This is a genomic window from Streptomyces sp. NPDC030991 (assembly GCF_055571235.1).
The window spans coordinates 1-57159 of record NZ_JBVIFR010000005.1 but is presented as its reverse complement, the minus strand read 5'-3'; the positions used below and the strand labels follow the sequence as shown (position 1 = coordinate 57159).

Below are 57159 nucleotides of genomic sequence, written 5' to 3'. Positions count from 1 at the left end.
GCGGTGAGACCCGCAGCCCGGAGCGGCCCAGCAGCCGGTAGCTGTCGAGGGTGAGCGACATCGTGTCCTCCTGTGCTTGTGATCCGCTATCGGGAACAAGTCTGTGACCGCCGCGAGCCAGGGATAAGGGAGAGAAGTTCCTGGGAACACCAGTCCTACCTTGGCTGTTGCATCGAACATGACGACGCGCACCGTGGACACGACACAGGAACTGGCCGCGTTCCTGCGGACCCGGCGCGAACGCCTGGACCCGCACGATTTCAACCTGCCGTCGCGCCAGCAGCCCCGGCGGACCCCGGGACTGCGCCGTGAAGAGGTCGCCGAACTGGCCGGGGTCAGCGTCGACTACATCGTGCGGCTGGAACAGGCGCGCGGGCTGCGGCCGTCGGCGAACGTGGTGGAGGCGCTCTCCCGGGCGCTGCGCCTGGGCCCCGACGAGCGCGCCTACCTCTTCGACCTGGCCCGCCAGCGCCCCCGCAACGCCGACAAGCCCGCCACCACTGCGGCGCCCCCGCTGGCCCAGCTGGTCGCCGACCTGTCGCCGCTGCCGGCCATGCTGATGAACCACCGCTTCGACATCCTGGCCTGGAACAGCGAAATGGCGCGGCTGCTGCTGGATTTCGACAGCCTGCCGCCGTCGCAGCGCAATGCGATGTGGCTGTGCCTGGTACACCCGGACATACGCGAGTTCTATGTCGACCGCGAACGCGTCGTGCGGGAGGGGATCGCTCACCTGCGCGCGGCGTGGGCCGCGCACCCGGAGGACCGGGCGCTGACCGACCTCATCACCGAATGCACCGCCCACAGCGAGGAGTTCGCGCGGTTGTGGGCCGAGCGGGACATCAAGGTCAACGGCCGCGGGCACAAGGTGCTGCGGCATCCGGGCGCAGGTGTGATCGCCGTGCACTTCGAAGTGCTTGTGCCGCTCCAGGATCCGGACCAACGGTTGATGATCTGCCGCGCCGCGGACGATGAGAGTCGGTCGGCATTGGACAGGTTGTGCGCACGATGACGTCGAACCGTCCCTTCGCGTACTCCTGAAAGAGCGCTGACGTCAGCGGGTGCCGGCCTCGGCGCGCGCGTAGAACGCGGCGAGCTCGTGGGGGTTCTTGCAGTAGACGTCGATTTTGCGCACCGCGCCGTCCTCGACGTGGTGGATCTCCACCATGGTCAGCGGGAACTCCTCACCGGTGGTGTGGGCCGTGAGTGTCCCGGTGAGTGTTCCGATGACGCCGGCCGGGCCCTCGAACACCTCGGCATCGGTGATGGCGACGTCGGCGTAACCCATCATCGCCCCCAGGACCGCCTGCACGAACACCTCGCGGCCCTGGTGGACGCCGCCGTAGGGGAGTTGGCTCGGCTCGTCGACGATCACCCCGGGGGCGAGCCTGGCCAGCACACCCGGCACATCGCCTTGGCCGAGTGCCTCGTACAGCCCCCGTACGACATCCGCGGGGGTCTCCGTCACTGTCTCGATCCGGCTGCTCATCCTGTGCGTCCTCTCAGTCTTGTCCAGGTACTCGAGCCCCCACTGGAACTCGGCCCGGAAAGGCCGACCGGAGCGCGTACCTCCTCGCTCCGGTCGGGCCCCGGGGGAGTCGGGGCACGCACCATGCAACGCGGGCCGGCCAGGGCGGGGGAGCCTCTGCCGTGAGGGGTACCGGCAGGGGCCCCCACCCGCCGCGCGGTCTGCCTACCCTGTCCCCATGGACAACCGGGACGCTGTCAGCGCTTTCCTCCGCTCCCGACGCGAGAGGATCACCCCCGAGCAGGCAGGTCTGCCGGCGTACGGTCAGCGGCGGGTGCCGGGGCTGCGCAGGGGCGAGGTCGCCACGCTCGCCGGAGTGAGCGTCGAGTACCTACACACGTCTGGAACGGGGCAGCCTGCGGGGTGCCTCCGACAGCGTGCTGGACGCCCTCGCCCAGGCTTTGCGGCTCGACAGCACCGAGCGCATGTACCTGTACGACCTCGCCCGCGCAGCGGGACCCGCGCCCGCGGTGCGGGCGAGACAGCGGGAGGCCCGGCCCACGGTGCGGCCGAGCGTGACGCGGATCGTCGAGGGGATGCCGCAACTGCCCGCGTACGTGATGAACGACCGCCTCGACACACTGGCCGCCAACGCATTGGGGCGGGCCCTCTACTCGGAGATGTACACCGACCCGACCTGCGGGGCCAACGTCGCCCGGTTCGCGTTCTTCAACCCCGCGGCCAAGCGGTTCTACGCCGACTGGGAGCGCATGGCCCGCTTCGCGGTGGGCGCGCTGCGCAGCGCGGCGGGGAAGAACCCCTACGACCGGGAACTGTCGAACCTGATCGGTGAACTGTCCACCCGCAGCGACGTCTTCCGCGTGATGTGGGGCTCCCACGACGTGCACGTCTTCCAGCAGAGCACCAAACGCCTCGACCATCCGCTCGTCGGTGTCATGGAACTCGACCAGGAGACCATGAGCCTGCCGGACGAAAGCGGCCTGAGCGTGGTCGTCTACAGTGCGCCCCCCGGAAGCGCCGCCGAGGACGCCCTGCGGTTGCTCGCCAGCTGGTCCGTCTCGACCGGACCGGAGCAGGAGGCGCGAGCCACGATGCCGCCCCGGAACGCCTGAGAGGAAGTTCGGTCGTAGCCATACTCGAACCCCTGGTGCGGGGCATCGCACCTATCCGCTCGCGCCGCGGACCACGCAGAATCGCCCAGCCCTGCGCGCCGGTGCCAGCCTGCCCCGAGTGGACGGTGTTCGACCTGGTGCAGCACCTGGGTACGGGCCGGGTCGCAGGTGCTGGAGACGCGCGGAGGCATCGTGCTGGCGGCCTCAGCCGGTGTCCCTGGCGGGTTGAAGGGTGAAGACATGGTCGAGGCCGGTGATGGTGAGGATGCGCAGGGTGTCGGCGGGGACGGCCACCAGGGACATGTCCGCGCCGGCGTTCTGGGCGTGCTGGCGGGCCGCCAGGAGGGCACTGAGGCCGGTGGAGTCGCAGAACGTCAGGCCGGACAGGTCGATGACCAGCCGGTGGCCCGGGCTCAGGACCAGACGCTCGGTGTGTTCGCGCAGCGCGGTGGCCTGTTCGTAGTCGAGTTCACCGGTGACCTGTAGGACCGGCCCGGTGGCGGTGGCGTGGCGGGATATGTGCAGCGGGCTCATCGCGGTGGATTCGTTGCCGGGGGCTGAGGGGCGGGGACACCGAGGGTGAGCAGGGCGGTGTCGTCGTCGAGGCCGTCGCCGAAGCTGTCCAGCAGCCCGGTCAGCGCGGTCATCAGCGTGTGGGGTGTGGCGGGGGCGTGGTCGGTGGCGAAGGTGTGCAGGGCGTCGTAGCCGAAGAGGTGTTCGCGGGTGGGGCCGGTGCGTGCTTCGGTGAGACCGTCGGTGTAGAGCAGCAGGGTGTCGCCGGGGGCCAAGGTGGTCCGGGTGCTGCTGAAGGGGGCGTGGGGGAGGGGCCCGACGAGGAGTCCGCCGGGTGTGGGCAGGTACTCGGCGTGTCCGTCGGCCCGGACGACCAGGGCTGGAGGATGGCCGCCGGAGGCAAGGCGCACGACGGTAGGGCTGTGGTCGGCGGCGGGTTCGATGACGCCGAAGATGACGGTGCAGAAGCGGGGGTCGCCACCGGCGGTGTACCGCTCGTGCAGGACGGCGTTGAGCGTGGTCAGCGCCGCGGGCGGGTCGGCGTCGTGCAGGGCCGCCGCGCGCAGGGTGTAGCGGGTCAGTGAGGTGAAGGAGGCCGCCTCGGGGCCCTTGCCGGACACGTCGCCGAGGAAGAACGCCCACCGGCCGTCGCCCACGGGAAACAGGTCGTAGAAGTCGCCGCCGAGCCGGTCGGGGGAGGCCGTGTGGTAGTGGACGGCCGCCTCAAGACCGGGCACCTCGGGCAGATGGTCGGGCACGAGCGAGTGCTGGAGCACCGTGAGCGCGTGGGAGAGGCGTTCGCGGTCGGCCTCGGCCTGCCGCTGGGCCTTCTCCGCCTCGGCGCGGGCCTGTTCGGCCTCGGCGCGCGCCTGCTCGGCGTCCGCGCGGGCCTGTTCGGCGTCTTTGCGGCGGCGCAGGAGTTCCTGCTCGTAGGCGCGCCGGTCGGAGGCGTCGAAGACGGTGGTGCGGATCAGCAGCGGTTCGCCTCCGCTGCCGTGCTTGATGACGGAGGAGATCAGCACCGGCAGCCGGCGCCCCTGAGTACCCTTCATCTCCAGAGCGATACCGCGCAGTTCACCTTGCATACGCAGCAGCGGCGCGAAGTGCGTCTCGTGGTAGAGCCTGCCGCCCACGGTGAGCAGATCGGAAAAGTGCAGTCGGCCCACCACCGCGCTGCGCTGCAGGCCGAGCCAGTCGAGCAGCGTGGTGTTGATCTTGGCTATGGTGCCGTCCATCAGGGTCGACATGTAGCCGCAGGGGGCCGCCTCGTACAGGTCTTCGGCGCTGTCCTCCAGCAGGGCCGTGAACGCTGCATCGGTCCCCGTTGTCTCCCCGGCTTCGGCCGGGTCCGGCTCCTGGCCGGCGCGGCTCATCACCGCAGCGACTCCATGAAGTCGAGCATGGCTTTGTTGGTGGCCTCCGGGGCGCTCAGCTGCGGGCAGTGTCCGGTGGCATCCAGGGTGACCAGGTGGGACCCGGGGATCGCGGCGTGTACGTACGCGCCGACCTCGCGGGGTGCGATCACGTCCTGGGAACACTCCAGGACCAGCGTCGGCACCGTCACGCTTTTCAGATCCTCACGGCTGTCGGACAGAAAGGTGGTGCGGGCGAAGACCGCGGCGATGTCCGGGTCGGTGGCGCAGAAGCTGTTGGTCAGTTCCTGGCCCAGCTCCGGCCGCTCCGGGTTACCCATGATCACCGGTGCCATCGCGGAGGACCAGCCCAGATAGTTCGAGTCCAGCGACTCCAGCAGCTCGTCGATGTCCTCGGCCGTGAAGCCGCCGCGATAGCCGTCGTCATCGATGTAGCACGGAGACGGCGCCACCATCACCAGGGCCCCGATCCGCTGCGGCGCCATCCGCGCGGCCAGCACCCCCACCATCGCGCTGACCGAATGCCCGACGAACACCGCTCCTTCCAGGTCGAGTTCGTCGCAGACCTCCACCACGTCCCGGGCGTATCCCTCGAGTGAGGAGTACCGCTTGGGGCTGAAGGCGGACAGGTCGGAACGGCCGGAGCCGACGTAGTCGAACAGCACCACTCGGTACCGTTCCGCCAGAGCCGGCACAGCCAGCCGCCACATGTTCTGATCACAGCCGAAGCCGTGCGCCAGCACCACCACCGGCCCCTCGGCCGCGCCCGTGACCGTCACATTGTTCCTGCGGTACATATCCATACCGGCCATCCTCGCACTCGCCGCCCCGCCCTCCAGACCCAACGCTCTCTGGCGGCGTCGGCACGGCGGCCGCGCGACGGGGCACGGGCCAAGGGGGTTCCTGACAGCGGAACGACCAGGTCGGAGGCGGTATCCGGGGGAACGGGGACCCTTGAGACCTCGGCGAGAAGCGGGCGGGAAAGCTGGTCCCGGGACCTTCTGCGGCAAGGAGACAGGGGTTTCGAGCTACTTACCGTCGTCTCAATCTTCACAACAACCGCCGCAATACCGCGTCATGCACGAACTGGGTGGATGCTGTGCACGCATCGGTGCTCCTGAGGCGCGGCTTGCGCCTACGGTCCTGCATAAGCGATGCACAACCTGAGCCTGCAGGTCCGGGGGCCCGGTACGCACCTGCGGTTCAGCAGCCTACGGGCCTGGTGCGCACAGCTCCCGACCGTGCAGCACCGGACCCGCCAGGGCTGCTTCAGATGACCGCACAGAAAACGCGGGATGTCCCCCGGTTTCACCAGCCCAAGAGCCGATCCCTGCAAGGAGTCTGCATGATGTTTGGAGAAGAACGAGACGAGAGCCGTCGCGCGCGGACCCGCGGCATCGTGGCCGCCGCCGTGGGACTGTCCGCCGCCCTGACGATGTCCGGTACGGTCACAGCCGAAGCCGCGTCCGTGCCGGCGGGCAGCTACGCCTCGCAGGCCAAGGCGCTGGGGCTGAACCTCGCCGAAGCGAAGAAGCTGCAGAACCGGGCCGACCTGTACCTCGTCAGGACGGGCGGTACGCAGGTCGCTGCCGACCGCATTCGTCTCGGGGCGGGAGCCGTCCTGACGCTGGCCCTGCCGACCACGACCAGCGGGCATCAGGGCGCGTCGGCCAAGGCGGCGTCGAACACGTGCGGATACGGGCACTTCTGCGCCTGGAGTGACACCAACCGCACCGGCGACGTCATCGACATGTACGCATGTGCCTCGTACAAGATTCCCTGGTTCGGTGATGGATCATGGGTAAACAATCAAACCGCAGGACAGCAAGCACAGTTCAGGGACAACGAGTTCATCGTCCGCTGGACCGATCGCGGCGCCTACTCCTACGACCTCGTCGCCGACTGGACCTGGGTCCACTACGTGACGAACTGCTGAGAGCCTGTCTGCCGGACGCACCGGCCTTGCGCTGGTGGCCGAGGAGAACCCGGGGACTGGGGCGACGTCGCGGATCCTAGTGTTCCGGCTGCTCCAGCGACGGGGAGCTGACGGGGCACGCGTAGTCCGACTGCGTCATCGTCCATCCGTCCCCGAGCACCTGGACGCTGGGGTGCGCGGAGGAACTGGGCATGGTGGCGCCGTCGGCTTCCCCGGCCGCGCGCGGGGCGGGGACGGCGAGCGCCGGAGCCATCTGCTCCACCGTGCACGCCAGTTGGAGCATCGCCTGGCGGTTCAGCGGAGCCGCGGCCCCGGGGAGCCGCACGGAGAGAGCGTCTGCGCCGCCGGTAGCCACCTCCGGCGTACCTGTGAGGCGGGGCAGCTCCGTGGTGGCCGTCGCCGCCTCGCTCGCGGTGGGTCCCGCAAACAGCAGACGAACGACAGCCTCGACATCCCCGGCGTCACCGGTCCGGCGGGGGTAGGCGGTCAGATCCCCGTCGCGCAGGAAGAAGAGGGAGACGGTGGCGGGTGTCGAGGGTTCCGAGGTGGGGGAGCGCATGCCGCTCGCCGGTTCACCGGCTTCGATGACACCGGACGGGGGCACTCCGCACGCCGCGAGCGTGACTGCGGCCGTGAGCCCGAACAACAGAGCTGCCACCCACGAGCACCTCACAGAGCACCCCCGTCCACATCGGCCTGGGTGTCGGCATCGTCGTGGCGCAGCGGGAGTTCGACCGTGAACACCGCGCCGCCCCGGGGCAGGTTCGCCGCCCGGATGCGCCCCCCGTGCAGGCGTACGTTCTCCGCCGTGATGGCCAGGCCGAGCCCGCTGCTCTCACTCCTGGTCCGTGCGGTACTCGCCTTGTAGAACCGCTCGAAGATGTGCGGCATGGCCTCCTCTGCGATTCCGGGTCCGTTGTCGATCACCTTGATGACGGCCCACGCCACGCCCGCCGCCTCCTCTCGCACTTCCATGGTCAGCCGCACGGGCGGCGCCCCGTGCCGCAGTGCGTTGCCGACCAGATTGGCCGTCACCACGTCAAGTCTGCGCGGATCGACGCGCGTGCGGAGAACACCCGGCCCGGGCAGCCGGGTCTCCACCTGCCCCTGCCATCCCCGGGAGGCGAGAGTGCGCTGTACGGACTCGGCCAGGTCGATCTCGTCCTGGTTGAGTTCGACCGTCCCCGCGTCGAAGCGGGAGATCTCCATCAAGGCGTTCACCAGTTCGCTCAGCCGGGCCGTCCCCTCGCTGATGAGGCGCAGCGCGTCACCGGTCTCCCCCTCTTGACGCAGCGCGCTCTCGTCCAGCACGTCGGTGACCGCCGACATCGCCGCCACCGGCGTACGCAGTTCATGGGAGACGTCCGCCACGAAGCGTCTGGCCTGGGCCTCCAGACGGCGCAACTCCCCGACGGTCCGCTCCAGTTCGGCCGCCGTTTCGTTGAAGGTCCGGGAGAGGTCGGCCAGTTCGTCGGAACCGGTCACGGTCAGTCGGACGTCCAGGTGCCCCGCGGCCATTCGGCGCGTCGCCCGGCGCAGCGCCCGTACGGGGCGCAGTACGCCGCTCGCGGCGAGCAGTGCCAGGATGACGGCGAGCCCCAAGGCCACCAGGGTGCCCCGCTCGATGCCGCTCACCATGGCCTCGATGTACGCCCCTTCGCTGTTCTGCGGGACCTCCAGGTACAGCACGATCCCGGAGAGCCCCTGCTCCGTGCCCTCGCTCGAGGTGTACGTGACGGGCATGCCGACGATGAGCTGGGGGTGCCCGTCGACGTTCACCCGCTGGAACACCGTGGCACGTCGGTCCCGTACGGATCGGCGCAGTTCGGTGCTCAGCCCGTCGAAGTCGGCGTGCGGTGTGGCAACGCGCAGGTCACCGTACGTGGCCATGACCCGCCACCCCGATGACCGGTTGGCGTACAGCACCTGGTTCACCGCGGACTGGAGTTCCGATCGGTCCGGTGCGGGGGTGAGGTAGGGCGCGATGGCGTCCACGCTCGTACGGAACTGGCGGATGACGGAGTCCTGGCTCTGCTGGAGCACCCCCGTGCGCGCCTCGCGGAAGGCGAGGGCCCCGGTCCCCAGAGCGCTGGCCATGGCCACCAGGACGAAGGCCGCCAGGAGGCGGGGGCGCAGGCCCCGCAGGGGGAGCGCGATGCGCGCCAGGGCCGCACGGGGGAATCGCACGGGGCCGGCTCCCCGTATGGCGGCAGGGGCTTCTTCGGCCGTGGCGGACTTGCGGAGGCGTTCCGCCTTCCGTGCCCGCACGGTTCTCCGCGCATGCGTGGAGCTCTCCGTCCGTGCGGAGGTCTGCGTCCGCGCGGAGAATCGGCCGCTCATGAGGTGCCGAAGCGGTAACCGAATCCGCGTACGGTCTGCACATAACGAGGGTCCCTGCCCTCGCCGAGCTTGTTGCGCAGTCGCTTCACGCAGGCGTCCACGAGCCGTATGTCGCCGTGGTAGCTGTGTTCCCAGACCACTTCCAGCAGTTGCTGGCGGCTGAACACCTGGCCGGGGGAGGCCGACAGAGTCAACAGCAGCCGTAGTTCGGAGGGGGCGAGGGCGATGGGTTCACCGCGGTGCGTCACCACGAGGCCGGCTCGGTCGAGGACCAGGTCGCCGTGTCTCTCCACCCGTGGCCGGGTGCCTTCCGGTACCGACGCGTCCTGTCTGCGCAGTACGGCCCGTATCCGTGCGTCGAGTACCCGGGCGCGCACGGGCTTGACCACGTAGTCGTCCGCACCGGCTTCCAGCCCGACGACCACGTCGATGTCGTCCCCCCGGGCAGTCACCATGATGATCGGCACCTGGTCGCTGTCCCTGATGCGGCGGCACACGTCCAGGCCGGAGATCCCGGGCAGCATGAGATCGAGTATGACGACCTCGGGCTGGAAGGGGCGAAGCTGTTCCAGCCCCTCTTCCCCCGTTCCCGCGGCGCGGACCTCGTGCCCCTGATGCTGCAGTCCCAACTGGACGGCCATGCGGACATTTTGGTCGTCTTCGACAATCAGGACCCGTGACATTTCGAAAGTGTAAGCGGGTCGGATGGCGTGACTGTCGCGAGAGGAGCCCCTCTCGGCAGGCCGTTACGCAACGATCACATCAGTCCGAGAGGGGTCGGACGGTCCGGTCTGGGTCGGCGCGGCGGTCACCGGAGAGATCGTGCACCGTTACCTTTTCGAGATGGTCCGGGCTCATGGCGATCATCTGAGTCGACCAGTTTGAGCTGCCATGCACTCGGCACGACAGCGGCAATCCGCACCCCCCGCGGGCAGAACCGCGGACGTTCACCATGAAATCCGTCGGCGCCGGTCCTCCCATCGCCGGGGACGTCCGCACCGACGGGGGCAGAGCCTGCTGGTCGGCACATTGATGGCCGTCGGCCTGCTGGGTACGGCGATGTATCTCCTGTACGGAGGGTGGAGCGACGCATCGAGCGCACCGCGTCCGCGGAGCACGCACGTCACCCGCACTCCCGGCCTGGCTCCCGTACCTACACCCACACCCACACCCACTCCCACCCCGAGCCGGACCGAGATCGATGTCCCCCTGACGGGCAGCGGGACGTTCGTCACCGCACAGGCCGGTGGCGCGACGGTGGGCAGAGGCCCCCACCCGCTGCGCTACGTCGTGGAGGTCGAGACCGGCCTCGATGTCTCGGCGTCCCAGGCGGCGAAGGAGATCGCCGGGATACTTGCCGCTCCGCAGGGCTGGACCCGCGACCCGGACCACGCGTTCCAATTGGTGAGCGCGGGAGCGCCGCACGACCTCACGGTGAAGATCGCGACACCGGGAACGGCGGACTCCCTGTGTTGGGCGGGTATCCAGCAGGACACCGGAGGCGAATACAACTGTGAGGTTCCGGGAGGGGTGGTGGTGAATCTCAAGCGGTGGGTCAAGGGCTCGCCCACCTTCGACGGACCGATCCATGACTATCGGGCGCTGATCATCAACCACGAGATGGGGCACTTTCTCGGCTACTCGCACGTGACCTGCGCGGGCGCCGGACAACTGGCACCCGTGATGATGCAGCAGATCAAGGGCCTTCAGGGATGCGTCGCCAACGCCTGGCCCTACGACAAGAGCGGTGACTTCGTCACCGGGCCGCCCGTATGACCGGTACCAGTGGCCGCTACCGGTGTCGATGCCGGAGCCGGAGCCGGAGCCGGAGCCAGTGCCGGTCTCCACGGCGAGGACTGTTACAGCTCGGTCCTGCGTTCCCCCGCGCCCTCATGACAACCCCCTCTCGATCGGACAGAGGTATGTGACTCGATCCCGCACTGCCCGAAGACCGGCCGTCGCGGTGAGCCTGCTGCCACGGCTCCCTCGGCGGCCTGCAATATTCGGTCGCGGACACAGCCACTTACGGTGAAGATCGCGGCATACATGCCTTTGTGGAAACCGAACGGCTCATACTGCGCCCGTTCACCGACGCCGACACCGACGACCTGTTCGCACTGGACAATGAACCCGACGTCATGCGTTTCATCAACGGTGGGCGGCCGACCAGCCGCGAGTCGATTTGTGCGCAGACCCTGCCGCGGCTCCTTCAGGACTATCCGTGCTTCGGCACCCGTGGCTACTGGGCAGCGGAGGAAAAGTCCACCGGGACCTTCCTGGGCTGGTTCGAGTTCCGACCCCTTGATGACCACAGCCCCGCCGTGGCCGAGCTCGGCTACCGGCTGAACAAGGCCGCCTGGGGCAAGGGCTATGCCACGGAAGGATCCAGAGCCCTGATCAGCAAGGGGTTCACCGACCTCCGCGTGGAACGGGTCACCGCGAACACTATGGCCGTGAACGCGCGATCCCGGCGGGTCATGGAGAAGGCGGGCCTGTCATTCCTCCGGCACTTCACCGGGGACTGGCCAGAGGCCATCGCAGGCTCCGAACACGGTGAAGTCGAGTACGACCTCGTCCGGACCGACTGGGAGCAGCAGCGGTAGCCGTCACCCTAGCCGTTTGCTTCGCGGGGAATGGGTGGTGGCGGGCGGAGAGGTAACAGCGCTCAGACCGTGCCTGCTCCGGTGGGACGGCCGGACGCAGCGGGGCGGGCTCACCGGCCTGGCGGGCATCGGTCTCGGTGATCCTGAGGTGGGTGTCGAACCAGTGGATCGCGACCCTGGAAGAGAATTCGGACTGCTGAATGTAGGACAGAAAATGGTTGCCGTCCGTGAGGACGAGCTTCTTCGGTTCGCGGGCGCGGTTGAAGCCGTCGAGGGCAATGTTGGTGGGGGCGACGTCGTCCTCCTTGGCCACGAGCATCAGCAGGGGGGTGGGGGCGATGCGGGCGATCCACCGACCGGGTTCGTAGGCAGCGCGTACCTCGTGGGGCGGGACGCGGCGCAGTCCGGTCTCGTAGCCGCTGACGGTGGGGGCCTGAGCGTAAACGGTTTTGATGCGGCGGTCGGTGGCGCCGAGGACCAGGGCGTGACCACCGGCGTAGCTGAATCCCCAGATGGCGATACGCTGTTCGTCGATTTCGCCGCGTGTGCCGAGGTAGGTGATCGCCCATCGCCAGTCCGCGATCTGCTGGTAGGGGTCGATGTCCTGGCGAGGTGTGCCGCCGCTGTCGCCGAAATTGCGATGGTCGTGGAGGAGAACCGCGTAGCCGGCCTCGCTGAAGCGGCGGGCTCGGTCCTGGGACCGGCGAGAATCCGTCGATGTCTCTCTGTGGTGTGCCAGGCGCGTTCTTCAGCGGGCTGGGTGGTTCCCCGCCCATACCGTGGGGATTCGGCCTGACCACGGACTTGCCTGTTCGAGTTGTCCGGCGAGGCGGAAGAGGCGGCCTTCGAGGCCATATCCGGCGGCGAACTGCATACCGACCGGGAGCCCTGTCCCGGTGTCGGCCGTCACGGGTACGGACATGGCGGGCGTGCCTGCGACGTTGAACGGCATGGTGAACGGCGACAGGTCGTTGATGCGCTCGATCCAGCCGAGGCCGTCCAGTGTCTCCGCACCCTCCGTATGAGTGCCCAGAGACACGGGAGGCTCCGGCAGGGTTGGCGTGAGGAGGATGTCGTACTCGTCGAAGTACCGCGCCAGGCTTCGGGCCACTCGGTTCCGCATCGCCAGAGCGGTGTGGAACTGCGCGCCGCTGACCCGCTGCCCGTAGTGGTAGCCGGCGAGGGTCGCCGGCTCAAGGGTCGAGGAGTCGATGGGACGGCCGAAGGCGGCGGCCACTCCGTCGACCAGGGTGGCGAGGTTCACCGTCATGAGTCGAGCATTGGCCAGGACGAATTCCTCCCAGTCGGCGCCGAGGCCGACTTCGACCTCCGTCACCTGGTGGCCGAGGAATTCAAGCAACCGCGCGGTGCGGGAGAGGGCGTCGGTCACCGGGGCGGAAGTGCGGCGCCCGCCCCACGCCTGGGTGAGGACACCGATGCGCAACGAGCCCGGCTGACGGGTGACTTCGTCCGCGTACGGCCGTGACGGCTGCTGGGCGAAGTAGGGGTCGCCCGACTCCGGGCCGCGTATCTGGTCGAGCAGTACCGCACTGTCGCGTACGGTGCGGCTGACGCTGCCGTGCACGGCCAAGCCGTTGAAGACCTCGTCGACGTCGGGCCCCATGGACACCCGGCCACGGGTGGGCTTCATCCCGAAGAGGCCGTTGTAGGCGGCGGGGATACGGAGCGATCCGGCGGCGTCGGTGCCATGAGCGACCGGAACCACCCCGGCGGCGACAGCGGCGGCCGCGCCTCCACTGGATCCGCCCGCGCTCCGCTCCAGGTCCCACGGATTGCGGGTCGCGCCGTACAACGCTGATTCCGTCGAGATGCCATAAGCCATCTCCGGTGTCGCCGTGCGCCCGAACGTCACGAGGCCCGCGCGCCGGAAGCGCTGCATCAGTGAGGAGTCGGCGCCGGCGACGTTACCGGCCGCCAGGCGGCTTCCCAGCTCCATCCGCCTTCCTGCCATGGCCACCGCGATGTCCTTGATCAGAAAGGGGACGCCGGCCAGTGGCGTGCTGCCGGGGACAGGTTCGTCGTCGGTGAGCCAGGTCTCCACGACGGCGTTGATCCGCGGATCAACTGCCTGTACGGCCTCGCGCGCGGCCGCCTCCAGCTCGGCGGGGAGTACCTCGCCCTTGGCCACCAGCTCCGCCAGCCCGACCGCGTCGAAGCTCACGTACTCAGAAACTCTCACTGCCACTCCCTGACCACAACGATACCGTCGAGTGCCGAACGATACCGCACGGTATCGAAGGGGTCGGGCTGGTACCGTGAGAGAGGTTGTGAACCACACGATCGACCGGAGTGACGGAGCAGTCATGGCATCGACCCTCAGAAGGCCAAGCAGAGTGGCGAAGCTGCCGCCTCGTGAGCGCATTCTCGACGCGGCCGAAGAGCTCTTCCAGAGGGACGGGATCCGGCAGGTGGGGGTCCAGGCGATCGCCGACAAGGCCGAGACCACCAAAATGGCCATCTACCGGCACTTCGAGACCAAGGACGCCCTGGTCGCGGAGTGGCTGCGGATCGTTGCCGCGGACTATCAGGCGGCCTTCGACCGTGTGGAAACCGAGTACCCCGACCGGCCCGAGGAGCAGATTCTGGGCTTGGCCCGCTTCATCGCCGAGGGGCTGCCGTCGATCTCATACAGGGGCTGCCCGTTCATCAACTCCCTCGCCGAGCTGCCCGACCGCCTTCATCCGGCACGGCAGGTGATCGAGGACCACAAGGCCCACCAGAGCCGCAGGCTGATCGGCATGTGCACCAAGGCCCAGATGTCCGACCCCGGACAGGCCGCGGCCGAGATCACCTTCGTACTCGAAGGAGCGCAGGTCAGCACACAGAACGGAAGCATCGATCAGACGGGAGACCGCCTGATGAGGATCGTCGAGGGAATCGTGGACCGGCACCGCTCCCACCTCGGCGCACACAGGGCGGCTGACTGACCGCCCGCGCCGCCCGCCCGACCGGCCAGTTGCCGCCGGTCCTGCTGACTCCAGCCCAGAGGAAGCGGAGCAGTCCCTTGCGAACCGCTCTGTGGAACTCCCGGAGATCCGTCGCCGGTGTCGATCAATCCGAGTGTCGACTCGAAGCCCGGCACGCTTGTCCGGACACAAGAGGTTTCCATGGCCAAGGGGCGCCTTGTCCTGGCCGCCCCGAAAGACACAATCGGACGGTGCCGACCGCGTAGCGGTGCCATAGGCGTCCTGGGAGGGAGCCGGCGATTGGCATGCTGCCCTCCGGGGCGGCGTCTGACGAGGGGTCGCACCGCGTCCCACGCGCGTCGTCGCCCTACATGGCCCGCAGCCGAAAGGCTGGCAGCTCCGGCGCAGGATGGCCGGGGAGTGGGTGGAGCCCCGCTTTCAGTGGACTGGCCTGTTCCCCGCTTACGGAATCACTGCGGGTGGGAGTTTGCTGACTAGCTGTCAGTGGTGGCTGCAAGGATGGCGGTTCGGCGGGTAAACGCGATGGAAGGGGGCCCGTGGTCTGGATCGATACGTACTGGCGAAAGGACGGCACCAAGGTCAAGGGGCACTCGCGGTGGGCAGCCGGCGCCCGGCGTGAGATGGCGATATTGGTCGGTGCAGGCGTCGTGATCGTGGGCGCCGGAAGCTCGATGGAGACGTCTGGCGCCGACTCGGGCACCGGCAGCGGGAACAAGCCCGCCCCGGCCTCGACGAGCGGCTATCCGGTGCACTTTCCGGGCTGGGAGGAGCCGAAGAAGCCGGAGCCGACCGTGTCCTATCCGATCAAGTTCTCGCCGCGCGGTGGTGAGCGGTGAGCGGGCGGGCGCGTCGGCGGCGTAGGCCTCGTCCGGCGAAGCGCCGGCAACGGCGACAGGCCCAGCTGGTGACCGCGCCCCAGGAGGCGGCGGACCTGTTCTGGCTGTCCGCTACGGCGGTCAACTGACTGGCAGTGCCGTTTCTCCGACCTTGTGGCCCGGGTGGTTGGTTGGACTCGCGGACAGGCGAAGCCCCTGGTAGCAGGGGCTTCGGCCAGGAACCCGTCTCCACCAGCGGTCTCTCAATTGGCCTTTTCGCGCCTGAGTCTGCATCCCTGCAATTCGGTTGACATTCAGGGGTGGAATGTCGGACGTTCAGCGGTGACCTACCGATGCGCCACGGGGCCGGAGAGGTGGCACGCAAATGACTTTCAGAGACCGGGACCCGAAGCCGAGGCGGGAGAGGCACCCGGCGACGCTTGCCGCCGTGGCGGCGCTTCCGGCGGCTCCGCCGGCAGGGCTGGGCGCGACCGGGATCGCACACGCATCCAGGGTGGACGCGGGCTCGTGGTACGAACTGATCAACCGCGACAGCGGAAAGGCCGTCGAGGTCCACAACGCTGCCACCACCGACGGTGCCAAGGTCGTGCAATCCACCGACTCGGGCGGCGCCAACCAGCAGTGGCAACTGGTCCCCGTGAAGCGCGTCTCGGAGCAGGTGCACACCGCAGGGCGGGTCAAAGACCTGGGGGAGACGCTGCAGTTCAGCTGGCCCGGGGTGTACTTCGAGGGCCGCTTCCGTGGGACCGGCCTCGGGTTGGTATTCGACTGTGCGGCCGCCGACTACGACGTCCAGGTCGACGGGGCCACCGTCGCCACCCTGGTCACACCCGGCGACACCACGCACTGGATCAACGGCCTGCGGGACGGCGAGCACACGGTCCGGGTCGTCAAACGCAACGACACTGGTGGTCAACCTCGGTGCCAACGACTTCTCCGACCTCACCCCCGGCGAACCGTGGACGCCAGACAGCCTCGCGGCCGCTTTCCGCACCGCCTACGGCGAGTTCCTCCGCGAACTGCGGACGCGCTACGGTGCCGGCACCATCCTCGTGGCCGTCGGCTTCGACGGCAACGCCGAGCATGTGCGGCAGGTGGTCCAGGCGCGCAACGACGACGGCGACAGCGGGGTCCACTACTGGTTCCTCGACCAGTCGGGCCTGGACTTCCTCGGATGCGACCGGCACACCTCGGCTCACGACGACCGGGTGATCGCCGACCGGCTTGCCCCGTTCCTCGGCAACCTGCCGACGGGGTGGTGAGGGACATGCCGCCCCGGTGAACCGGGCCCGGGACTGCTGCCACCGCCGTCACCTCCGGCACCAGGTAGTCGAGCGCGGAGTGCCAGTGGCGCCGGTTGTAGCAGGCCGGCCGACGCTACGGATCCAGTCGTGTCTGAGCCGAGCCGGCAGCGACGTGGTGATGTACGTGGTGATGTCGGCGCACCCTCTGGAGTTCAACGCCGTGGCGGTGAAGTCGCGCGGCACCAGGACCGGTGCGGGCTGGACCGTCTTGCGACATGCGCAGCTGCCCGGCGCAGGAGCTCGCGCTCCAGCTGCCACCCCTCTGTGCCTTCAACAGCCGTCGGTTCTCGGCCCGCGGTCGGCCCAGTTCCTCGGCCGGACTGGGCGCGGAGTCGCGCGGCGGCACGGGCGCAGACCGGTCGGCGTCCCTGCGAACCCACGTCCGCAGCCAGAGGCGGAGCCGTAACCCAGGGCGTGCTACGCGGACCGTTGACTGGCCTGTGGCCTGTGGCCTGGATCGGGCGGCTGGTGGCCCGGCACCGACTGCTCTGTAGCTCCGGCTTCGTGCGATGCTCTCTACTCTCTACTCTCTAGTAACCAAGCCTTTTCGGCCGGAAGGAGGCTTCCAGTGAGCCGGGTATTCACCGTGAGCAGGAGCATCGAGGTCGGGGTGCCTCCCCAGGTCGCCTACCAGGCGGTGAGCCACCCCGAGGACATGGGCCGCTGGAGCCCGGAGAACTGCGGCACGGCCGGTGAGAGACCGGCGGGACCCGCGGTGCACGGCACCTCGTTCGTCGGGCGCAACAAGCGGGGACGGTTCCGCTGGGTCACCCGGTGCACCGTCACCGCGGCCGAACCGGACAGCCGCTTCGCCTTCCGCGTCCACGCGATCGGTGCCCGTCGGCCCCGGCTGCGCGGTCCGATCGCCTCGTGGGAGTACCGCTTCGAACCGACCGAGCACGGCACCCGCGTGACGGAGACCTGGACTGACGACCGCCGCGGCTGGCCCGACCTCGTCGCGCACGCCTTCGACCGGATCGTCACCTCGGGCCGAACGTACGCGGACTTCCAGACCCGGAACATCGACAAGACGCTCCAGAACCTCAAGCGTGAACTGGAGAGCGCCGCCGCCTGACCCGGCAGCGTGACCGAGTCGGGGCTCCGGGGTTAGACAGGCGAAGTCCTGTCGTCGTCGAAGCAGGGAGCACTCCCAGATGCGCGTCCGCACCGCCACCGGCACTGCCACCGCCGCCATCCTCTTGGCTCTGGCCGGGCCCGCCGCCTGGTCCGCCCCGGCCTTGGCCGCAGACCCCGGGCCGGGGGCGGGCACGATCATCTTGTCGAACGATGCGCATGACAGCCTCGTCCGCGCCGATGAGGACGAACGGGAACTGATCCTGACGGACCCCTCGTATCGCGAAGCATGGCTCTACTGCCTGCGCTCCACGCAACCCAGCCACGTGGAGCGCAACGGATGGGGCCCGGGGTACGTGTGTATCCCGGACGGCGCGGTGCAGTGACGGACACCGCACGCGGTGAGGGGCAGGCAACTGCGGCCACGCGCCCCGCCAGACCACGTGTACGACTTCACCGCGGGTCTTGGCGGGTATGCCCGGGACGAGGTCGCGGGTCCGCGAAATGCTCGACCTGCGCGACGCGGTGTTCGGGGAGTTGTTACCCGTCTGCGCAGGTGGGCTGAGTGCCGGTCACGTCGGCGGCGGTGGCGTGGACCGGCAGGAACGAGTCGACGCCGGTCATGCTGAGCATACGGATCAGGCGGTCAGGGACGGCGGCGAGGCTGAGCGAGCCGCCCGCTCCCTGGGCCGCGTGCCAGATGCCGATGATCGCGCTGAGGCCGGCGGAGTCGCAGAAGCCGACCTGTGCCAGGTCCAGAGCGAGGAGCGGGTGTCCTTGTTCGATGATTTCCAGGGCCCCGGAGCGCAGGGCGTCCGCGGTGTGGATGTCCATGTCTCCGACGATCGTGGCGATGGCGAGGCCGGGGCGGGGGGAGTGAACAGTCAGGTGAAATGTGTCGGTCACGTCGGTCACCGCTCCAGGCCGAGGTGTCCGGGTGCGGCGGTGGTGTGGGCGGTGGCGGCGACGCCGGTCTCTGGCGCTGTGGCGTCAGGTATGGACAGGGCCAGCAGGGCCACGTCGTCGCCGACTCCATCGGGCAGTGAGGCCAGCAACGTGATGGTTTCTTCGACGAGGGAGGGGGCGGTCACGGGACCGGTGAGCCGGTGGAGGAAGCCGGTCAGGCCGTCCTCGCCGAGCATGGCGCCTTGCGGAGTGTGGGCTTCGGTCAGCCCGTCGGTGTAGAGGAACAGACCCTCCCCGGGAGCCAGGGAGAAGGTGGTCTGAGCGAAGGCTGCCTGAGGGAAAGCTCCGATGAGCATGCCCCCCTTGGGGCGTACCGACTTGACCCATACCGCGCCGCTGTCGTCAGGGCGCACGTGGTAGGCGGGCGGGTGGCCGCCGGTGGCCACGGTGATGCTGAAGCCACCGGTCTCCAGGGGTGTCAGGAGGCCGAAAAGGGCGGTGCAGAAGCGGCTTCCGGGGTTGACGTCGGTGAGCAGGACGGTGTTGAGCGTGCTCAGGACGGTGACCGGTTCCGGGTCGATCTGGGCCGCGGCGCGCAAGGTGTGGCGGGCCAGAGCGGTGACGGTCGCCGCCTCGGGGCCCTTGCCGCACACGTCACCGAGGAAGAACGCCCACCGGCTGCCGTCGACGGGGAACACGTCGTAGAAGTCACCGCCCACATCGTGTACGGAGGCGGTGTGATAGTGGCAGGCCAGCTCCAGGCCGGGCACCACGGGAAGAGCCGGGGGCAGCAAGGTTCGCTGGAGAGTGGAGGCGAACGCGGCGATGGCGGTCTTGTCCTTCTCCGCCTGTTCCCGTGCCTCCCGTTCTGCCTCCCGCCGCTTCTGCTCGTTGCGTAGCGCGCGCAGTGCCGACAGCCGCAGCTCCATCTCGTCCAGCACGATCGCCGCGAGGTCGGCCAGTGTGGCGGTGTCGTCCTCGCTGATGGAGCGCGGCTTGGTGTCGAGGACGTTGACCGTGCCCAGTCGGTGTCCGTCGGAGGTGGTGATCGGTGCGGCGGCGTAGAAGCGCACCCCCATCTCTCCGGCGACCAGTGGATTGTTTGCCGCCGTGGGATCACGGAGGGTGTCGGGGATGACCAGCGCGTCGTCGCGCAGGATCGCTGAGCCGCAGAGGCCCGGATCGCGGCCGATCTCCTTGACGCCCTCCAGGCCGTGGGCGGCCTTGAACCAGATGCGGTCATTGTCCACGATCGTGATGGTGGCCACGGGGACATCGAAGAGGCGGGCGGCCATCGCCGCCACTCGGTCGAACGCGCCGTCGGGCGGTGTGTCGAGGATGTCGTAGCGGCGTACTGCAGCCATACGGGCCGCTTCCACGCCCGGATCCGGGACCAGCTCGGGGCGCCGCCCGGGCACCGGGGCTGCCGCCGCAGCGTGCTGGGTCATCGGCTTTCCTCTCCGTCGCGGGGCCGCGGCGTGCGGCACGAACCGACGCAGCCTAGATCGAGTGCATGTCCGAACGCCAATGCCGCAGTCATGCCGGATTCGGTCGGTCTCGGGAGGGCGGAGCGGCCGTGACCGGCGAACCAGTGACCGAACTCAGGAGTGCTTCGGTTGTCGCGCCCGAGCAGTGTCCCGGTCCGCCCCTCCATCGTCGTACGCCGATGTGGTCGAGCGGTACCTGAGCGGTGTGGGTATCGCGGAGCCCTCCACGCGGATCTATCGGATGTCGCTGATGACACAGGCAGGGATGCTTCGACGCAGCGGCCCGGCGGCCGCAGCAACCGCGTCCGTGCCGCCGTACACAGCGCCAGGCGCCCGTTGCGCGAGGCCGGGCTCGACCACACCCCGGTTGCCTGGCATGTACGCGCTATCACCCATGCGTAGGATGCTGAGGGCCGTGCCTCAACAGGAGGCTGTTGTCGTCGCAGAGGAAACCGTGCCCAAGACCAGCGACAGTGCCGGAGCCGAGCGGCTGACCGTCACCGTCACCAGCCACGGCAGTGCGCATGTGATCACGGTGTGCGGAGAGATCGACCACGAGACCGGTGGCCGCCTGCGCGAGACGCTGCTGACCCGAGCGGCGGGGCCGAGCCCGCGCCTCGTCGTGGACATGAGCGCCGTGCCCTTCATGGACTCCGCCGGCCTGAACGTCCTGCTGGCCGCCTACCGCAAGGCCACCGACGGTGGTGGCTGGCTACGCCTGGCCGGGACCGAGGCCGGCGTGCTGCGTGTGCTGCAGATCGTGGGTGTGGACACCATCCTCGACCTGTTCCCCACCGTGCCGGCCGCCCTCGCCTGAATGCCACTGCAGGGGCACAGGGCCCCAGCGCTGCCATGGTGACCGGCCGTCACCTCAAGCGACTCGTCGGCCGCGGCATCCTGTCCGAGGCCGAGCCTGGTCTGTCCAGTCCACCCCGGGCGTGACAGAACGCGGCGGCTGTGGCAGTCGCGCGACATCGAAGTGGGAACACCCACCCAACCCGGACACATCACCCGCCTGTTCGGCAGTGGCGGTGCCTACTTCAACGGCGGCCCGGACGGCCCTAACACAGAGTTCATGAGTGCAGGTGTGTCATCCCGCTGCCGGCCCCGCTCATATGACTCCGGCAGTATGCGTAATGGTCGACTTGTCGCAATCGCTGCCATCGAACGGACGAATTCAACTCTCGGCCGTGCAGGACGTGCCTATCGAGCGGTTGACCAGGCAGTCCGTTACGGATTCCCACACACCAGCCGCAAAGGTACATTTATGCCGAGATTCTCAGGGTTCGGCCGTCCGCTGGGCGCTGGGCAGCCTGCCGCTCTGGGCTGTCGCCGCTATCCCGTTCGTCTGACGCTCAGTTGCATGCTCGCTGTGCTGGCGTGCACATCCGCCGCGGCGTCCCCCGGGCAGACGCCGTTGCCCCGTCCGGTACCGAAGGGCGCCCAGGTCCCCGAAGAATTTCCGATGCGCATCGTCGCGTACGTGGCCAACAGCGGTTCTGGCAACGTCTCTTCCTTCGATGTCCGCTTCGAAAGACCCGTCGTCACCATCGGTGTGGGCAAAGGGCCGACCGGTGTGGGCGCGGCCCCTGTCGGCTCACACGTATATGTGGCGAACGGCCGGTCGAACACGGTCTCTTTCATCGAGACCACCAGTAACAAAGTCATCGCGACCGTACCGGTCGGCGCCTCACCCTACTCGGCCTTCGCGAGCCGCGATGGACGCCGGGTTTTCGCGGCGAATTGGGGCAGTGACAATGTCTCGGTCATCGATACCGCGAGTCGTAAGGTCATCGCGACGCCTCCGGTCGGTGCTCTCCCGCACAGTGTCGCCACGCTGCCCGACGGCACGGCGTTCGTCACCGACACCGGCAGCAACGATGTGACGGTCCTGTCCAAGGGGAACGCACCCGTGGCCCGGATTCCCGTCGGCGCTTTCCCCAGCGGCGTCTGTGCCACCGCGAAGGGGGACAGGGTCTTCGTCGCCAACACAGGTGCCGGCAGCATCTCGGTCATCGACCCCGCCGCCCGCAAAGTGACGGCGACGTGGCCGGTCGGCAAAGCGCCCTTGAGCCTTGGTGTCAGCCCCGACGGACGGCGGCTGTACGCCGCGGACTCCGGAGCCGACGTGCTCCTCATCATCGACACCGGCACCGGCCGCGTCCTGTCCAGGGTGCCTGTGGGCAGGACGCCCCAGGGCCTGGCCGTCAGTCCGGGCGGCAGCCGGGTCTGGGTCACCAACGAGGGGTCCGACACCGTTTCGGTGATCGACCCGTCGCTCCCGAAGGTGCGAGCCACGCTGCGCACCGGGCACGAACCGGAGGGCATCGCCATCAGCCCCAGGTGAGAGCCAGGGGATGCCGATGAGGCGGCCTTGTCGGCCTCCTTCCCCGCGCACCTTGCATTCGGTGGAACGAGCGGCCGCTGCGGTTTCGTTCGGCGCGGCGCGGACCGGCCCCACTTCGCGGCGGACTCTTCCGAGTCCTGGGGTCGTCTGCCGCCCGGGCTCACCGCATGCCGGGCAGGCGGCGCAGCTCGCTGACCTTCATCAGCCGGGTGAGAAGGAGATAGCCCGCGACGGTTGCGAGCGCGCCGGCAATCAGCGCGATGGCTGTGGGCCAGGTTCCGCTTCCCAGGCCCGCACAGGCACGCGCCGCAGCCCAGCCCAGCCCTGCGGCCGGGGCTGCGGCGCAGAACAGTTTCACGTAGGTGCGGCGCAGGCCGCCGTCGTCGATACGCCCCCCGAGCCGCTTACGCAGCAACTGCGCGGTGAGGGCGAGACCGGCCGCATAGGAGAGGGTGTAGGCCCCGGCCATACCGACGACCGCCCAGTGGGCAGGCAGCAACACATGGCAGGCGGTGGCCAGGGCGATGTTCACACCGCCGATCCAGGCCGCCATGAAGAACGGGGTGCGGGTGTCCTCGAACGCGTAGAAGCCGCGCAACAGCAGATACTGGGCGGAGAACGGGATGAGCCCGGGCCCGAACGCCTGCAGCATGTACCCCAGCGGTCGGACCGAGGCGGCATCCGCCGTTCCGTGGGCGAACAGCAGTGACGCGATCTGTGGCCCCAGGGCGAGGAAGAGGAACGCGGCGGGCACGATGATCACGCCGCTGATCCGCAGCACCCGGGACAGATCCGCGCGCAGATCAGGGATACGCCCCTCGGCGACGGCCCGGCTCATACGCGGCAGCAACGCCGTCACCAGGGACACCGTCACGATCGACTGCGGCAGTATCCAGATCGTCTGTGCGTAGGTGTAGGCCGAGTAGCCCGCGCCGGCTTTCGGCAGCTCCTGGTCGGTGGCATTGGCGTAGTTCGTCACCACCGTCAGCGCGACCTGATTGGCCAGGACGAACAGCAGTGTCCATTTCGCCGCGTGGACGCTCCTGCCCAACCCGGTGCCCCGCCAGTCGAACCGCGGCCGGAAACGGAAGCCGGCCGCCCGCGCGAACGGGATCAGCGCCAGGGCCTGCACGGCGATGCCCGCCGTCGTCCCCATCCCCAGCAACCACACCTGCTCGGAGCTGATGTCCTCCACCCGGTCGGGCACCGCCATCAGCCCCAGGTAGGCGGCGAACATGGCAACCAGCACCACATTGTTCAGCACCGGCGTCCACATCATCGCGCCGAACTTCTCCCGCGCGTTCAGCACCTGCCCGTAGACGCTGAACAGGCCGTAGAAGAAGATCTGCGGCAACAGGAACCGCGCGAACGTCACCGTCAGCTCGAACGCCTCATGACTGCCCGGGGTGTCCCGCATGTACAGGCCCACGATCTGCGGCGCCGCCCACACCGCCAACGCCGTCCCCACACCCAGCACACACACCACGAGCGTGACCAGACGCTGCTCATAAGCACGCCCGCCATCAGCCTGCGTCGCCCTGGCCCGCACCAGCTGCGGCACGAGCACAGAGTTGAGCGCGCCGCCGATCAACAGCGTGTACAGGCTCGTCGGCACGGTGTTCGCCGTGTTGTACGTACTGGCCAGCAAACCCGTGCCCAGCGCCGCGGCCTGCAACACCTGACGGATCAGCCCCGTCGCCCGCGACACCACCGTGCCCACCGCCATCAGCAAAGACGAACGAGCCAGTCCACCCTTGTCCTTCGTCCGCCGGGCGGCATGCCGCCCCCTCATCCGCTGCTCCTGCGGCATGGTCTGCGCCGCGGAGTTCGCCCCCTCCACCATGGCGTCAACCTATGCCCAAAGGTTCCTCGGCCCCCAATTCTGCTGTCCTGCCGCACAGTTCACGGCCGTGAGCGTGGCCGCAGGAAAGTGCAGTGAGTGCTCTGCGCCGGGAGAATGGTGGCGAAGTGACGTGAGCGCCCCTCCTGCCGAGCGTGACGCTGTTCAAGACCGCGGTTCTCGCGAGGGAGTACGTTGATGGGTGAAGCCCCGGCCCCCGGCAGCGTTGCCCCACTCCGCTCCCAGGGGAGGTCTGCCGTGACTGTGTTTGATGTTCGTCCTTCGTGCGATCCTGTCCGGGCTCGGCTTCCTCGGCCTTCTGCGGCGGGTGGCCGCAGCCGTGCCGGCCTTCGTCATCCCGCGCCTCCGGCCGGGGCCGTGCTGGTGACGGAGGTCGTGGAAGCGCGAGCCGCCCGGCCGGAAACGTGGAACTCAGCGACAGCAACCCACCATGTGCAGCGGACGGCCACGTCGGTGAGGATGGCGCGGCGGTGCGAACCCGCAGCGACTTGGCCGCGTCGGAGCCGAGCCTCGTAGGAGCGAGCAGGCGAACCTCACGATCGACGAGGCCCGAGCCGGGACGGCAGCCCAGGAGAGACGCCGCACGCTGTCCCCGACGCCGACACGATCTCCGCCGAGCACGAGTTCAGCTTCGCCCGAGCCTCACCCGGCAGGAGCGACCTACGAGAGGCCGCCCGGCACGTGCGCGCAGTGGCGATCGTCGCCGTCGGGCGGTGTCGCACACCGGCGGGGTGAGCCGCACGATTCGGCCGACTCCGCATCAGACAAGGAGCGATACATGTCCACGCTTGTCCGGCAAGAGAACCAGTACCTGGACGACGACGCCATCGCGTCGCTGGACGCGCATTGGCGGGCCGCGAACTACCTGGCGGTCGGCCAGATCTACCTGATGTCCAACCCGCTCCTCAAGGAACCGCTGCGGCCCGAGCACATCAAGCCCCGACTGCTGGGGCACTGGGGAACCTCACCCGGCCTGAACCTGGTGCACACCCACCTCAACCGCGTGGCGCGCAAGCACAGTCAGGACATCGTCGGCATCTGGGGCCCCGGCCACGGCGGGCCTGCCGTCCTGGCGAACTCCTGGCTGGAGGGCACGTACTCCGAGACCTACCCGGACGTGACCCGGGACGAGGACGGCATGGCCCGGCTCTTCCGCCAGTTCTCCTTCCCCGGAGGCGTGCCCAGTCATGTCGCGCCGGAGACGCCGGGCTCGATCCACGAGGGAGGGGAGCTGGGGTACGCCCTCTCCCACGCCTACGGTGCGGCCCTGGACAATCCGGATCTGCTCGTCGGATGCGTGATCGGCGACGGCGAGGCCGAGACCGGCCCCCTGGCCGCCTCCTGGCACTCCAACAAGTTCCTCGACCCCGTCCACGACGGAGCCGTCCTGCCGATCCTGCACCTCAACGGCTACAAGATCGCCAACCCGACCGTGCTCGCCCGCCTGCCCCGGGAGGAACTCGACGCCTTCCTGCGGGGGGTGGGCCACGAGCCGCTGCACGTCGAGGGCGACGACCCGCGACGGGTGCACAGCGTCATGGCGCACGCGATGGACACCGCACTCGACCGGATCAGGACCGCACAGCGCCGGGCTCGCGAAGAGGGCGTGACCGAGCGGGTGCGCTGGCCGATGATCGTGCTCCGTACGCCCAAGGGCTGGACCGGGCCCGCCGAGGTCGACGGGGTTCCCGTCGAGGGAACGTGGCGCGCCCATCAGGTCCCCCTGAGCGCCGTCCGTGAAAACCCGGACCACCTGCGGCAGTTGGAGCGGTGGCTGCGCTCCTACCGGCCCGAGGAACTCTTCGACGAAGCCGGACGCCCGCGCGCGGCCGTGGTGGATTGCGTCCCGGACGGAACACGGCGGCTCGGCGCGAGCCCGCACGCCAACGGCGGGCTGCTCGTCCGCGACCTGCCGATCCCCCCGCTGGAGCGCTACGCCGTCGCCGTCGACAAGCCCGGCACCACCCTGCACGAGCCCACCCGTGTCCTGGGCGACCTCATCGAAGGGGTCATGGGGAACACCGCTCAGCGGCGCGACTTCCGGCTCGTGGGCCCGGACGAGACCGCATCCAACCGGCTCCAGGCCGTGTACGGAGTGACCGGCAAGGCATGGCAGGCGCAGACCCGGGACACCGACGAACACCTGGACCCGCACGGCCGGGTGATGGAGATCCTCTCCGAACACACCTGCCAGGGCTGGCTGGAGGGCTACCTTCTCACCGGCAGGCACGGCCTCTTCTCCTGCTACGAAGCGTTCGTCCACATCATCGACTCCATGGTCAACCAGCACATCAAGTGGCTGCGCACCTCCCGTCGGCTGCCCTGGCGGCGTCCCATCGCCTCCCTCAACTACCTGCTCACGTCGCACGTCTGGCGCCAGGACAGCAACGGCTTCTCCCACCAGGACCCCGGTTTCATCGACCACGTCCTCAACAAGTCCCCCGAGGTCGTACGGGTCTACCTGCCGCCGGACGCCAACACCCTGCTGGCCGTGGCGGACCACGTGCTGCGCTCCCGTGACTACGTCAACGTCGTCGTGGCCGGCAAGCAGCCGTGCTTCGACTGGCTGACGCTCGAGGACGCCCGGGGCCACTGCGCCCGCGGCGTGGGGATCTGGGACTGGGCCGGCAGCGAGAACCCCCAGCGGGAACCCGACGCCGTCCTCGCATGCGCCGGGGACGTTCCCACCCTGGAGGTCATGGCCGCCGCCCAGCTCCTGCGGCACCACCTGCCCGAGCTCGCCGTCCGGGTCGTCAACGTGGTCGACCTGGCACGTCTGCTGCCGGGGGAGGAGCACCCGCACGGGATGTCGTGCGCGGACTACGACGCCCTGTTCACCCCGGACAAGCCCGTCGTCTTCGCCTACCACGGCTACCCGTGGCTGATCCACCGCCTCACCTACCGGCGCACCGGGCACGCGAACCTGCACGTGCGCGGATACAAGGAGGAGGGCACCACGACCACACCCTTCGACATGGTGGTGCGCAACGACCTCGACCGTTACCGGCTGGTCATGGACGTCATCGACCGTGTCCCCGGCCTGGCCGTCCGCGCGGCCGCAGTGCGCCAGAAGATGGCGGATGTACGGCTGCGCCACCATGCCTGGATCCGCGCACACGGCACCGATCTCCCTGAGGTCAGTGACTGGACCTGGGCCGACTGACTCTCGGAGACGGGGCGGCGTCGTGAGGGCGAGTGACCGGCCGGACGGCGGCTTCCGCGTTCCGGCCGGTCACCGGGCGCACGCCACCTCACGTCACGGAGCCCGTCACCTCCTCGTGTCACGGAACCCGTGACGCCCCAGAACCAGAGCAGCCGGAGCGCTCATGTTGCTGTCGTCCGACCCTCGCCCCGACCCGACCCGTGAGAAGGGCCTGAGCAGCGAACAGGCCGCTCACCTGCTGTCCGAGCACGGCCCCAACGCACTCGCCCCGCCACCCGCGATCTCCCTGCGGTCCCGGGTCCTCGCACAGCTTCGGGACCCCCTGATCATCGTCCTGCTCGTGGCGGTCGCGCTGACCATCGCCACCGCGGACTACGCCGACGCCGTCATCATCGGTCTGGTCGTCCTGTTCAACACCACCGTCGGGGTCGTACAGGAGGTCCGGGCCGACAACGCGGTCGCGGCCCTTTCCGCCATGACCGCGCCGACCGCGCGTGTCCTGCGGGACGGCGCGGAGCTGGAAGTCGCCTCCGCCGAAGTCGTTCCGGGCGACATCCTGATGCTCGGCGAGGGCGACATCGTGCCTGCCGACGCCTCCCTCCTCCAGGCCGCCGCACTCCTGGTCGACGAATCGACCCTGACCGGCGAATCCGTACCGGTGGACAAGGACAACCGAAGCGAGGACCCCGAATCCACGCGGCTACGGGCCGGGACCGTGGTAGTACGCGGCCGGGCCGCGGTGACTGTCACCGCGACCGGACCGCACAGCGCCCTGGGCGTCATTGCTGCCTCGCTGCACCCCAGGCAGCAACTGACGCCCCTCCAAAGGCGCCTGGCCGGACTCGGCAAGGTACTGGCCCTCGTCACCGTCGGCCTGTGTCTTCTGGTCCTGGCCCTCGGACTGCTGCGTGGCCAGTCGCTGGAACTGATGGCCGTCACTGCGATCAGCCTCGTCGTCGCCGCCGTACCGGAGTCGCTGCCGGCCGTGGTCACGCTCGGACTGGCCCTGGGCGCCCGGCGGATGGCCACCCGCAACGCCGTGGTACGCCGCCTCTCGGCCGTCGAAACCCTTGGTTCGGTCACCGTCCTTGCCACCGACAAGACCGGCACCCTCACCGAGGGCCGCATGCTTCTCGAACGCGTCTGGACCCCGCACGGCGCCGTCACCATCTCCGGGTCCGGTTACGAGCCGGTGGGGGAGATCCTGGACGCCGGTCGTCCTCTCACCCCCGCCCTCTCCGATGCGGTGCGCGAAGTCCTGGTCGCGGGGGCGTTGTGCAACGACGCTTCGCTGGTTCCGCCCGCCGGGGAGACCACATCGTGGGCCGCACTCGGCGATCCGACCGAAGCCGCTCTGCTGACCGGTGCAGGGAAAGCCGGTTGCACGCGGGAGGAACTCGTTGCAACCCGCCCCCGGGTCGGGGAGGTCCCCTTCGACAGTCTGCGCAAACGCATGACCACGCTCCACAGCGCGCCGGGAGGGGCGATCGGTGTCTACCTCAAGGGCGCACCGGAGGCGGTGCTGGAGTCCTCCGTCCTCGACGAGGAGCCCGACCTTCTGTGCAGGGCGCGCGAGGAGGCAGCCACCCTGTCCACCGAGGGCTACCGCGTGCTGGCCGTCGCATCGGGGTCCCGCACCGTTCTGCCCGACCCCGCGGCAGAAAGCGAGACCGGTCTGAAGCTGCTGGGACTCGCGGCCATCAGCGACCCGCCCAAGGAAGCGGCCGCGACGACCGTGCGCGCCTGCCGCGGCGCGGGCATCACGTCCGTCCTCATCACCGGGGACCACCCGGCAACCGCCCGCGCGATCGCGGTGCGCGTCGGCATCCTGGACGCCGCCGAAGCCGAGCAGCAGGGCCTGGTCGTCACGGGGCAGGAACTGGTGGCGGGGAAGGTCCCTGATCTCACCCGAGTCAGAGTCTTCGCCCGCACCACCCCCCGGCAGAAGCTGGACATCGTCGAAGCTTGGCAGGCACGCGGCGAGATCACCGCGATGACCGGCGACGGCGTCAACGACGGCCCCGCACTGCGACAGGCCGACATCGGCGTAGCCATGGGCCGCAAGGGCACCGAAGTCGCCCGGCAGGCCGCGGACCTGGTCCTGGCCGACGACGAACTGTCGTCCGTCGTCGCGGCCGTCGAAGAAGGCCGCCGGGTCTACGCCAACATCCGCCGCTTCCTCCTCTACGCACTGGCAGGAGGCGCGGCCGAAATCCTGATCATGCTCCTGGGACCACTGCTCGGTCTGGCACTGCCCCTGCGCGCCGGACAGATCCTCTGGATCAACCTCCTCACCCATGGCCTGACAGGGGTGGCCATGGGAGCCGAGCCGGCCTCTCCCGACGCGATGCACCACCCGCCCCGCCGACCGCAGCAGCACGTCCTCGGCGACGGCCTGTGGCAGCGTGTTCTGCGGCTGTCGGTCCTCGTCACGGCGATGTGCCTCGGCATGGGCCTATGGCTCCGGCACACCGGCGGCCCCTGGCAGACGGTGCTGTTCCTGGCCCTGCTGGTGGCTCAGCTCGGCGTCGCACTGGGGCTGCGCGAGCGGGTGTTCACACGCCGGAATCCCTCCCTCCCGGCCGCCGTGCTGACTGCGGCCGCCCTGGGAGTCGCCGCCGCGTACGTACCCTTCCTCGCCAATCTCCTGGGAACCTCGCCCCCATCCTGGCCGGATCTCACCATCGCCGCAGGAGCCGGTCTTATCGCCTTTGTCGCGGCACGCACAGAAAACCGCATGGCGAAAGGCACAGTGAAATCCCCGGTGGCTGTTACGTCCTGCTCCGGCAGTACCGTGGTCCGCTGACAAACACGCCGACACGCTGCGTGATGCCTGCAATTTTCGCCTGACCAAGGTTGGCCCGAATGTCGAAGATTTCCGGCCGAATTCTCATTTTCGATGAGTTTTCCTACTGCTAACAGAGGGCTTCCCTCTCGGGTGAATGTCGATGAATATTACACTCCCCATTTACCGCAAATATCGGAATCTGCGTGTCTCATGGATGTGAGCCGGAATGTCACCGGCTCCTCGGCGGCACGCGGCAGAAAAATTCGCAGGAAACCGAGTATTCCCTGGTCGGTTTCGTACCAGCCTGCTGCAGCGCCCCCCGCAATCCCGCTTCACTCGATCCAGAGGAACCTCGTCATGAACAGGAAACAGACCACAGCCCTCCTCGCCCTGCCCGTACTCTTCGCCGGCGCGACACTCTTCGCCGGCTCTCCGGCCGGTGCTTCCGCTCTCGCCTGTACCGCTGGTACTGCCGGGATCGCTGGTGCCAACGGCACCGCCATCCACCCCAACGGCTTCCCCGGCACCGCGGGTGGCCCCGCGACCGGAACCGGGAACTGCGCCGGCGGTGCGGGAGGTCCTGGCGGCAACGGGGTCCTCGGCGGGGTCGGTGGTACGGGCGGCAACGGTGGGGCGGGCCTCGGCGGCGGTTCCGGCGGTGCGGGCGCTATCGGCGGCAGCGCCGGACCCAACGGCGCCGCCGGCGGCAACGGGGGCACCGGTGCTACCGGCGGTCTGAACGGTGCGGGCGGCGCAGGCGGCGCCGGCGGCATGGGCGCCCACGCCGGTGCGGGCGGTATCGGTGGCTTCGGCGGCAACTCCGGCGCCGACGCCGGAGTCGGCGGCCGTGGCGGCCTCGGTGGCGCTGGAGGATCGGACGGTGGTGCGGGCGGCAACGCGGGTAACGGCGGCACCGGTCACGGTGGTGGTGGGGGCGGCAACGGCGGCGCCGGTGGCATCAACGGCGCAGGTAACGGCGGCAAGGGCGGTCAGGCCGGCAACGGTGGCAACGGCAGCTTCGGGGGCGCCTACCCGGGCGGTGCCGCGGGCATCGGCGGGGCCGGCGGCGTGAGCTTCGGAGGTATCAACAACTTCGGCGGCAAGGGCGGCACCGGGGGCAACGGCGGCGTCAAGTCGGGCGCCAGCAGCGACGGCGTCTGCGGGATCGGCGGCGCCGGCGGCAATGCCACAGGGGGCATCCTCTACCACGGCGGCACTGGCGGGAGCGGTGGCACCTTCGGCTCCGGCAGCCCCTGCGCGAGCGGCGCCAACGGAACACCGTGATCTACCCCGCCGGGCGACCCCGCACGATCCCTGCGGACATCTGATGCGGTCTCAGATTGTGACGGCCTCACCCTGACCGTCCGCGTCACCGAGCGTCCTCGCACCGACGCTCAGTGACGAGACTGCGCGTGGCGCTGCAGGGTTGTTGACGCGTCTGATGGGCGGGTGTCCGCCGAGCGCGGTGTGACATCGGCGGTGGTGGTGGTAGGTGTGGAGGAAGCCTGCAAGGGCTGCTGGTCACGGGTGCGCCAGGGGCCCCACGCGCTCAAGTGTGGTCCAGCCGGTCCAGCCTCGCTTCGTCAGCAGCTCGATCAGGTGCCGGGCCGGCGGCACGGTGTCGAACACCAGAGTGTCCATGAGCTTGGCGAAGGATGGTTCGATGCCGGTGTCCTCGACGTAGTTCTCACCCTGTTCGTCGGCCAGCTGTGTGAGGTAGGCGCCCAGCTGGTCGGCGAGTTCGATCAACAGGGGGTCGTCGTGGGTGCGATCGAGAGCCTGGCTCAGGGTCAGATAGAAGCCGACGAACCGCGGGTCGTTGATCTGCTGTCGCTTGCGTGCCATCCACTCCGGGATTCGCCCGGGCCAGAGTGCGGCCAGTGGAATCCAGCCGTCGCGTTCGACCTGGACGATCCTCTCGTCGGCCCCGAGCGCCCGAAGTTGGTCGAGGTACTCGACCACCTCCGGCGGCAGCGCCAGACGCTCCCCAAAGGCGAGGCCCGCGATCCGCTCCCGGTGCCGGTGCCGCTCCCGGATCTCAGCCCGTAACCGCTTGTCGATGTCTGTGATCGCCGCGGCGAACTCCGCCTCGTTGGCCTGTAGTAGTTCCCGTACGCGCCCCAGCGGGACACCGGCCTCGGCGAGGGTTTTGATTTTGATCAGCTCGACCACGGCAGCGGCGCCGTATCTCCGGTAGCCGGAGTGGTCCCGCTCCGGCTCCGGCAGCAGCCCCTTGGCGTGGTAGTGCCGCACCGCGCGTACCGTCACTCCCACATGGGACGCCAGCTCGCCGATGGTCAGCACCGGGTCAGTCTCCCAGAAGACGGTCCGTCGGAGCTGAGGACCGTCGGATGATCTCCGCGATCTCCGCGGGATGGGTGAAGACCGACCGGTGGTCGGCGTCGAGCCAGAAGGTCGAGATGTACGGCCGCTCGCGGACGAGCCGCTCGATACCGGCACGCCAGAGGCGGTTGTGCCGGGGTGCACGTCCTTCACCGCTGTCGCCGGCGATGGACGTCGACATGATCATGCGGATGGGGTGGTCGATTTTCCGGTACTGGTCGAGGATCGTGGATCGGATCACATCAATTTCGAGGTTCAGGTCAAGGATTTCCTGTGCGGTGAGTAACACCCGATGCGCGGTGTCCTGGGCCTGCTGAGCCTCTTGCCGTATCGCCGGGCCGTCCGCCATTGCGCGGAACTCCGCCAGGTCGATCTCGGTGATGAATGGTTCGGGCAGGGGGTTCGCCCCGTCGATGAGGACAAGTCCGGCGATGGTGTCAGGGCGTTCGGCGGTGTAGTGCACGGCCAGATCCGCGCCGAGCGAGTAGCCCACAAGCAGCGGTGCCGAGGGCAGGTCGAGTGCCGCGAGCACAGCGACGAGGTCACTCAGAAACGCGTCGAAGGAGTACTGTTCACCGGCCGAAGCCGGGCCGTGGCCCCTGAGGTCGAAGGTCACCACGTCGTGGTCGCGTCGGAGCAACTCGCTCAGTTCCTGCAGGTCGGCCTGCGTCGAGCTCAGTCCAGGACACAGGACCAGTGGCTGTCCCCGGCCGCCGCGGGATACCGGGATCGTGACGCCGTCGTGCTGCACGGTGAACTGTTCCACCGGCCCATCGCCTCGCTCGGTCCGCTCTCCGTCGCCGGTCGGCATGTCGACGAGCGTCCCCTGGTGTGGTCCCTGGTCGGCGCCGTCGACAAGTCCGTGGTCGCCGTATGTAGTGCGCAGTCCGGCGCCCTCGATTGCGTTGGTTCTCGACGTCATGCCCACCATGCTGAGAGGTTGTCCCTGCGTCAGGGTCAACCGGCTGCGGTGACATGACCTCCGTACATCCGTAGCCTCCGACCCCCGCCCCACAGCGGTCGCGGCCGACTGTCTACGAGCGCGCCGAGCACCTGTGCAATCAGGTCGCCAACCGGCACGACCGCCCCGAGTACGCCATGAAGGCGACTGTGCGTGAGATGCGGCTTCCTGCTAGGGCTACACCCTGACGCTGGTTCGCGGGCTCACTCCGCGTGAGTACCTCGAACGCATCGGCGCCCAGCGGCAGGAAGACTGCGACGGCTTCGATGACTTCATCGCCGGGGACCTTGGGGCGGCTCCGTCGGCACCTTGTGCGATGCGCCTCGGCGCGGGACGCATGCCGGCTCCGCCGCTCGAGCGGCGGAGCCGGCATGCGTAGACGTCATCGACCTTCTACCGGGTTCTCGTCCGGAGGCCCGTTCAGCAGGGGAGAGTGGAGTTGCCCGCAGCCCCGGTGGCGCCCGTGGTGCCGTCCGCACCGAACGTCGCGGCGGTGCCGTTGCCGCCGGGCTGCCCGGGACACACCGGGCTGGCAGCGCCACCGGCCCCGCCTGTGCCTCCCTTGTGCCCGCCTCCGGCCGTGGAGGCGCCACCGCTTCCGCCCTTGCCGCCGGCAACGCCGGTACCGGCGTTGCCTACACCGCCCACACCGCCTTTGCCGCCGGTGCCACCGAGAGTGGCGGCGCCGCCTGCTCCGCCACCGCCGCCGTTGCCGTTGGCGCCTCCCGCGCCTCCCGCACCGCCTGCGCCACCGGTGCTTCCGCTGCCGTTGGCGTTGCCGCCCGTACCACCGGTGCCGCCGTTGCCGTTGGCGCCCGCCGCGCCGCCGGTGCCACCGAGCCCACCGAGTCCGCCACTGGTCCCCACGCCGTTGGCACCGTTGGCGCCGGGGAGCCCAAGGGCGCCGACGGTGGTCTGGGCCCGTTCAGCGCCGGCCCGGCCCGACGCGGAGGCGAGGGCGGGGGTGGTGGTGAGGCCGACCACGGCGATGGCGGCGACTGCGACGGTCCACGGAACGGTGGTTGTGCGCGTGAAGCGCATGAGGTATGCCTTTCGATTTGTGCAGTCAAAGAAATTCTCCGACCGACAGACCGGCAACCTATGCCGTAATAGGGCAACCCTCAACCGGTAGGGACACTCGATGTGCTGGAATGGCAGGTTCGATCAAAGTTTGGCCGCAAAGACATGTATCCATTGGATACCCCGTGAAACGGAAGATCGACCCGCAGGAAGCGGCCTGCTCCGTGTCGGACATGGTCCTCCGGGGGTCGGCGCACCCGCCGCGCCGACATCGGCATGCGCGACGACGGGAGAAAATGTGGCCTTTCGGCTGGCTGGAATATCGGCTACTGCTGGTCGGATCGCGCCATATCGCAGAATTCGCGCCCATCGCCTCGATCGCCGGTTTTTCTGCAGTATCGTGCGTACCGGCTGTCAGTCGGCCGCCGGTGACCGTTCCCGCGGAAATTCCCTGCCTCGCAACGGGGTTTTCACCGGCTACTCGTAAGAGGTCCCCATGCGTAATACCCGCACCCCTTCCCTGATCTCTGCGGCAGTTTTTCTGGCCGCCGGCTCAGGCATGCTCCTGCCCACCGGCGCGCAGGCGAGTGCCGATGCGGTGGCCTGCACCGAAAGTGCACTCGTCACCGCGGTCACCACCACCGACAACGCCGGCGGCGGTGTCATCACCCTGGCCGGGGGCTGCACCTACACCCTGACCTCGGCGCACGCGAGTGACCTCGCCAACGGTGCCGACGGCCTGCCGCACATCACCACCGCGATCACCTTCGAGGGCAACAACAACGTCATCACCCGTTCGGGAACCGCTGCCTTCCGCATCCTCCGGGTCTCAGCCACCGGCAGCGCCACCCTCAAGGGCGTGACCGTGAACAATGGCTCCGCCCAGGGGCTCCTGGGCCTGCTTCCCGCCAACGGAGGCGGCATCCTCAACTTCGGCGCCGTGACGCTCACCAACAGCGCCGTGACGAACAGCAAGGCCACCGGCACCGGCGGCGGCGTCCACAACAGTGGCAGTGGTGCGGCGGCGACCTTCACGGGCAGCACCTTGTCCGGCAACACCGCGGTCGGCAACGGCGGCGCCCTGTACAACGCCGCCACCGCCACACTCACCAGCAGTTTCGTCAACGGCGGCAACAAGGCCGGCCGCGGTGGGGGCATCGCCTCGGTCAACGGCATCCTCTCCGTCACCAGCACCCCGGTCACGGCGAACGCCGCGACCGTGAACGCGGGCGGTGTCTACCGTCAGTCCGGGACCATGACGGTCACCACCTCGCCCATCTCGGCCAATACGCCCAACAACTGCACTACCAGCGTCCCCGCCGTACCCGGGTGCGTCGGCTGATCGGCAATCCCGTTTCGGCTGCGAGCCGGGCCAGTTCGAGCTTCCGGGCCCGGGTGCGGTAGCCGTTCGAACCGCCCGCGTCGGCGGTGATGAGCAGTCGCCTCGCCTGCGGGTAGGCGACCCGACCCGGGCCGCACCACCAGCGGCGGATCGATTCCGCCGCGAATGCGGCGGTGTCGTGACCGGTGCCGGACGTTCGCCCGCGAACTGCTGGCCGCCGGGAGACGGAGGCCGTCGGCCTCGGTGACGTACGCGTGCGCCCCTACGGCTACGACCGCACGGTCCTTCTGGGCGCGACAGAGCTGGTGCGGCGGGCCCGGGTCTTCTGTCCCCGGGCCCGTCCTGTCTATGCTGCCGACGTCCCGGCCGTCCAGGGGTCCCGGCGGTGCGGGAGACCCAGCTCGGTGCCGGTCGGCGTCAGGCCCACGGTGAGGTGACGACCCAGCTCGTGTCGTCGGCCCAGGCGGTGGCGGCGTCCCAGGCGTGGGAGCCGCCGTGACTCGCAGCGTAGACCCCGTAGTCGTAGTGGCGTACGAAGTCGCCGGGGTAGTTGGCCGACCGGAGCGAGACGCCCTGGCCGTTGTGGCCCGTCTGGGGGCAGAACGTGGCGTCCAGCCTGGAGAGCGTGCCGGAATCGATGCTGTCCACCCGCAGGCGGAAGTCATAGTGGCGCAGGTACTGCCCCGGCTTGTCGGCGGATTCGAAGGAGACGCAGGAGGCGTCCCCGAGGCCGGCGCGCACGGTCCAGGTGGCGGCTGCCTTGTCGGTGGATGTGCTGGACGAGGAGATCGCGGCGAGGGCGGCGTTGTTGTCGGCGCTGTTGTGGCGCAGGTAGGTGTTGGTGCAGCAGGCAGTGGTGGCCCGCAGCGAGACCCGGGAGCCCACGGCCGGGGTACCCGGCACGGTGTACGTGGCGTAACCGGCGGCGTTGATGTTGGCCTGTACGGCGTTCTCGGTCGCGTTCGACGGGTAGCCCGAGGTCATGACGCCTTCATAGAAGGTGCCGGCGGAGCTGTTGCTGTTGTCGCCGCCGATGCCGAGGATGATGGCCCCTTCCTTCTTCATCGGGTGATAACCGGAGGCGTTGGGGCGCGGCCCGTCGTAGTGCGTGGCCAGGCCCCCGGACTGGGCGTTGCCGGCCCGGATCGCCCAGTGGTTCGATTCGCCCTTGACGATGGCGGTGAGGAACCTGTGGCTGATGCTGGGGCTGTTGGCGTTGTAGCCGCGGTTGACTCCGGAGAACAGGCCGTTCTCGAGGTCGGCCATGACCCACGGGCCGTTGCCGGTGCCGTAGCCCCATGCCTTGCTGTCGCCGAAGTAGATGGTCTCCATGGTGCCGTTGCCGTTGTCGAGGCTGTTGGTCTCGGCGTTGCCGTAGTCGAAGCAGCAGCCGCCGTTGCGGTGGGAACCGTCGAGGATCGCGTACATGCCTTCCGGTTGGTCCCCGGTGGCGATGCCGTTCGTACGGTTGTTGCGGTAGCCGGTGCCGGGGGCGATGAAGACGCCGTACGCCTTGTGGCCGCCCATGGTGACCGGTGCGGCCGACGCCTCGGCGAGGTTGTCGTAACCGCCCGCGGCGGGTCCCTGGAACCCTCCGGGCGGCGCCTGGGTCAGATGGTTGCCGCGGCCGGACTGGTCGTAGAGAACGGTGATCAGACAGCTCGTCCCGGCGCAGAAGGAGTCCTGCGCGGCGGCGTCGGCATAACCTCCCGCACCCAGCACGCCGACGTCCCGGGTGGCGCCGTCCGAGGCCCGTTTCACCTGGTACAGGCGGCTGTTGTACGCGGAGTACAGGGCGCGGGTCGAGCTGTGGGCGGCCACGCAGGGCGTGCCACCGGCGGCGTAGAGGTCACAGGGCAGCGAGCCCGCGGCGGCGGCGCCGGTGGAGGTCTGGACGCCGAGCATGGCTGCGGCCATGGCCAGCACGAGGGTGAGCAGAGCGAGTGGCCTGGTCCGTCTCGTACGGGCCGATGTCACCGTCATGGAGTGTCTCCCGGGGGATGAGTGGAGCCGGCGGCGTCCCACCGCCGGGGTCCGTACGCGTCTCCGAGGTCATGGACATGCCAATCTCGGAGCCGGGTAGGCGCTCGTGGGCGAGCCGGAACCCGGTGTGCGTGCGTACGGGACTGTCGGGTGCCCGTTCTTGCTACGTCGTTCGAAATATCGAACTTTGGTCGAATTGGCGGACAGTTCCGATGATAGGAAGCAGCCGGGGGGTGTCAACACATCCGGCACGTCCGATACTTCGACCACATGGGGCTGCGCCGACGGCGGGGGAACCGTCAATCGGTTGACAGCCCCGGTCACGGATTTTTACCGCGTACAACGTACGTGTTGTGCGGGATCCTGTTCGTCTTCTACACCGGCGGGTTGTTCTTGAATGGTGTCGAGGTGCATGGACGGAGGCGGGGTGTGATCGTTACCCGGCTCGGGGGTGATCGTTGCCGGGTTCTGGTTCGTTGTCAGCTGATGTCGATCGCGAAGGTTGACGTCGCACCGTTGCTGTTGATCAGCGTGACCGGTCCGAAGGTGACGATCGGGATGGATTGGCCGCTGGAGGGCTTGTAGTACCCCGTGGCTTGTGTGATGCGAACGGCAAGCGCGACGAGAGTGGATGCTGCTTCCGGGTCGACTCCATCGAGCCGGGATCGCGAAAGACCGGCGTGTCCGTGTTCTTGGGCCCAGTCCCGTACGCGTGCGGAGTCTTCGCTCATTGCGGGCAGGATGCTGGTGTTTCCCCAGGCCCAGAGCCAGGAGGTGGTGGTCGGGTTGTAACTGCCGAGGATCTGCGCCGGGGCGGTGGCTGTCTTGTCCGGGAAGGTCCAGGTGATCAGCCCGGTCTGCTGGTCGAGGTCCCATCGGTCGGCACTGCCGAGGCCCCAGGACGTATGGGCTTGGGCGAGTTTTTCGATCATGTCCTGGCCCTGCAGGAGCAGGGTGCTCAGCTCCGGGTCGTCGGTCGGCACGGCTGGATCGGTGGTGCGGCGACCTCGGCGAAATATTCCCATGCCGCGCAGTGTCGCATCGGTGCACCTCCAGCTGGTGGACGGGGCGTTCGATCATCCGCCGGTACTCTGCTCGGCCCCCAACAGGCGCGGATCCTTTGAAGTGGTGGCCGAGGGGGCTGGCGGACATCGGCCGGACCGTGCCGGTGGACCCCTCCCTCTGCCGGACTCGCGAGCACGCTGCCGGGCGCCAGGAGACAGGGGCTCCAGGCCGGGCCGAACCAGGTGACCACACGCTCGGACGCTCCCGCGGTGGCGGCCTGAGCATGGAGATCCACCTCGCCGGCAACAGCCGTGCGCCACCTCTTGTTCTCCGCGTCACCGCAGGCCAGGCGGGGGAGTCAGTGAAGCCGGGTGCCGCCATGTGGCCCGTCACCCGTTGATTCGGTGGCTGCACCAAGGGCCTGCATCATGCGGAGGGCTCGGCTGTGGACGGACTTGGTCAGCTCCCTATGGTGCTCACGTGGGGGCGCGGCGGGTGATCAGTTCGAGGAGGCGGTGGACGGCCGGGTCTGCTTCCGGGCGGTGCACGGCGACCACTGTCGTCTCCAGAAGGTTGAACTCGTCTCGCAGTGCCACGAAGGTGACTCCGGCAATGCGGAAGTCCCGCGGGCGCTCTGGCAACAGGCTGACGCACAGCCCTGAGGCGAGGTAGCTGAACAGGCCGGTGAGTTCGTTGGGCCGGCCTGTTCCTCGCCCGCGGCATCGACGTCGTCGTCAACGACCCCCGCCCCGAAATCGACAGCGAGCCCGCGCCGACTGCCCCGGTTCTGTCACAGCGGCGTCCCCAGGCAACGGCACGCCACGGTGCCGGGTCTGACGACACAGGGTGCCTCGTATCCTGAACCGTGTGCTGTCGAATGTGCATGGCGAGGGGGAGGCGCTGGACAGGTGTGTCCCGCCGTCCCGCCGTCCGCGACCGGACCCCGACATGGCGGTGCGGCGGCCTCCGGGCAGGCGGGGGCCGAGCAGACCATGACGGACACGGACGGCAGTGACCGGCGATCGCGCGGCGCGTGGTGGCGTGAGGCAGTGACCACGATGACGGCGTTCGCGCTCTGTCTGCTCGGTGGGGTGATGCAGGCCGACGACACGCTGTCGGCGCCCTCGGCCGCCGCCTACGTCATCGCCGTGGCATCGTGCGCCGTGCTGCCGACGCGGCATCGGGCGCCCCTGGCCGCCCTGGCGGCCACCACCGCGATCGGCGTGCTGGTACCGCCCTTCGGTCTTCTGCTCACCCCGCTCATCGTGGCCCCCGTCGTGATCACCGCCTACTCCTACGCGCTCGCCGCACGCACCGAACAGCACGCGGCGAGCGCGGTGTTGCCCGCCGCCCTGGTGTTGATGGCGTCCATCCCCCTGTTCGGGGACGTCTCGTGGAAGGACGCGAGCAGGATGGCGGTGGTGGGGGTGTTCCCGCTGGTGGCCGGCGTGCTGGGGCGCGCGGTGCGAAACCGGCGGGCCTACCTGGGCGCCGTGGAGGAGCGGGCCCGGCGGGCCGAGGAGAGCCGGGAGGGGGAGGCGCGCCGCAGAGTGGCCGAGGAACGGGTACGCATCGCCCGAGAGCTGCACGACCTCGTGGCGCACCAGATCACTCTCGCCAACGCGCAGGCCACGGTCGCCGCCCACTTCTTCGACGTCCGCCCGGAACAGGCCCGCAAGAGCATCGAGGAACTCGTCGGCACCACTGCCGACGCGCTCGACGAACTGCGGGCCACGGTCGGTCTGCTGCGTCAGTCCGGGGACACGGCCGCACCGGCCGAACCGGCGCCCGGCCTCTCCCGGCTCCCCACCCTGCTGGAGTCATTCCGCCGCGTCGGCCTCGAGGTATCGACGCACCAGGAGGGCGCGGCCAGGCCGCTGCCGCCGGGAGTGGACCTCACCGCCTACCGCATCGTCCAGGAGGCCCTGACCAACGTGACGAAGCACGCCGGTACCGGCAGCGCCCGGGTGGGCCTCGTCTGGAGACGCGATCACGTGACCATCACCGTCGCCGACGACGGAGAGGGAGCCCGTACGGCGTCGACCGCCGCGGCGCGACCGAGTGCGCCGACGGTGACGGAGCGGTCGCCCGGTTACGGCCTGATCGGCATGCGCGAACGCGCCACCGCTGTCGGCGGAAACCTGACCGCGGGCAGGCGCCCCGAGGGCGGCTACCTTCTCTCCGCCCAGCTGCCCGTCCCGCCCCTCGAAGACACACCACGAACGACCGACGGAACAACAACAACCATGCCTGGTAAGGCTGCTGACGGGGTGGCAGACAGTCGGCGGACGCGATGCGACGCCGAGGCGGGAGACACACCGTGACGCTCAGAGTGCTGCTCGCCGACGACCAGACCCTGTTGCGCGAAGCCTTCCGGATGCTTCTCGACAGCGCCGACGACATCACCGTGGTCGGCGAGGCCGGTGACGGCAGGGAGGCGGTCAGGCTCACCCGGGAGCTACGCCCGGACGTGGTGGTCATGGACATCCGCATGCCCGGGGTGGACGGCCTCACCGCCACGGCCGAGATCTGCGCGGACCCGGAACTGCGCGCCAGCCGCATTCTGATCCTCACCACCTACGAGACCGACGAGTACATCGCTCAGGCGCTGCGCGCGGGCGCCGGCGGTTTCATCGGCAAGGGCATCGGGGCCGAGGAACTGGCGGACGCCGTGCGCACCGTCGCCGACGGTGACACCCTGCTGTCTCCCGCCGCCACCCGTTCCTTGGTGGCTCGTTTCCTGGCCACGCCGGAGGTGGTCCCGGCGCAGCACCACGCCGAACAGCTCGCCGCGCTCACCCCGCGCGAACGCGAGATGGTGGCGGCGGTGGCGACCGGTCTGTCCAACCAGGAGATCGCGAAGCGGATGGTCCTCAGCCCCTTCACGGTCCGCGCCCACGTACAGCGCGCCATGACCAAGCTGGAGGCCCGCGACCGGGCACAGCTCGTCGTCATCGCCTACCGGACGGGCCTGGCCCAGGCGGCCCCTGGCGGCGGTGACCGTCTGCCGTAGTCCGATACGGAAGCCCTTGGCGGGGCGGTCCGCGAGGACCGTCCCGCCTTTCCCGCGCCGTGCGGGGCACCGCGTCAGCCCATGGGGGTGCGTTCGGGCAGGATCAGTGCCGAGTGAGCGGGTCGTGCTGGTGCGGAGGGCAGGGACACGAGGTCACGCAGCATGGCGTTGCGTCGTTCCAGGGCCCGCGCCGTGGTGGGGAAGAGCCGGGCCGCGCCGTTGTCGACCAGGGCCTGATTCATGGTCACGAACTCCCGCATGCCGTGTTCGTAGGCGGTGAAGGCAGCGGCGTGGTCCTGGTTCGTGGCCAGGGCGTCGGCGAGCATGTAGGCACCGGCCAGGGCAAGGCTCGAACCTTGTCCGGTGAGGAACGAGGGGGCGTACGCGGCGTCACCGACGAGCGCCACGCGGCCGTCGGACCAGTGGGGCATATGTATCTGGCCGGCGGTGTCGAAGAACAGGTCGTCCGCGGCGCGCATGGCGTCGACCATGGCGGGGACCTCCCACCCCGCGTCCGCGAAGGCCGTGGCGACCAGCTCCCGCTGGGCTGCGGGGTTCCGGAGCGCGTCGGACGGCGGCTCCGGGCGGTGGAAGGTCAGGAAGGCGTGCAGCTCGTCGTGGTTCCCGACGGCGTAGAGCGCCGCGGCTCTCCCCGGGCTGTTCCACATCACGACCTCGCGGGAGAGCCCGACGGTGTTCGCCATGGTGAACAGGGCGAAGCAGTAGCCGAGATAGCGGTGGAACTGTCCCTCGGGGCCGAACACCAGGTCCCGGGTACGTGAGTGCATCCCGTCGGCGCCGACCACCAGGTCGAACGTGCGCTGTAGCCCGCTGCGGAACGTGACGTCGACTTCTTCTCCGGACTGGTCGAGGGTGTCGATGGAGTCGTCGAAGAGGAATTCCACGTCGTCGCGGACCAGCGAGTGGAGGATCGCGGTCAGATCCCCCCGACGCACCTCCAGGTCCTGTCCCTCGACACCGCCCGCGACGGCGTGCGGTGCCAGTGAGGCCACTTCACCGCCTTCGGCTTCGAGGAAGGTGCACCGACGCGAGTCGATGTGAGCGTCCCGCAGCCGTGGCAGTATCCCCATCCGGCGGACCACCTCTGTCGCGCTACCGCGAACGTCGATCGGGTAACCACCGCCGCGCAGCGCGCCTGCCTTCTCCACCACGGTGACCGCGTATCCGGACCGGCGTAGCCAGTACGCCAGCGCGGGCCCGGCGATACTGGCCCCGGAGATCAGAACCCTTGTGTTCCTTGTCGAGCAGCCCCTTGTCATGCCTGTACTCCCTTCTTCGTGACGCGGACAAAGAGCAGTGACAACGCGGCGACGAGACCGGCCACGGCGAACCCTGTGACGAAGGCGGACTCCGCCGGCAGACCCGTCGGCGGCTCGGCCCCGGCGTCGAGGATCGCGCCGCCGATCTGGGCGCCCAGGGCGACCCCGATCACGCGCGTCACCACGAGGAGGCTGGTGGCGATGCCGGTGTCCTTGGTCTCGACAGCGGTGGCGGTACCCGCGAGCAACGCCGTCGTGCCGACGCCCGCGGCGAACGCGGTCACCACCTTCGCCAGGACGAGCTGCCATTCCGCGGCGTGCAGCGCCGCCAGGGCGATCAGTGTGGCCGCCGTGACGACGGTGCCCACGAGAACCACGGCACGTGGTCCGAAGCGCCGCGCCGCGACGCCGCCGACCGAATCGCTCACCGCCCCGGCGACGGCGCCGGGCAGCAGGAACAGTCCGATGTCGGTGGCCCCGGCTCCGAAGCCGTACCCGTCGGCCGACACGGCGAACAACTGCGGGAGGAGGAAGAGCACCATCCCGGTGCTGGTGGTGATCACGAAGGTCAGCACACATGCATGCCACATCGCGGGCTTCGCCAACATGCGCAGGTCGACCATCGGCGAGATTGCCCGGCGCTCGACGACGACCCACCCGCTGGCCAGGGCGAACACGACCACCGCGAGGACAGCGACCGCGACCGGCGGCACGCCACCGTCCCGCGTCACCGCCACGAGTCCGACCATGAACGTGAGCAGGGTGCCACTCAGCAGAAGAGTGCCGGGCCAGTCGATCCCGTCGTCCGTGCGGACCGGCGGATCATGCGGCATCAGCCGGGCCACCGCCGCCGTCGTCACGATGATCGCGAGGGTCGGCAGCGCGAACATCCACTGCCAGGACAGTCCCTCCGCGACCGGACCGGCGAACAGCATGCCCACCATGCTGCCGCCCGTGAACAGGGCGACGACCAGCCCGATCGCCGCCTGTGACTTCCCCGCGGAAAGGTGTTTGCGTACCAGGATGAAGGAGAGGGGCAGCGCACCCACCATGACGCCCTGCAATACCTGACCGAGCAGCAGCACCGGAAGGTTCGGGGCCAGGCCGGCCATCAGACCCCCGGCCGAGACCACGGCCATCAGCCAGAGCAGCACCCGCTTCCCGCCGTAGCGATCTCCGAGTTTGCCGGCGACGGGAGTGACGACCGCGCCGGTGACGAGTAACGCGTTGCCGATCAAAGCGGCTTCGCCGGAACTCACCCCCAACTCACCCTGCAGCAGCGGCAGCGCGGGCTCCACCACCGACTGCAAGGTGCCGAGGGCGAGCGCCAGGAGACCGAGAGCGCCGATCGCCGGCCGGCCGAGGCGGATCGGGGAGACGGCCGGCGCCGGAGCACCCAGCCGTGGACCACGTACGGGACGGCGCCGCCGGAACGCCAACCGTCCGATTCGGTAGGGAGAAGTTGTCACCTGATGATCACTCCAGACACCACTGAGGAGAAGGGATGCGCGAGCTCCCACGCGCCTCCCACGTTTCCCTGCGGTGCCCCCGGCGGGCATCGTCCCGCGCACCCGTCTTGACCTGGTGCAAGCGGACCGGTCACTCACCGGTCCTGGTGCCTACGCACTACGCGCCCACCCGGACCGAGAGGGTGAGCACGGCGGCCACGCAGAGGCTCGTCACGCGCCGCGGGCGCCCGGTGAACCTCGGGTGGCGCCCCGTCAAGGCCCGGCAGGAGCACCGCAGTACCGGCGCCGGCCGGGACGGCGCCGTTGTGACACCGAAGGCGGCGACTCCTGTTTGACCGGACGCTGCCTCCGTCTTACTCCCGAATGCGTATGGAGGAAGCATCCGTTTCGTTGTGCGGATCTCGGCGGACAGGAGGGCGCATGAACGCCGGTGAACAGCGCGGGCGTGAGCCCCGTAGTAGGGCGGTATCGGGCCCTTGTGGATGTTCTGGGACAGCGGGGCTGCCGGAGTGGGGGCGTTCTCGGTGGTGATGGCGGATCTTGTCATGGGTGTCGTGGGGTGTCTTTGACGGAAGGGCGCACGGAGCGATCTGAGTGAGGGGTCAGGTCCAGGCCTGTCGTTCCTGGCCGCGAGGGTCCTCGACCTGGGTCCACTCGGCGTCGATGTGCATCGTGGCCCGGCGTGTGGTGTCGTACTGCTCCCAGCCGGGGCTGCCGGTCCTGGCGAAGCGGATCCAGGCCTCGTGCGTGCGGGCGGCGAGGTCCGCGGGCGGCTTGTCGGGGCCGAGCAGGGCGCCCTCGCCCGCCAGCTCCGGAAGCTCCGCATTGTCGAAGACGAAGGGGAGCTCCATCGTGTGCGTGGCGCCGAGGTCTCCGCCAAGGGCCCGGGAGCGCCAGGCGAACTCATAGCTGAACGTGGCGGACTGGCGGTGGGCGGCATGTGCGTCGGCCAGGGCCCGGCTGCCCGCCCCGAACAGCGCGTCGCCCATGATGGCCGACCGCAACTCACCGAAGGACGCCCCGGGGCGGGTGTCGCGGTACGTATCCACGAGCTGCGCGGGCTTGGGGTGTGAGCGCGCCGCCGTATCGTTGACATCGTCGGCGGTCGAGGTGGCGTACTTGTCCACCGGGACCAGGTAGAGGTTCCCCTCCTCGGTGTTGATCCCGACGAGCAGGTCGACATCGGCGCTCAGGCCGGCGCCGACGGACACCGCAGGCTGTGTGTCGAGCACCAGGCTGAAAGGGCTGAGGCCGATCAGCGGATCGTGGTGCGTCTGGGTCCGCAGGTCGATGCCCGCGAGCCGGGAGGCGGCTTCCACCAGGCGCTCGTCGGAGATGTCCGCGAAGGCGTCGGTGTGCGGCTCGATGCCCAGTTCCTCGGCCGCGGCCTTGGTGACACGGGCGGCCTGCTCGGAGGTGAACGCACCCAGACCGCTGCCGCTCTGCACGATCGCCCGGCGGAACAGGCCCGCGGCCTCAGGGGTGGCGAGGACGCCTCCGACTATGGTCGCCCCGGCCGACTGGCCGAAGAGGGTGACCTTGTCCGGGTCACCACCGAAGGCGGCGATGTTCTCCCGCACCCAACGCAGCGCCGCGACGACATCGAGCAGGCCCCGATTGGCGGGCGCCCCGGGGATGTCGAGAAACCCGGCGATGCCCAGCCGGTAGTTGAGTGTGACCAGGACGACGCCGTCGCGGGCGAAGGCGGAACCGTCGTACAGCGCGGACCGCGTCGACCCGGCCACGAACCCGCCACCGTGCACGAACACCATCACGGGCAGACCGCTGTCCGCGGCGGCGGGCTGGAAGACGTTGACGGTGAGGTAGTCCTCGCCACGGCTCCAACCGGCGCCGAAGTAGGGGGCCATGTCGATGTTGCCGAGCTTCCGCTCGGACTGCGGGGCGTTGGGGCCGGGCACGGTGGCGCCCCGTACACCGTCCCAGGGCTCGTGCGGCTGCGGCGGGGCGAACCGGTCTGCGCCCGTCGGGGGAGCGGCGTAGGGGATGTTCAGGAAGGCGGCGGTGCCGTCGTCCTGGCGGAGACCGCGGACGGCTCCCTGTGCGGTGGTGGCGACGGGATCTGGTTGGTGGCTCACAGCTATGCCTTTCCGGGAGCGTCAGCCTGTTCGGAGTAGGGGGCGAAGGGCGCCCAGCCCTTGATGTCGAACGTGTTGCCATGACGCGCGATTTCGGCGGCACCGTGACCACCCAGGTGCGCGGGGATCAGGAGCGCGTTGTTGTCGGCCGCCCAGCCCAGCACCTTGCGGCGGGTGGCGCGGGCGCCCGCGGGGTCCTCGCAGAAGCAGCTGTTGGCGTCCGGCTCGACGATCTGCACCGGGCTGTGCAGCAGGTCACCGACGAACACCGCGCGGTCCGTCCCGGAGTTGAGGGTCAGCACGGAGGAGCCGGGGGTGTGTCCGGGAGCCGTGTCCAGGCGCAGGTCGGCGTCGATCTGGTGGCTGTTCTCCCACAGCAGCGTCTGGCCGGCCTGGTGCACCGGGGCCACGCTGTCCTCGAAGACGTTCTGGTTGCCGCGGCCGGGCAGCGGCTGGTGTCCGTTTGCCGGGTTCCAGAAGTCGAAGTCGTCCTTCGGCATCAGATAGGTGGCGTTGGGAAAGGTGGGGACCCAACTTCGCCCGTCCAGGTACGTGTTCCAGCCGACGTGATCGACGTGGAGATGCGTGTTGATCACGATGTCCACGTCCTCGGGCTGGACGCCTGCCCGGGCGAGGTTGGCCAGGAAGTCAGTCTCCAGGTGGCTCCAGACCGGCGCGTACGGCCGCTCCTTGTGGTTACCCACACCGGTGTCGACGAGGATGGTCTTGCCTCCGCTGCGCAGCAGCCAGGTCTGGATCGCGGAATTCACGGTGTTGGTCTCGGAGTCCAGGAAATGCGGAGCTAGCCAGTGGACGCCGTCCTTCCAGACTTCCTGCGAGCTTTCCGGGAAGAAGGTGTGGGGCTCCATTTCGACGGACCCGAAGTATTCCCGGACGCGGGTGATGGAGACATTGCCGAGCGTGATCTGGTCCATGCGATTTCCTTGGTATTCGGAAGGTTTACCCAACCGTACGAGCGGCTCCGGCAGGCTCGGTATCCGTCACGTGACTGCACCGGTGCGCACGCCTCTGAGCACGGGTCGTTTCCTCCTGTAGGCCAGGTGAAAAACAAGGCAGCCTGCAGATCAGCGAAATGCGAGAATGTGCGGTCACTCCGTGTTGCTTTCCGGCGGGTGTCAGACGGCTTGGGCGCCTCTGCGCTGGTCCTGCGTGCCGTGTGCCGTGTGCCGTGTGCCGTGTGCGAGGAGAATCCCGGTCGATGGCCGGTGACGCGGATCAGCGGGGCCACGGTCTCGTGCGCACGGTCGGCTGCGGCACCGACAGCCGGGGTATGCGTCACGTGACTGCATCGGCGCCCCGGACGACGACTACGCTCTGGGTGCTCCGAGCGGGTTTGATACCGCTGCGGGCGCTGCCGCGCTACCCCACGCTAGTGTCTGGGGGTGTCTCGATTCCTTGGAGCATCCGTGGAAAACGATGGACGGGCTCATGGGGACCAGCGCTCGACGCGGAATTCCGGTCCGACGGTGGTGGGCCGGGAAAGCGAGACCGCAGAAATCCTTCGGCGTGTGGGCGCTGACCGGTCCCACAGCGACGTCTTGATCGTCACGGGTGATCCCGGTGCCGGAAAGAGCACGCTGCTCGACCTCGCGGCCGATCGCGCACGGGGTGCGGGTGGCCGAGTGCTGCGGGCGGTGGGGAGCGAATCCGAGGCGCACCTCGGATTCGCCGGTCTTCATCAGATGCTGCGCCCGGTACTCGGTGAAGCGGAGGGCCTGCCGTCGCGGCAGCGCTCCGCGCTCCGTGCCGTCCTGGGGCTCGAAGAGTGTGCGGAGACTCCCGACGCGATGCTCGTCGGTCTGGCGGTCCTGACCTTGTTGTCGGACCTGGCGGAAACCGCCCCGCTGGTGGTGGTGGTGGTCGACGACGCCCAGTGGATCGACCGTGGATCACTGGACGTTCTCTCCTTCGTGGCACGACGCGTGGACAGCGAGCCCGTCACACTGCTGGTCGGAGTCCGCACCGCGGACGCGCTGCCCGGCTTCGACAAGGGATACGAGCGCATCGAACTCGGCCCGCTGGACGCCGGGGCGGCCAACCGGCTGCTGGACCGGCAGCCGACGCCGCCCACGGGCCGAACCCGGGTGCGGATCATCGAGGAGGCGGCCGGCAACCCGCTGGCCCTGGTGGAACTGGCCCACGCCACCGCGATCCGGCCTCCCGAAGGCAGCGGCGTGGAGGGCCCGTTGCCGGTCACCGACCGACTGGAGCGGATCTTCGCGGGGCACGCGGCAGAGCTGCCGGAACCGACCCGCCGCAACCTGCTGCTGCTCGCGGCCGCCGGCGCGGCGGACGCTCCGGCGGCGGCCGTGGGACTTCCCGAGGCGGACGACGAGGCATGGGTACCCGCGGACCGGGCCGGCCTCGTACGCCAGGACGGATCCGGGATCTCCTTCCGTCACCCGCTCGTCCGCTCCGCCGTCTACCATGCCGCGTCGTTCGAGGAACGCCGCCGGGCCCACCTCGCTCTCGCGGAGTTGCTGCGCGAGGAGCCCGACCGCCGAGCCTGGCACCTCGCCGCCGCGACCGTACGCCCCGACCAGGACGTGTCGGCCGCCCTGCAGCAGACGGCCGACCGGGCCCGGCGCCGGGGCGGCTTCGCGGCCGCTGCCGCGGCCCAGGAGCGCGCCGCGGAACTCAGCCCGCGCCGCGAGGACCGGGCGCGTCTTCTGACCGAAGCCGCTGCCACCGCCGTCTTCACCGGTCAACTCGGCTGGGTGGAACACCTGGCCGCCGCAGTCCGCGAGTGCACCGACGACCAGACACTGCTGGGCAGGGCCGCGCTGGCCACCGGACAGCTCATGTCTTTGGGCCCCCGTCACACAGCAGCCTTCGCGCTGCTCATGCGTGTTGCCGACGAGGCGGCGGACGCCCGGTCGCCCCTCGTTCTCGACGCGCTGGCCGCGGCGGCGGTGGTCCGTTACTACTCGGGCGAGGAGTCCCAACAGCGACAGATCCAGAGCGTGCTCTCCCGCATGCCCGACGATGCCGCCGGAGCGGCGCTGCGCGCCTGGGTCCTGGCCGTCTCCGACCCCAGCAGCGCGGGAGCCTTCCTCACACCTGCCCTGCCCGGGCTCATCGCCGAGGCCAAGGGCGACGCCAGTAGCCTGACCGCGCTGGCCATCGTCGCCTGGCTGCTCGACCAGACCACCCTTGCCGCCAGGACCTTCGACGAGGCGTTCGATCAGTGGCAGGCCCGTGGACGGCTCCCGGACGGACTGGGATGCGCGGCCGGCTGGACCCGCCTGGAGCAGGGCCGATGGGCCGAGGCCCGCTCGGTGGCGGCTGACATCGCGGCCATGGCATCGTCGGCCGGACTCGACCACGCCGAGGCGTGCGCTCATGCACTCGACGCCACGGTGGCCGGCCTGCTCGGCGACCCGGCCACCGCACGCCGGCTCGCCGAACGAGCCCTGGCTCTCGTCGACCCACTGGAGAGCCGCTCCGTCACGGTCTTCGCGCGTCGAGCCCTGGGGATGGCGGCCGTGGCCGAAGGCGACTACGACACCGCGTACACACAGTTCCGCTCCGCGTTCACCGACGACGGCGATCCGGTCCACTACCACGTCTCCTACACCCTCCTGGCCGAACTGGCGGCGGCGGCCGTCCGCCGAGGACGACAGGGGCACGCCGCAGAGCTACTGGAACGGTCGGCGCGGCGCCTCGGTACAGGCATGTCGGCACGGGTGAGCACACTGATCGACCGGGGCCGCGCCCTGCTGGCGGATGCCGAGCACGCGGAACCGTTCTTCCGGGCAGCGCTCAAGGAACCCGCAGGTGAGCAGTGGCCGTTCGAACGGGCGCAGACACAGCTCGACTACGGGGAATGGCTCCGACGGCAGCGCCGTATCGCCGAGGCACGTCCGCTGCTGAGCGCCGCCCTGGAAACTTTCCAGCGGCTGGGCGCGCGGCCGTGGGTCGAGCGGGCACAGGCAGAACTGCGCGCCGCCGGCATCGAGGCCGGCGACGTCGTACCCAGTGCCTTCGCCGAACTCAGCCCCCAGCAGCAGCAGATCGCCCAGCTGGCATCCCGCGGCCTGACGAATCGTGAGATCGGGGAAAAACTGTTCCTCTCACCGCGCACGGTCGGTTCACACCTCTACCGGGTGTTCCCCAAGCTGGGCATCACCGCCCGCTCACAACTCCGCGACGTGGTCGAAGGCACCACACCCAACTCGGGCTCACCCGCGAAGCCGCCGCCGATCTCCGCCGACCCTGGGAGAAGCAGACCGAGCCCGCCCGCCTCACCCGGCCCGTGCCCGCCGGGGGTTTTTGAACCTCCGCCCGCACCTGCCCCGCACCGAAACCCTGATCCCCAGTCTCCGGACGCCGGCGACGTCGGCTGATGTGGCGCCGGGCCCCGTGGCCGGTCAGTTCATCCCCGGGCCTTGCCGCTCGGACGGCGCTGCGAACGGTGGGCCTGGCAATCTCCCGGGCCGTGGGGCGCGTGACTTGGCCGAGCGGCAGACCGGCGCCCACGGCACCGGTTCCCGAACTCAGGCACCTGACAAGAACCCGCGAAGCTGTCAGCGGCTCAGGACTCGACGAACTTGTCCGCCAGGCCCCGTTCCAGGTAGTCGTCCGGCAGGTCCTGGACGACCAGCTCGGCTTCGGTGCGTTCGGTGTGCAGCCGCCAGTAGGCGTCGGCCATCGTCTGAGGCTGGGAGTCGTGGCCGCCCTGGCCGATGAAGGCGGCGATCGCCACGTGCGCGGCGTAGACGCCGGTACCGGAAAGCGCCGCGTGCAGGTTGAGGATCCAGTTGCGCATCCCACCGGTGGCGATCTGGACGTTCGCCACGTGCGGGGCGATCACCGGGCCCGACCCCGCGCCACTGCTGACCAGGACCGTTCCCGTGCCGCGCTCCAGCATGCCGGGCAGGACGTGCTGCACCGCCGCGACACCGCCGAGCAGGTAGAGATCCAGCTGGGCCAGAACCGAGTCGACGGTGACCTTCGTGGCCTCGACGAGCGGCGCGCGGCGCAGGTCTGCCGGGGAGGGCGCGGGCGAGTACTCGAGTACGTCGATCGGCCCCAGCCGCTCCTCGGCGGCGGTCAGCGCCGCGTGCAGAGCGGGACGATCGGTGACGTCGGCGGGGAACACCCCGACCTGGACGCCCGTGTCGGACAGATCGTCGGCCACCGCCTGGAGCGTCGTACGGTTGCGGGCGATCAACGCCACGTCGAACCCCTCGACGGCGAACCGCCGACCGATCGCGCGCCCCAGTTGCGGACCTGCGCCGACGATCGCAATCGTGCTCAATTCGCCACCCCGTTCCCTTTGTTCCGACATTCCGATGTACGCCGAAACAATAGTAGGAAGGGTGTGTTCACGGCGGCTCGGACCGGTGTGAGTCTCTGCACCGCAAGCACCGGGCAGCGGAGTTCAAGAAGTTCCTCATCAAGATCCGCCTGCAGGTTCACTTGATCTGCGACAACTACGGCACCCACAAGACGCCGGCCATCGAGGCATGGCTGGCCGCCGAACACCTGCGGTTCCCGCTTCTGCCGACGGATCTCCGGCGCAGGCCGCTAGTTGCTCATCGTGCGCGATGCCGGGATTCAGGGTGGGTGTGAGGGGGCGAAGGGTGACTTCCGGGGGAGGTGAGGGGGGTGGGGACAGCGCCGTGGCGACGTTGGCGTCGGCTGTACTCGGTGATGGCCTGCCACAGGTCACGTCGGTCGTTGTCGGGCCAGTAGCCGGGGGTGAAGTACAGCTCTGCGTAGGCGGCGTGCCACGGAAGGAAGTTGGAGGTGCGCTGTTCGTTGCCGGTGCGCCACAGCAGGTCCACGTCCGGCATGTCGGGGTGGGGCAGATGGCGGGCGAAATCGTCCTCGCCGAGGAGGTGGGGATCCACTTCACCTTCTCGGGCTGCCTGGGCGAGCGCTGCGGCGGTCCGGGTGATCTCGTCGCGGCCGCCGTAGTTGATGCAGGTAGTAAGTGTCAGTCCGGTGCGGGCGCGGGTGCGGTGCTCTTCGCGCCTGAGGGAGTGGACCAGGTCCTGGGGAAGTTTGTCGGGACGGCCGGACCAGCGCTGGCGCACGTCCATGTCACGGAGGGGACCCTCGTCGAGTTCGCGTTGGGTTGCCTCCAGAATCGTGGTGATCTCCTCTGTGTCGCGCTTCCAGTTCTCGGTGGAGAACATGTAGACGGTCAGATGGCGCAGGCCGATTTCCAGGGCCCCGTAAACCATCTCGTACACGGCGGCGATGCCGGCGCGGTGGCCTTCATGGCGGGGCAGGCCGCGCTGCTCTGCCCAGCGGCCGTTGCCGTCCATGATGACCGCCACATGGGAGGGCATCTGGTCGGCGGCGATCTGCGGGGCCTGAATGCCGTCGGGGTGTGACGGCGGGGGCCGGAGCTCCGTGCCGTCATCCGCCGGGCTCGGATCGCTCGTGTCCGCCGCAGGGGGCCGGGGGGTTGGCACGGTCAGAGGGGTCAGGCTCCAGGCCAGGGCTGCGCGGAGGCGGGCGGGGGCCAGCACGCGGCTGCGGGCCACGACGGAGGGGCGCTGGGCGCGCTTCAGCAGGGCCGGGCCGGCCGCGTCGACGGCATCGAGCTGGGCGCGCATCAGGCAGGCGGCCGTGTTGAGCACGGTGGCGGCACCCGGGTGCATGCCGCTGGTCATCACGGGCCTGGTCACCCACCGGCGGGCCAGGGCCGTCATGTCGCTGATCAAAGCCGCGGCAGCGGGACTCCAGCGTCCCTGTCGCAGGTCGTCTTCCGCGCCGGGAAAGGCGTCCAGGGCCTCTTGCGGCAGGAGCAGGAGCCCTTGGGCGAGGTCGGCGCTCAGGTCGGTGAGAAGGTCGGTGAGCTGCGCGCCATCGATGAACCGCTTGTAGTCCTGTTGCCGGTCCAGCCTGAGCGTCATCGGCGCTCCAGCCTGTTCGAACAGGTGCCGTACTTGGTCGACCCAGGGCACCAGTGCCTCGCACCAGGCACGCCACTCGGCCCAGTCGACGAAACGACGGTCGCGGACGTCGTGGACTGTGCGGGCCACGGCGCCTTGCAGGCTGGACAGGTCCAGGTGCCATCGCAGTGCGGTGTCCACCAGGGCGTGGCGGACCGGATCCGTGCTGGTGCCGGTCGCCAGGTCGCGTTGCAGGGCTCGGGTCCACGCTTGAACGCGGGCCACACGTTCGGCCTGTTCCATCTCTTGCTGGTCGGCGAGGTCGTCCAGGACGCTCGCTGCTGTCCACAAGGCCCAGCAGGGCGGGCGCAGCACGGCCGGCATCAGCTGGATGAGGGCGTAGATCCCGGGATCGTGCAGGCGTGTGGTGCGCCGGCACAGCCGGTACGCCGCACGCAGGGCGGGGTCCTCGTCCATCGGTGGACGGGCGGCGACTCGACTCCGTCGCGCGTGCGTGGCCGTGTCGAGGGGGGCGGGGGTGGGCTGGAATTTTGCACGCATCTCGCGGCGTGGACCTCAGAGTGCTTTCGTGTCGGGCGCCGAGGGCTCGGCAGTTGGGCGCGGCGCGGGAAGGGAGGAAGCGCCGCCACCCCGCACAGGCTCGGGGAACTGGGCGTTGACGTGCAGGGCGCTGCGGGTGCTGCGGCGGAAGCCGATCAGGGCGATCAGGGCCGCTCCCGCGAACCAGGTGAGCTGGACGGCCAGATGACGCGGTACCGGAGTGGTGGAGAAACCGGCGGCCGTGCTGGCCTGCATGGCTCCGTAGGAGGGCAGGTAGCGCATGACCGGGTTGTCGGCCCCAGCACTCATGACCGGGTTCTGCAGCGCGAGGTCGACGATGCTGGTCATCACGATGGCGAACATGCCCTCGACCTCCCGGCGCAGCACCGAGCCGAAGCCGACACCGAGGGCCCCGTAGGTGAGTCCCGCACTGAACAGCGCGGCGGCGAGCAGCAGAGGCTGCCTGGGTGTCCACGCCAGGCACGTGACCGCGGTGGCGTAGGCGGCGACCGCAGCCGAGATCAGCGCCAGTGCGGTGACCTTGGCCAGGACGAGGTGGGCCCGGGGATAGCCGGCCATCGCCAGTCGGCGGTCGAAGCGGCTGCCGGAGAAGGTGGCGGCGAACATCATGAAACCGGTGATCAGGGTGACCGCGTTGAGCGCGCCGCTGATCTCCGTCAGTTCGTTGCCATGGGGCGCCAGCGTTTCCCCGGTGGCGTGCAGCCGCATGTGCGCCGGGGTGTCGGGCATCGCCAGATAGGCCAGAGTCGTCCACAGGGGAACGAACAGGATCACGAGGACCATGGCGAACCGGTTGCGGCCGTGCTCAGTCAGCGCGAATCCGGTGGCGAGAGCGAACCGGGTCAAGTGAAACCTCACGCGGCCACCGCCCGGTCGGGGCGGAGCACTCCGCCACCCAGACGCCACAACTCGTCCAGGCGCTCGGTGTCGTACGCCAGGTGGGAGACGACCAGGACAGAGCGTCCCGCATCGCGCAGTCGCACGGCGAGATCCCAGAACCGCTGGTAGGTGTCCCAGTCGAACCCCTGATACGGCTCGTCCAGCAGAAGGACCTGCGGATCGTGCATCAGCGACAGCGTCACGTTCAGCTTCTGCCGCGTCCCACCGCTGAGCACCCCGGCCCGCTCATCGGCGTAACCGGCGAACCCCAGCACGTCCATGAGCTCCTCGGCATACCGCAGATCCGCCAGGCGGTAGGCCCTCTGGAAGAACCTCAAGTGCTGCCGGACGGTCAGCGCGTCGTTGAGGACCATGTGCTGCGGGCAGTAACCGAACCGGCCCCCATGACGGACCACGCCCCGCGCGGGCCGCAACTCACCGGAAAGGATCTTCAGCAGAGTTGACTTGCCGGCACCGTTCTCCCCGACGATCCCGCACAATCTCCCTGCCCCGAGCCGCAGGCCGACGCCACGCAGGACCACACGCCGCCCGTAGGCATGGTGAACAGCCTCGACCTCCACGCCCACACTCCCCAACACGCGAACCGACCCCATGTACAAGCCACAACGATCACGGTGCCGGTATGACACGGACGGACCACGACCTAGATGTATCGATCACGAGCGTTGTTGACACTCGGCAGGTCGCGCACATGACGAAGACCTCCGGTGTGGCGGAAGCCGTCCAGGAACTCACCGCACGGAGGGCCTTCGTGTCCCACTCCGCGGAGCGTGGCACCGCTCTGCGGGCCGAGAGCCGCAGGTTGCTGCTCGCCGCGCGTGATGCCCTCGGCCTGTCGGCAGCACGGGCGCCCGTCGACCGGATACTTCAGCAGACCGTGCGCGGACCGCACGCCTCCTGGCCGGTCGGGGATTGCGCTTCGTCTCCTGTTGCAGTGGCACGGGGTCGCAGCGGGGTCAGGCGTGGTCGAGCAGTTGCGTGCGGTCGGCTTCGTCCCTGACGAGGACGGACAGCAGGGAGGCGACGGGGACGTCGGCCTCGGCGGGATGGCGCAGGACCTTGGAGGGGTCGATGGCGTAGAGGTTCTGGCGGCCCTCGCGGACGTGAGAGAGGTAGCCGGCCTCTTCCAGGTCGGTGATGATCCGCTGCACCGCGCGTTCGGTGAGCCTGCAGTGCACGGCCAGATCCCGGATACGTACGTGGCGGTTGTCGGCGATGGCCGCCAGGACCCGTGCGTGGTTGGTCAGAAAGGTCCATCCGGTGTGCGATTCGCTGTGTGCCTGCATCCAGCCAGTTTACGAAACTGGATTCGACGCAGGAAACACGAAACTCATTTCATGTAACCGTTGACGTGAAGTACGCTTCCGGCGATTCTAGATGCCAGCGGACGCCGAACCTGGGGAGTGGCTGTGCCGGAACCCGCAAACTGCGCCGCTCCGCCCGGACCGCGCGCCACCGTCGATCTGCCGCACTCCGCGGCGAGAACGCGCGTCGAGGTGCTCGCGCAAGGAACGCTCAGCGGCGTTGCGGTATACGGCGATGCGGACCTGGAGGCCGCACCCCGCTTCGAGCACGACCTGCGATCCGCCCTCACCGACTCCGCCGAAGGGCTCGAGCTCGACCTGCAGTCCCTGCGCTTTTGCGACTGCGCGGGCCTGGGAGTGCTGTTGCGCGTGCGTCAGAGCGCCCTGGCCGCGGGCAAGACCGTGACCATCCGCTCGGCCAGCCCGCTCGTCGCACGCCTGCTGCACCTGACCTGTACGCACGCCCTGTTCGACGCCTCCGGCACCGCTTACGCGGCCCCGGCCGCACCTCAGTCATCCATGCAATAGGCACTGCTCGGTGCCCGCAGGCCGGTCCTGTCCGTCGGGAGCGTTCCTCTGGTGACGGAGACGGAGGCGGAGGCGGAGGCGGTGGCGTGGATGGTGAAGACCTGTTCGAGGCCGGTCGCCGTAGCCGCATCTGGCACGGTCATCCACAACTCGCCCCGTTTCGGCTGCGTCTCGCGCCCGGGCGGGCGTCCACGGTGACGACGGCGAGCGTATGCCCGCTGCGCTCCGGCCCCACCCGATCTGGCTGTGTCGTCTCAGCCGGACGGGTAGGGCCGGGTGCGCGATCAACGGTCAGAGCGAGGTGATCTCCAGCGTCACCGCGCTGTAGATGCTCGAGACGGTGCCCAGGCCAAGAGTGCATTGCAGTACCTGAGTCGCCGGCCC

The 57159-nt window shown here is 69.3% G+C and carries 49 protein-coding genes and 6 pseudogenes (1 of these 55 only partly in view); 25 read left to right on the top strand and 30 right to left on the bottom strand.

Annotated features, from left to right (window positions below; all coding sequences use genetic code 11):
• On the bottom strand, nt 1–61 hold the beginning of the coding sequence (locus ACZ45E_RS11545) for an aldo/keto reductase (protein WP_468219340.1). 1004 nt of this gene lie to the left of the window's left edge; only the first 61 of its 1065 coding nucleotides appear in the window; its start codon is at nt 59–61; the stop codon falls past the left edge of the window.
• A 117-nt stretch (nt 62–178) separates the two neighbouring features.
• On the opposite strand from ACZ45E_RS11545, the gene ACZ45E_RS11540 reads away from it, so the two are divergent.
• Nucleotides 179–1012: a helix-turn-helix transcriptional regulator gene (locus ACZ45E_RS11540; protein ID WP_468219338.1), complete on the top strand. Its 834-nt coding sequence runs from the start codon at nt 179–181 to the stop codon at nt 1010–1012.
• Between the two features lie 42 nt (nt 1013–1054).
• Here ACZ45E_RS11540 and ACZ45E_RS11535 read toward each other — a convergent pair whose 3' ends face one another.
• Nucleotides 1055–1489, bottom strand: coding sequence for a nuclear transport factor 2 family protein (locus ACZ45E_RS11535; RefSeq protein WP_468219336.1), 435 nt, complete (start codon nt 1487–1489; stop codon nt 1055–1057).
• Nucleotides 1490–1706: 217 nt separating this feature from the next.
• On the opposite strand from ACZ45E_RS11535, the pseudogene ACZ45E_RS11530 reads away from it, so the two are divergent.
• Nucleotides 1707–2601: pseudogene (locus ACZ45E_RS11530) on the top strand (helix-turn-helix domain-containing protein).
• Between the two features lie 35 nt (nt 2602–2636).
• Entirely contained in the window at nt 2637–2837 is a 201-nt protein-coding gene (locus ACZ45E_RS11525; protein ID WP_468219334.1) for a maleylpyruvate isomerase N-terminal domain-containing protein, read from the top strand.
• Here ACZ45E_RS11525 and ACZ45E_RS11520 read toward each other — a convergent pair.
• The 3 genes from ACZ45E_RS11520 to ACZ45E_RS11510 are packed head-to-tail and all read right to left on the bottom strand — an operon-like array spanning nt 2806 to nt 5290.
• Entirely contained in the window at nt 2806–3135 is a 330-nt protein-coding gene (locus ACZ45E_RS11520) for an STAS domain-containing protein (protein ID WP_468219333.1), read from the bottom strand. The genes ACZ45E_RS11525 and ACZ45E_RS11520 overlap by 32 nt on opposite strands.
• Nucleotides 3132–4487 carry a PP2C family protein-serine/threonine phosphatase gene (locus ACZ45E_RS11515; protein WP_468219332.1) on the bottom strand — a complete coding sequence of 452 codons (1356 nt, stop codon included), beginning with the start codon at nt 4485–4487 and terminating at the stop codon, nt 3132–3134. Before ACZ45E_RS11515 ends, ACZ45E_RS11520 begins: the two co-directional genes overlap by 4 nt.
• Complete coding sequence (locus ACZ45E_RS11510) at nt 4487–5290, bottom strand: alpha/beta fold hydrolase (RefSeq protein ID WP_468219331.1); 804 nt, start codon at nt 5288–5290, stop codon at nt 4487–4489. The genes ACZ45E_RS11515 and ACZ45E_RS11510 overlap by 1 nt, the downstream gene beginning before the upstream one ends.
• A gap of 542 nt (nt 5291–5832) precedes the next feature.
• Here ACZ45E_RS11510 and ACZ45E_RS11505 point away from each other — a divergent pair.
• Complete coding sequence (locus tag ACZ45E_RS11505; RefSeq protein WP_468219330.1) at nt 5833–6423, top strand: peptidase inhibitor family I36 protein; 591 nt, start codon at nt 5833–5835, stop codon at nt 6421–6423.
• A gap of 76 nt (nt 6424–6499) precedes the next feature.
• On the opposite strand, the gene ACZ45E_RS11500 is transcribed toward ACZ45E_RS11505, so the two are convergent.
• From ACZ45E_RS11500 to ACZ45E_RS11490, 3 genes are all read right to left on the bottom strand, one after another.
• Nucleotides 6500–7081, bottom strand: coding sequence for a hypothetical protein (locus ACZ45E_RS11500; protein WP_468219329.1), 582 nt, complete (start codon nt 7079–7081; stop codon nt 6500–6502).
• 11 nt (nt 7082–7092) lie between these two features.
• Nucleotides 7093–8610 (bottom strand): sensor histidine kinase, encoded by a 1518-nt coding sequence (locus tag ACZ45E_RS11495; protein ID WP_468219328.1) that lies wholly within the window; start codon nt 8608–8610, stop codon nt 7093–7095.
• A 149-nt stretch (nt 8611–8759) separates the two neighbouring features.
• Nucleotides 8760–9446 (bottom strand): response regulator, encoded by a 687-nt coding sequence (locus ACZ45E_RS11490; protein ID WP_468219326.1) that lies wholly within the window; start codon nt 9444–9446, stop codon nt 8760–8762.
• 349 nt (nt 9447–9795) lie between these two features.
• On the opposite strand from ACZ45E_RS11490, the gene ACZ45E_RS11485 reads away from it, so the two are divergent.
• Nucleotides 9796–10539, top strand: a complete 744-nt coding sequence (locus ACZ45E_RS11485) for a DUF3152 domain-containing protein (protein ID WP_468219324.1) — start codon at nt 9796–9798, stop codon at nt 10537–10539.
• 266 nt (nt 10540–10805) lie between these two features.
• Nucleotides 10806–11366 carry a GNAT family N-acetyltransferase gene (locus ACZ45E_RS11480; protein ID WP_468220041.1) on the top strand — a complete coding sequence of 187 codons (561 nt, stop codon included), beginning with the start codon at nt 10806–10808 and terminating at the stop codon, nt 11364–11366.
• Here ACZ45E_RS11480 and ACZ45E_RS11475 read toward each other — a convergent pair.
• Complete coding sequence (locus ACZ45E_RS11475; RefSeq protein WP_468220039.1) at nt 11275–12105, bottom strand: alpha/beta hydrolase; 831 nt, start codon at nt 12103–12105, stop codon at nt 11275–11277. The two genes, ACZ45E_RS11480 and ACZ45E_RS11475, sit on opposite strands and share 92 nt — an antisense overlap.
• A 9-nt stretch (nt 12106–12114) precedes the next feature.
• A complete protein-coding gene (locus ACZ45E_RS11470; protein ID WP_468219322.1) occupies nt 12115–13566 on the bottom strand; it encodes an amidase in 1452 nt (483 codons plus the stop codon).
• Nucleotides 13567–13690: 124 nt separating this feature from the next.
• Here ACZ45E_RS11470 and ACZ45E_RS11465 point away from each other — a divergent pair, with 124 nt between their 5' ends.
• From ACZ45E_RS11465 to ACZ45E_RS11440, 6 genes and pseudogenes are all read left to right on the top strand, one after another.
• Nucleotides 13691–14314, top strand: coding sequence for a TetR/AcrR family transcriptional regulator (locus ACZ45E_RS11465; RefSeq protein ID WP_468219320.1), 624 nt, complete (start codon nt 13691–13693; stop codon nt 14312–14314).
• Between the two features lie 536 nt (nt 14315–14850).
• Nucleotides 14851–15150 (top strand): hypothetical protein, encoded by a 300-nt coding sequence (locus ACZ45E_RS11460; protein WP_468219317.1) that lies wholly within the window; start codon nt 14851–14853, stop codon nt 15148–15150.
• Nucleotides 15151–15514: 364 nt separating this feature from the next.
• Nucleotides 15515–15997 (top strand): annotated as a pseudogene (locus ACZ45E_RS11455) (RICIN domain-containing protein); the annotation flags it as partial.
• 61 nt (nt 15998–16058) lie between these two features.
• The gene (locus ACZ45E_RS11450; protein ID WP_468220069.1) at nt 16059–16412 is read left to right on the top strand and encodes an SGNH/GDSL hydrolase family protein; all 354 of its coding nucleotides are present in this window, start codon (nt 16059–16061) and stop codon (nt 16410–16412) included.
• A gap of 610 nt (nt 16413–17022) precedes the next feature.
• Nucleotides 17023–17529, top strand: a complete 507-nt coding sequence (locus tag ACZ45E_RS11445) for an SRPBCC family protein (protein ID WP_468219315.1) — start codon at nt 17023–17025, stop codon at nt 17527–17529.
• Nucleotides 17530–17608: 79 nt separating this feature from the next.
• The gene (locus ACZ45E_RS11440) at nt 17609–17914 is read left to right on the top strand and encodes a hypothetical protein (protein ID WP_468219314.1); all 306 of its coding nucleotides are present in this window, start codon (nt 17609–17611) and stop codon (nt 17912–17914) included.
• Nucleotides 17915–18068: 154 nt separating this feature from the next.
• Here the strand turns inward: ACZ45E_RS11440 and ACZ45E_RS11435 are convergent, their stop codons facing one another.
• Together ACZ45E_RS11435 and ACZ45E_RS11430 are read right to left on the bottom strand one after the other, a co-directional pair.
• The gene (locus tag ACZ45E_RS11435; protein ID WP_468219313.1) at nt 18069–18434 is read right to left on the bottom strand and encodes an STAS domain-containing protein; all 366 of its coding nucleotides are present in this window, start codon (nt 18432–18434) and stop codon (nt 18069–18071) included.
• A gap of 5 nt (nt 18435–18439) precedes the next feature.
• Nucleotides 18440–19882, bottom strand: a complete 1443-nt coding sequence (locus ACZ45E_RS11430) for a PP2C family protein-serine/threonine phosphatase (RefSeq protein ID WP_468219310.1) — start codon at nt 19880–19882, stop codon at nt 18440–18442.
• A 493-nt stretch (nt 19883–20375) separates the two neighbouring features.
• Here ACZ45E_RS11430 and ACZ45E_RS11425 point away from each other — a divergent pair, with 493 nt between their 5' ends.
• Together ACZ45E_RS11425 and ACZ45E_RS11420 are read left to right on the top strand one after the other, a co-directional pair.
• Nucleotides 20376–20738: an STAS domain-containing protein gene (locus ACZ45E_RS11425; protein WP_468219308.1), complete on the top strand. Its 363-nt coding sequence runs from the start codon at nt 20376–20378 to the stop codon at nt 20736–20738.
• Between the two features lie 546 nt (nt 20739–21284).
• Complete coding sequence (locus ACZ45E_RS11420; protein ID WP_468219305.1) at nt 21285–22268, top strand: YVTN family beta-propeller repeat protein; 984 nt, start codon at nt 21285–21287, stop codon at nt 22266–22268.
• Nucleotides 22269–22428: 160 nt separating this feature from the next.
• On the opposite strand, the gene murJ is transcribed toward ACZ45E_RS11420, so the two are convergent.
• Nucleotides 22429–24111, bottom strand: a complete 1683-nt coding sequence (gene murJ, locus ACZ45E_RS11415) for a murein biosynthesis integral membrane protein MurJ (RefSeq protein ID WP_468219303.1) — start codon at nt 24109–24111, stop codon at nt 22429–22431.
• A 796-nt stretch (nt 24112–24907) separates the two neighbouring features.
• Here murJ and ACZ45E_RS11410 point away from each other — a divergent pair.
• The 3 genes from ACZ45E_RS11410 (at nt 24908) to ACZ45E_RS11400 (ending at nt 31364) form a co-directional block, all read left to right on the top strand.
• Nucleotides 24908–27292, top strand: coding sequence for a phosphoketolase family protein (locus ACZ45E_RS11410; protein ID WP_468219301.1), 2385 nt, complete (start codon nt 24908–24910; stop codon nt 27290–27292).
• A gap of 163 nt (nt 27293–27455) precedes the next feature.
• On the top strand, nt 27456–30098 hold the full coding sequence (locus ACZ45E_RS11405) for a cation-translocating P-type ATPase (protein WP_468219298.1): 2643 nt from the start codon (nt 27456–27458) through the stop codon (nt 30096–30098).
• A 339-nt stretch (nt 30099–30437) separates the two neighbouring features.
• Nucleotides 30438–31364, top strand: a complete 927-nt coding sequence (locus ACZ45E_RS11400; protein WP_468219296.1) for a hypothetical protein — start codon at nt 30438–30440, stop codon at nt 31362–31364.
• Between the two features lie 135 nt (nt 31365–31499).
• Here ACZ45E_RS11400 and ACZ45E_RS11395 read toward each other — a convergent pair.
• From ACZ45E_RS11395 to ACZ45E_RS11385, 3 genes and pseudogenes are all read right to left on the bottom strand, one after another.
• Nucleotides 31500–31598 (bottom strand): annotated as a pseudogene (locus tag ACZ45E_RS11395) (IS481 family transposase); the annotation flags it as partial.
• A 3-nt stretch (nt 31599–31601) separates the two neighbouring features.
• Nucleotides 31602–32384: a MerR family transcriptional regulator gene (locus ACZ45E_RS11390; protein ID WP_468219294.1), complete on the bottom strand. Its 783-nt coding sequence runs from the start codon at nt 32382–32384 to the stop codon at nt 31602–31604.
• A gap of 4 nt (nt 32385–32388) precedes the next feature.
• A complete protein-coding gene (locus ACZ45E_RS11385; RefSeq protein WP_468219292.1) occupies nt 32389–33354 on the bottom strand; it encodes an alpha/beta fold hydrolase in 966 nt (321 codons plus the stop codon).
• A 214-nt stretch (nt 33355–33568) separates the two neighbouring features.
• Here ACZ45E_RS11385 and ACZ45E_RS11380 point away from each other — a divergent pair, with 214 nt between their 5' ends.
• The gene (locus tag ACZ45E_RS11380; RefSeq protein ID WP_468220037.1) at nt 33569–33763 is read left to right on the top strand and encodes a DUF6461 domain-containing protein; all 195 of its coding nucleotides are present in this window, start codon (nt 33569–33571) and stop codon (nt 33761–33763) included.
• Between the two features lie 41 nt (nt 33764–33804).
• Here ACZ45E_RS11380 and ACZ45E_RS11375 read toward each other — a convergent pair whose 3' ends face one another.
• Nucleotides 33805–34425: a hypothetical protein gene (locus ACZ45E_RS11375; protein ID WP_468219290.1), complete on the bottom strand. Its 621-nt coding sequence runs from the start codon at nt 34423–34425 to the stop codon at nt 33805–33807.
• A gap of 475 nt (nt 34426–34900) precedes the next feature.
• On the opposite strand from ACZ45E_RS11375, the gene ACZ45E_RS11370 reads away from it, so the two are divergent.
• Nucleotides 34901–35746 (top strand): hypothetical protein, encoded by an 846-nt coding sequence (locus ACZ45E_RS11370; RefSeq protein ID WP_468219288.1) that lies wholly within the window; start codon nt 34901–34903, stop codon nt 35744–35746.
• Here ACZ45E_RS11370 and ACZ45E_RS11365 read toward each other — a convergent pair.
• Nucleotides 35742–35936, bottom strand: a pseudogene (locus ACZ45E_RS11365) (ISAzo13-like element transposase-related protein); the annotation flags it as partial. The gene ACZ45E_RS11370 and the pseudogene ACZ45E_RS11365 overlap by 5 nt on opposite strands.
• On the opposite strand from ACZ45E_RS11365, the pseudogene ACZ45E_RS11360 reads away from it, so the two are divergent.
• A pseudogene (locus ACZ45E_RS11360) lies at nt 35933–36033 on the top strand (SsgA family sporulation/cell division regulator); the annotation flags it as partial. The pseudogenes ACZ45E_RS11365 and ACZ45E_RS11360 sit on opposite strands and share 4 nt — an antisense overlap.
• A 130-nt stretch (nt 36034–36163) precedes the next feature.
• On the opposite strand, the gene ACZ45E_RS11355 reads toward ACZ45E_RS11360, so the two are convergent.
• Both ACZ45E_RS11355 and ACZ45E_RS11350 read right to left on the bottom strand, forming a co-directional pair.
• Nucleotides 36164–37729: an alpha-L-arabinofuranosidase B gene (locus ACZ45E_RS11355; RefSeq protein WP_468219286.1), complete on the bottom strand. Its 1566-nt coding sequence runs from the start codon at nt 37727–37729 to the stop codon at nt 36164–36166.
• Nucleotides 37730–38208: 479 nt separating this feature from the next.
• On the bottom strand, nt 38209–38712 hold the full coding sequence (locus tag ACZ45E_RS11350; protein ID WP_468219284.1) for a DUF6882 domain-containing protein: 504 nt from the start codon (nt 38710–38712) through the stop codon (nt 38209–38211).
• 1014 nt (nt 38713–39726) lie between these two features.
• On the opposite strand from ACZ45E_RS11350, the gene ACZ45E_RS11345 reads away from it, so the two are divergent.
• Both ACZ45E_RS11345 and ACZ45E_RS11340 read left to right on the top strand, forming a co-directional pair.
• A complete protein-coding gene (locus tag ACZ45E_RS11345; protein ID WP_468219282.1) occupies nt 39727–41058 on the top strand; it encodes a sensor histidine kinase in 1332 nt (443 codons plus the stop codon).
• On the top strand, nt 41055–41747 hold the full coding sequence (locus ACZ45E_RS11340) for a response regulator transcription factor (RefSeq protein WP_468219279.1): 693 nt from the start codon (nt 41055–41057) through the stop codon (nt 41745–41747). Before ACZ45E_RS11345 ends, ACZ45E_RS11340 begins: the two co-directional genes overlap by 4 nt.
• A gap of 74 nt (nt 41748–41821) precedes the next feature.
• Here ACZ45E_RS11340 and ACZ45E_RS11335 read toward each other — a convergent pair whose 3' ends face one another.
• The 4 genes from ACZ45E_RS11335 to ACZ45E_RS11320 all read right to left on the bottom strand — a co-directional run bounded on the left by ACZ45E_RS11335 (nt 41822) and on the right by ACZ45E_RS11320 (nt 47527).
• A complete protein-coding gene (locus tag ACZ45E_RS11335) occupies nt 41822–43027 on the bottom strand; it encodes an FAD-dependent monooxygenase (RefSeq protein ID WP_468219277.1) in 1206 nt (401 codons plus the stop codon).
• Entirely contained in the window at nt 43024–44358 is a 1335-nt protein-coding gene (locus ACZ45E_RS11330) for an MFS transporter (protein WP_468220034.1), read from the bottom strand. The genes ACZ45E_RS11335 and ACZ45E_RS11330 overlap by 4 nt, the downstream gene beginning before the upstream one ends.
• 740 nt (nt 44359–45098) lie before the next feature.
• Nucleotides 45099–46592 carry a carboxylesterase/lipase family protein gene (locus tag ACZ45E_RS11325; RefSeq protein ID WP_468219274.1) on the bottom strand — a complete coding sequence of 498 codons (1494 nt, stop codon included), beginning with the start codon at nt 46590–46592 and terminating at the stop codon, nt 45099–45101.
• Nucleotides 46593–46594: 2 nt separating this feature from the next.
• Nucleotides 46595–47527 (bottom strand): MBL fold metallo-hydrolase, encoded by a 933-nt coding sequence (locus ACZ45E_RS11320; protein ID WP_468219272.1) that lies wholly within the window; start codon nt 47525–47527, stop codon nt 46595–46597.
• A gap of 492 nt (nt 47528–48019) precedes the next feature.
• Between ACZ45E_RS11320 and ACZ45E_RS11315 the strand changes: the two genes are divergently transcribed.
• Nucleotides 48020–50959 (top strand): helix-turn-helix transcriptional regulator, encoded by a 2940-nt coding sequence (locus tag ACZ45E_RS11315; protein ID WP_468219269.1) that lies wholly within the window; start codon nt 48020–48022, stop codon nt 50957–50959.
• Nucleotides 50960–51147: 188 nt separating this feature from the next.
• Here ACZ45E_RS11315 and ACZ45E_RS11310 read toward each other — a convergent pair whose 3' ends face one another.
• Nucleotides 51148–51873 carry an SDR family NAD(P)-dependent oxidoreductase gene (locus tag ACZ45E_RS11310; RefSeq protein ID WP_468219267.1) on the bottom strand — a complete coding sequence of 242 codons (726 nt, stop codon included), beginning with the start codon at nt 51871–51873 and terminating at the stop codon, nt 51148–51150.
• Between the two features lie 92 nt (nt 51874–51965).
• On the opposite strand from ACZ45E_RS11310, the pseudogene ACZ45E_RS11305 reads away from it, so the two are divergent.
• Nucleotides 51966–52115: pseudogene (locus tag ACZ45E_RS11305) on the top strand (IS630 family transposase); the annotation flags it as partial.
• A gap of 35 nt (nt 52116–52150) precedes the next feature.
• On the opposite strand, the gene uppS reads toward ACZ45E_RS11305, so the two are convergent.
• The 4 genes from uppS to ACZ45E_RS11285 all read right to left on the bottom strand — a co-directional run bounded on the left by uppS (nt 52151) and on the right by ACZ45E_RS11285 (nt 56229).
• Nucleotides 52151–53938: a polyprenyl diphosphate synthase gene (uppS, locus tag ACZ45E_RS11300; protein ID WP_468219266.1), complete on the bottom strand. Its 1788-nt coding sequence runs from the start codon at nt 53936–53938 to the stop codon at nt 52151–52153.
• 99 nt (nt 53939–54037) lie between these two features.
• Nucleotides 54038–54901, bottom strand: a complete 864-nt coding sequence (locus ACZ45E_RS11295) for an ABC transporter permease (protein ID WP_468219264.1) — start codon at nt 54899–54901, stop codon at nt 54038–54040.
• On the bottom strand, nt 54898–55503 hold the full coding sequence (locus tag ACZ45E_RS11290) for an ATP-binding cassette domain-containing protein (RefSeq protein ID WP_468219261.1): 606 nt from the start codon (nt 55501–55503) through the stop codon (nt 54898–54900). Before ACZ45E_RS11290 ends, ACZ45E_RS11295 begins: the two co-directional genes overlap by 4 nt.
• 396 nt (nt 55504–55899) lie before the next feature.
• Nucleotides 55900–56229, bottom strand: a complete 330-nt coding sequence (locus tag ACZ45E_RS11285) for a helix-turn-helix transcriptional regulator (protein WP_468219259.1) — start codon at nt 56227–56229, stop codon at nt 55900–55902.
• 123 nt (nt 56230–56352) lie between these two features.
• Here ACZ45E_RS11285 and ACZ45E_RS11280 point away from each other — a divergent pair, with 123 nt between their 5' ends.
• Nucleotides 56353–56775, top strand: a complete 423-nt coding sequence (locus ACZ45E_RS11280) for an STAS domain-containing protein (RefSeq protein WP_468219257.1) — start codon at nt 56353–56355, stop codon at nt 56773–56775.
• Here the strand turns inward: ACZ45E_RS11280 and ACZ45E_RS11275 are convergent.
• Nucleotides 56757–56918 carry a hypothetical protein gene (locus ACZ45E_RS11275; protein ID WP_468219255.1) on the bottom strand — a complete coding sequence of 54 codons (162 nt, stop codon included), beginning with the start codon at nt 56916–56918 and terminating at the stop codon, nt 56757–56759. The two genes, ACZ45E_RS11280 and ACZ45E_RS11275, sit on opposite strands and share 19 nt — an antisense overlap.
• Between the last annotated feature and the right edge of the window lie 241 nt (nt 56919–57159).

Bases quoted from the DNA above. Each gene is read 5' to 3' on its own strand.
- ACZ45E_RS11540 (WP_468219338.1), top strand. From the start codon at position 179: ATGACGACGCGCACCGTGGACACGACACAGGAACTGGCCGCGTTCCTG.
- ACZ45E_RS11535 (WP_468219336.1), bottom strand. From the start codon at position 1,489: ATGAGCAGCCGGATCGAGACAGTGACGGAGACCCCCGCGGATGTCGTA.
- ACZ45E_RS11520 (WP_468219333.1), bottom strand. From the start codon at position 3,135: ATGAGCCCGCTGCACATATCCCGCCACGCCACCGCCACCGGGCCGGTC.
- ACZ45E_RS11515 (WP_468219332.1), bottom strand. From the start codon at position 4,487: ATGAGCCGCGCCGGCCAGGAGCCGGACCCGGCCGAAGCCGGGGAGACA.
- ACZ45E_RS11510 (WP_468219331.1), bottom strand. From the start codon at position 5,290: ATGGATATGTACCGCAGGAACAATGTGACGGTCACGGGCGCGGCCGAG.
- ACZ45E_RS11505 (WP_468219330.1), top strand. From the start codon at position 5,833: ATGATGTTTGGAGAAGAACGAGACGAGAGCCGTCGCGCGCGGACCCGC.
- ACZ45E_RS11490 (WP_468219326.1), bottom strand. From the start codon at position 9,446: ATGTCACGGGTCCTGATTGTCGAAGACGACCAAAATGTCCGCATGGCC.
- ACZ45E_RS11485 (WP_468219324.1), top strand. From the start codon at position 9,796: ATGGCCGTCGGCCTGCTGGGTACGGCGATGTATCTCCTGTACGGAGGG.
- ACZ45E_RS11465 (WP_468219320.1), top strand. From the start codon at position 13,691: ATGGCATCGACCCTCAGAAGGCCAAGCAGAGTGGCGAAGCTGCCGCCT.
- ACZ45E_RS11440 (WP_468219314.1), top strand. From the start codon at position 17,609: ATGCGCGTCCGCACCGCCACCGGCACTGCCACCGCCGCCATCCTCTTG.
- ACZ45E_RS11430 (WP_468219310.1), bottom strand. From the start codon at position 19,882: ATGACCCAGCACGCTGCGGCGGCAGCCCCGGTGCCCGGGCGGCGCCCC.
- ACZ45E_RS11420 (WP_468219305.1), top strand. From the start codon at position 21,285: ATGCTCGCTGTGCTGGCGTGCACATCCGCCGCGGCGTCCCCCGGGCAG.
- murJ (WP_468219303.1), bottom strand. From the start codon at position 24,111: ATGGTGGAGGGGGCGAACTCCGCGGCGCAGACCATGCCGCAGGAGCAG.
- ACZ45E_RS11410 (WP_468219301.1), top strand. From the start codon at position 24,908: ATGTCCACGCTTGTCCGGCAAGAGAACCAGTACCTGGACGACGACGCC.
- ACZ45E_RS11405 (WP_468219298.1), top strand. From the start codon at position 27,456: ATGTTGCTGTCGTCCGACCCTCGCCCCGACCCGACCCGTGAGAAGGGC.
- ACZ45E_RS11400 (WP_468219296.1), top strand. From the start codon at position 30,438: ATGAACAGGAAACAGACCACAGCCCTCCTCGCCCTGCCCGTACTCTTC.
- ACZ45E_RS11385 (WP_468219292.1), bottom strand. From the start codon at position 33,354: ATGGTGGGCATGACGTCGAGAACCAACGCAATCGAGGGCGCCGGACTG.
- ACZ45E_RS11375 (WP_468219290.1), bottom strand. From the start codon at position 34,425: ATGCGCTTCACGCGCACAACCACCGTTCCGTGGACCGTCGCAGTCGCC.
- ACZ45E_RS11370 (WP_468219288.1), top strand. From the start codon at position 34,901: ATGCGTAATACCCGCACCCCTTCCCTGATCTCTGCGGCAGTTTTTCTG.
- ACZ45E_RS11355 (WP_468219286.1), bottom strand. From the start codon at position 37,729: ATGACGGTGACATCGGCCCGTACGAGACGGACCAGGCCACTCGCTCTG.
- ACZ45E_RS11345 (WP_468219282.1), top strand. From the start codon at position 39,727: ATGACGGACACGGACGGCAGTGACCGGCGATCGCGCGGCGCGTGGTGG.
- ACZ45E_RS11335 (WP_468219277.1), bottom strand. From the start codon at position 43,027: ATGACAAGGGGCTGCTCGACAAGGAACACAAGGGTTCTGATCTCCGGG.
- ACZ45E_RS11320 (WP_468219272.1), bottom strand. From the start codon at position 47,527: ATGGACCAGATCACGCTCGGCAATGTCTCCATCACCCGCGTCCGGGAA.
- uppS (WP_468219266.1), bottom strand. From the start codon at position 53,938: ATGGACGAGGACCCCGCCCTGCGTGCGGCGTACCGGCTGTGCCGGCGC.
- ACZ45E_RS11285 (WP_468219259.1), bottom strand. From the start codon at position 56,229: ATGCAGGCACACAGCGAATCGCACACCGGATGGACCTTTCTGACCAAC.
- ACZ45E_RS11275 (WP_468219255.1), bottom strand. From the start codon at position 56,918: ATGACCGTGCCAGATGCGGCTACGGCGACCGGCCTCGAACAGGTCTTC.